The following is a 57,671-nucleotide window of genomic DNA, read 5'->3' as shown; positions in this document are numbered from 1 at the left end:
CGCGCCCTTGCGGCAGGGCGCCCAGCCCCAGCTTTTGATTTTGCTCTTGATCTCCATACGCAACAGTCCAGACACCGCCGAACCCGAGTTGGGTGCAGGCTGAACGCAAGTCGCGTTCGGCGGTGTCTGGACTATTGCGTTCGAAGAGCAAGAGCAGGAGCAACTGCGGCTGCGTTAGCCAATGACATCCCAGTCAAGCGCCGTTCCGCGCTTGAGCGGCTGGCGGGCGTTTCGCCCCAAGATCGCATCGATGTGCTTGGGGGCCAGGCCAAGACCGGGGCGAATGGCGCGCACATTCTGTACAGTGAAGGCCTCGCCCTCGGCGATGTCCTTCACGACGTACAGCGACCGACGGTACTGCAGCGACTTCTGCTCCGCCTGCGTCGCCCCATATTGAACACGCCCCAAGCCCTGCCAGGCTCGCTCGGTTTCAGTCACCAGACTGGCCATCTCGGCAGGCTCCAGAGAGAAACTGGCGTCGACGCCACCCTCAGCACGATCCAGGGTGAAGTGTTTTTCGATCACCGTGGCCCCCATTGCCACCGCCGCCACCGACACACCTACGCCCATGGTGTGATCGGACAGCCCCACCTGACAGCCAAACAGCCCCGCCAGATGCGGAATCGTGCGGATGTGGCTGTTTTCAGGAGACGCCGGATACGTGCTGGTGCACTTGAGCAGAACCAGATCCTTGCAACCCGCCTCACGGGCAGCGCGCACCGTTTCGTCCAGTTCGGCGATGCTGGCCATGCCGGTGGAGATGATCATCGGCTTACCGGTGCCGGCCACTTTGCGGATCAGCGGAATGTCGGTGTTCTCAAAGCTGGCGATCTTGTAGGCCGGCACATCAAGGCTTTCGAGAAAATCGACAGCAGTCTCGTCAAACGGTGTGGAAAACGCCAGCAGGCCCAGCGCCTTGGCTCGGGCAAAGATTGGTGCATGCCACTCCCAGGGGGTATGGGCCTGTTCGTAAAGCGCATACAACGAAGTGCCGGCCCACAGGCTGTTGGGGTCCTTGATGAAGAACTCGCCCTCGTCGATGTCCAGCGTCATGGTGTCGGCGGTGTAGGTTTGCAGCTTGAGCGCATGGGCGCCCGCCCTGGCTGCGGCTTCCACGATGCGCAACGCCTGATCCAGCGACTGGTTATGGTTGCCGCTCATTTCCGCGATGATGAAGGGCGGCGCATCGGGGCCGATCGCTCTGGAGCCGATCTTGAAGGTGTTCATGGTTGCTCACTCGCTGCAAAAAATTCATGCCCGATCAGGGTGTTCGCCAGTCGTTCGGCGCCACAACCATCCACCAAAACGCGCGAGCGCTCGGCCATGCTCAGTCGTTGCGCCGGGTCAGCGATCAGGTCACGAATCGCGTGGGTCAATTGTTCTGTGGTCACGCACTCGTGAGGCCCCAGATAGCGGTGCACACCCGCTTGCCCCAGCAACCGGGCGTTGAGTGCCTGGTTGTGCGCCACGGAGATACACAGGGTTGGCAGGCCCAGTGCAGCCCGTTCCCATGTCGTGCCGCCCCCGGCTCCGATGAACAGGTCGGCACGCTGCATCAGGCCGAAAAAGTCATCGGTCAGCGCCTGCAAATACCAGTTCGGACGTTCGGCGCACAAAGCTTGCAGCGCTTCCCAATCGGGGTTGTGCAAACCCGCGACGATGTCCACCGAAAGGTCATCGAAGCCCTTCAGTGCCAGTAACGTCGCATGCACCTGATGCGCTGCATCGAACCCGCCGAAATTTACCAGCACCCGCTCGACCCGCGGCTTGATCGCGATCGCCGCGCATTGGAATTCCTCGCGAAGAAGTGCAAATCGCGGTCCCAGGAATGTCTGGCACGACGCCCCGACCCATTGGGCATAAGGGTTGTCCAGCACCTGCGCGGAATAGTTCTGGTCAAGCAACACGTCCACGGCATGGGGCCGATTGGCGAGGTCGTCGATGGCCATCAAGCGGTGAGTCAGTTGACGCGCTGCGGTCTCCCAGCGAGCGTCCAGGCCGTAGTGGTCAACGATCAGCCAGTCGAACGTCGGCTCGTCGGCCAACTGTTCGCCCAGCGCATAGATATCCTCCTGCCAGGGCAGCGCGGCTTCGATGTCGGCGCCGCTGTGCTCTTGAACGTAGTGGCCCGGCAAGGCATGGGTGACGAAGCCAGCATCGCGCAGGCGTTGCAAGGCGTGGCCGGGCAACTGGCGGCAGGCGAATTGCACGTCCACCTGTTGCTTGCGCAAGGTATGCGCCAGCGTCAGGCACCGCGCGATGTGCCCGCTGCCGATGGCGATCGATGCATCGGCACGAATCAAGACCCTCACCCTTCCAGCTCCCCTGTAGCTTTGAGCGCCGCATACAGGTACTCGGCACGCCGCCAGTCTTCTTCGGTGTCGATGTCCTGAACCAGATGGCGAGGCAGGATGACCGGCAGGCTCAGTGAAGAAAAGACGACGTCCCCGCGCAGCCATGCCTCGCTGCGCCCCCAGTAGAACTGGCCCGCGTCCTGATAGGCCGCTGCCAGATCCTGGGAGCGCACGTGGCGGTATTGGGGTTGCATGGCATCGAGGCTGCCATCCTCGGTCATGATCAACGCCCGCTGAACGGGGAAGCCAAAACCGCACACTGAGAATGCATAGGATTTGTCAGGGGCAGCCTGCAAGGCCTCCAGCCCTTGACGCAAAAAACGTGGTTGCAGCAACGGCGCGGTCGCGTAGAGGCAGCAGGTGTAGTCGTAGGCCTGATCAAGCGCGCCGATGGCGTGTTGAATGACCGCGGCCGTTCCCGTGAAATGGTCGGCCAGCGCTGAGGGCCGCATGAACGGCACTTCAGCGCCGTGTGCACGGGCGACCTCAGCGATGTCCTCATCGTCGGTGCTGACCACCACCCGGTCGAACAAGCCGCTGCTCAATGCGGTGCGGATCGAGCCGACGATCATCGGCTGGCCATTGAACAGCTTCAGGTTCTTGCGCGGGATGCGTTGGCTGCCCCCGCGAGCCGGGATGATTGCCACGGCGCTCATGAGGAGAATCCTTGAATCAGTGCTGGCATGTCAGTCATCCCTGGCATCGACCAGCAGGCGCCGCAACTGTCCGATCACCTCGTCCTGCTGTTCGTCGGTCATGGCAGGGTACAACGGCAGGCTGATCGCTTCGCCGTAATACGCCTCAGCCTGGGGAAAGTCACCCGGCCCAAAGCCCTGATCCCGATAGTACGGCTGCAAATGCACGGGAATGTAGTGCACGTTGACGCCGACTCCGGCAGCACGCAAACGTTCGAACACCTCACGATGACTGAGCGACAGGCGCTGCACCTGCACCCGCACCACGTACAGGTGCCAGGCCGATTCGGCTTCGGTCTGCGCGGTGGGCAAGCTCAATGGCAGATCGGCGAGCAAGGTCTGGTAACGGGCGGCCAGTTCGCGACGTCGCGCCAGAAAGCCGTCGAGCCGGTTCAACTGCGACAGCCCCAATGCGGCCTGAATATCGGTGATGCGGTAATTGAACCCCAACTCCACCTGCTGGTAGTACCAGGGACCATGACTCGGTTCGTCCATATGCGCCGGGTCACGGGTCATGCCGTGGCTGCGCAGACGACGCAGACGTTCGGCCAGCTCCGGCCGGTTGGTCAGTACCAGCCCGCCCTCCCCGGTGGTGATGATTTTCACCGGATGGAAACTGAACACCGTCATGTCTGCGTATTCACCACAGCCCACGGGGCGACCGGCATAACGGGCACCCACGGCGTGGGAGGCGTCTTCGATGACCACGAAGCCGTAGCGTTGCGCGAGTTGACGAATCGCTCGCATGTCACAACTTTGTCCGGAAAACGCAACGGCGATGACGACTTTCGGCAGCCGCCCTTCGTGCTCGGCGGTGTCCAGCTTCGCCGCGAGGGCATGGGCGTCGAGGTTCCAGGTCAGCGGATCGATGTCGACGAAGTCCACCCGAGCGCCGCAGTAACGCCCGCAGTTGGCCGATGCGAGAAAGGTGTTGGGGCTGGTCCACAGCCAGTCACCCTCCCCCAACCCGGCTGCGAGACAAGCAATGTGCAGCGCCGCCGTGGCGTTGCACACCGCCACACCGAATCCGGCTTCACAGCGCGCGGCCATCGTGGCTTCAAAGCGCTCGATGCTCGGGCCTTGGGTCAACCAGTCGGACCTGAGCACCTCGACCACCGCATCGATGTCGGCCTGATCGATGCTCTGACGACCATAAGGAATCATGGCTGGATATCGGCGTGCAATTGGCTGATCTGCGGCACCGACATGAAGTCCGGATTGGTGTCGGAGCGGTATTCGAAATCATCGGCGACAGGGCTGCCTTTTTCGCCGGTGGCGTCGATGGCGAAATCGATGTCGACGTTGTTGAAGCGAATCGACGGCACGATGGTGTAGTGATCCTTGAACTCAAGGGTCATGCGCGCATCGTCTTGCGGGACCATCAGCTCGTGGAGCTTTTCACCCGGACGAATGCCGACGATCTTGTGCGGCAAATCGGCCGCCATGGCCTGCGCCAGATCGACGATGCGCACCGACGGAATCTTCGGCACGAAGACTTCGCCGCCGTGCATGCGCTCGAAGCTTTGCAAGACGAAATCCACGCCGTGGTCCAGGGTGATCCAGAACCGCGTCATGCGCGCATCGGTGATCGGCAGCTCTTTGGCGCCACCCGCGATCAGCTTGTTGAAGAACGGCACGATGGAGCCTCGGGACCCCGCCACGTTGCCGTAGCGCACCACGGCAAAACGGGTCTGTTCTTCGCCACCGATGTTGTTGGCCGCGACAAACAGTTTGTCCGACAGCAGCTTGGTCGCGCCGTACAGGTTGATCGGGCTGGCCGCCTTGTCAGTGGACAGCGCGATGACCTTCTTCACGCCGTTGGCGATGGCCGCCGCAATGATGTTCTCGGCGCCATTGACGTTGGTGCGGATGAACTCGGTCGGGTTGTACTCGGCCGCGGGAACATGCTTGAGCGCAGCGGCATGCACCACGTAGTCGATGCCGCGCATGCCTTGTTGCAGACGCTCGGCGTCGCGCACGTCGCCCAGGAAGTAACGCATGCAGGGCGCGTTGAATTCCTGCTGCATTTCATATTGTTTGAGTTCATCGCGGGAGAACACCACCACGCGCCGGGGCTGGTAGCGTTCCAGCAGCGTGCGGATGAACTGGCGACCGAACGAGCCGGTCGCGCCTGAGATGAACACCGATTTGCCATTGAACATATGAAAGTCCTTTACCCTTGCCGCCTCAGGCGAGCAGTTCGGCCCAGCTCGAACCGGATGGCTCGCCCAGCGAGAACCCTTTGCCGGTGAGGTCCAGGTTCTTGTTGTAAGCCAGATCATGGGCGAATGCGTCCGCCCATTTGCCTTGCAGGGCCGCCAACGCAGCCGGAGCGACGGGCAAAGTGCCTGGATGGACGACCTGCACCTGCGGCGTCCAGACGATCAAGTACCCGGCCTGGCCCAGTTTCAGGCACAGGTCGACATCAGCGAAGGCGTCAGCGAACTGCGCTTCGTCCAGCCCGCCCACGGCGTCGAACAGTTCAGCGCGCACCATCAGGCACGCGTCGGAGACCGCCGAGTAGCTTTGGTCGAGCAACAAGCGATGCAAGTAACCCGCCGCGTCTTTCGGCTCGCCGACAAACGCCGGGCCGACACCGCCGTTGAGGCCTAGAATCAGGCCGGCCTGGCTGACCTTGCCCTGGCGGTCGAGCAGCTTGGCACCCACCACGCCCACTTCGGGGCGCATGGCCTGATTGAGCAGCGCGTCGATCCAGTTCGGACCGACGATCTCACTGTGGGCCGACAGCAGAATCAGGTACTCGCCCTTGGCCTGCTGACGGGCTGCGTTGATCAGCGCCGCCTTGCTCAGACGTCGTTCGGTGCGGATGACCCGCACACGCCCTTTTTCCTGACGGGCCAGCCATTCGACCATTTCAGGCGACTGGCTGTGGTTGTCGGCAATCAGCACTTCGTAACTGACGTAACGGGTGCGCAGGGTCACGCTGGCCAGACAGCGTTGCAGGTCGGCGAGGTTGTCGTCGCTGGCCAGCAACACAGACACCATTGGCCGCTGGCTGTGGCGGTAGTCGATGCGCCAGGTACCCGGCGTGGTGGCAATGACCTGCGCCTTGTAGCCGCGGTTGCTCAGATGACGGGTCAGCGCCAGACGCTGTTGCGGGTTTTCCTCGACCGGCAGCGCGTCGCAGATCAGCAACGGCTCGTCCAGGTGCGCCAGCCAGCCCATGCCGCCCTGCTCGATCACGCGCAGCAACAGTTCGAATTCCAGTGCCTGAGTGAAGTCCGCCGAATAGCCGCCCGCTTCCACGAGCACGTCGCGGCGCAACAACCAGTGACGGGACATCAGGCTCGGATTGCCCTGCAACAAGTCAAGGTTGAAGCCCGGACGCATGACGTGAGTCAGCGCGCCGCCTGGAAGGCGCTGGACCTCATCGGCAAACACGGCGCGGCACTGCGGCGCCGCCTGCAATTCCAGCGAGGCACGCAACAGGCCGCCCGGCGTGAACTCGTCGCCCACGTCGGCCAGGAGCATCCAGTCGCTGGTGGACTGCTGCACCACCTGATTGATCTTCTCGACCCAGTTGCTTTTGCTCACCCGCACGAAGTGCAGCGTGTTTTGCGCACTGGTCGCCGCAGGCGGTTCACCCGTGGTGAACACCACCACCTTGAAGGATTTGCAATGGCCTTCGACCAGACTGTCCAGGGTGACTTGCAACTTGTGCATGTCATCCTCCAGGTCCAGCAGCAGGATACCGAACTGCGGCGCCGGGCCTTGAGCGGCAATGCGTTGGACGATCGCCTGTGCATCGGCAACAGAAGGTTTGCGCGCATCGAGCCAATGCAACAGGCGCCCGGACGGCATGTCGGCGAAACCGATGCGATGGTCCTGACGATGAATCGACGTCAGGCGCTGCAGCCATTTGGCCATTTGCGCGGCCTCTTCGCGGTTGTCCTGATCGGCCACGAGTTTTGCCAACGGCTCGACGATGTGCGGGTTGAAAATATTCAGCGCCATCGCTTCCCACAGTCGATTGGCGATGGTCTCGGCGTTGTCGTTGTCGTGGGTGCGCAGCAACAGCTCCTGACGCACCCACACGCCTTCAAGCTGTTCGATCTGTTGCTGACCCGCAGGCATGGCATGGATCAAAAACTCGATCTGGCTCAGTACGTCAAAGAAAGGCTGATTGTAGAACGGCATTTCGACAAACTGACGAGGACCGAACTTGCGCTCTGCCGGGGTGAAGACGTCGAGCCAGTGCGACGACAGGATAGAGGTCTGGGTCAGCGAACGCTGCTCGTCCAGGCAGGTGCGCAAGGTGTCGTAGGCAGACTGAACCACGGCGGCACGCTCGGCGGTGGCCAGCACAGACAGACCGGTGTCCAGCGAACTCAGGAAGCTGGCGAACTGCTGACGCTCCACCACGGATTCGGGATCAGTGCTGCCCAGCTTCTTGAGCATGTTGGTCTGTTGGCCGCAGAAACGATGCTCGCTCTCGCGCACGACGTAAGGGATCGGCAGGATCCGCGCCTTGGCGCTGGCCAACAGGTAGAACGCGTGGCCGAACTCCTGCATTTCCCCCGAACAGCCTTCCGGCAGCGCTGCGAACCATTGCTCAAGCAGCGCCGTGCGGGTGACCGCGTAGAACGGCGGCAGGTACTGATCCATGAAACTCGACACGCGCTCGGCGGCGAGATCACTGGCGTAGTCTTCGAGCACTTTCTTGTCGCGACGCAGGTACTCGACGCTGTCGCCGTGTGCCTTGTACATCAGGCAGTAGCCATGGCACAGGCCGTAGGCAGGGTTCGCCGCAAGAAAGTCCACCGACTGAACCAACGCGTCGTGAACCAGGAAATCCGCATCATCGACAAAAGCCATGAACGGCGTCGCGACCTGGGCAACGCCGTGAGCGATGGTTTGCTGTGGTTTATCTGCGAATTGGGGCAGATGTTGATAGGCCACTTGCGGGAACAACGCAGCGATGTCGCCATTGGACTCCAGCGAAGCATCGAGCACCAGCACCCGGGCAGCCAGCGAGCTGTAGTACTGCAGGGTCCGGCGCAAGAAGGCAGGCCGGTCCTGCGTGATGACAACGAGGGTGAGCTGCTGGTTAAACGACATGGTGTTTCCCGAAAGTTGGTGGCTATGCATTACGTTCCTGCCATCCTGCCAAGCGTCAAAAAAGAAATGTTCCGAGAGGGAACGCAAGCCCGGGGCATGCGACATCAAGCCGCTCATCGAGCGCCTGAAATCTGTCGCTTGCCGCACGCACGCCCTCTGCCACGGGGACCGAAGTCCAGTGGACAGGTTCGCCAGCCCACAGGAGCAGGCACTTGAGGCGTGCGTTTTATGGCGTCATGGCGGTGACGTAGCAGGAACTACGCCAACTCTGAGCGATGAACATGCGAGGGAAGAGGCAAAGGCCTGATGCGGCCTTTGCCGGGGGTGCCACGAAAGACGGATCAGTCGGCAAGCCAGCCGTTGACCCAATGCTGCAAGTTGTCGCCACGCAGGATGTAATCGCGCATGACGATCTCCCGCAGTTCATCGCCCATGCGATAGCTGGCGGCAGGGTCGGCCAAATGCATGCGAATGGCGTCCAGCCACTCGGCGGTGCTGTTGCTGACGACCCGCGTGCACGGCAAGTAGCCTTCGTAGGCACGGGTGTCGCTGCAGATGACCGGGTAACCACAGGCGCCGTACTCCAGCAGCCGCAGGTTGCTCTTGCAGTCGTTGAAGATGTGGTGTTCCAGGGGCGCCAGTGCCAGATCCAGATTCAGGCTCGCCAGCTTGGCCGGATAAGCCGCCAAGCCCACCGCCGGGTGAAATTCGTGAACGTAGGGCCGCAACGCTTCCGGGCACATGCCGAAGAATACCCACTCCACCTGATCGGCCAACTCGCGGACCACCTCGGCGATGATCTCCAAGTCACCGGCGTGACTGGTGCCCCCACCCCAACCGACACGCGGCTTGCGGGAGGTTTGTCGCTGGCTGCGCACGCCACTCCACAACGACGAAGCCAGCATGTTCGGCACCACGCGAATGTCGTGGTGCATGCCGGACAGCGCGTCAGCCAACGCCGCCGTGGACACCACGACCCGATCGCACAGGCTGGTGCCGAGGCGCACCATCTCCCCCATGTTGGTCGGCATGTTGCGCATGTGGCCGTTTTTCTTCGGCACGCTGATCACGTAATCGTCCAGCTCGTAAATGCGTCGGGCGTTGGAATACGTCTTGAGGGTGACGACCTGATCGATGGAGGTCTGGCTGTAGCGGCACTGCACCACGATCACGTCGGGGGACTGACGCTCCAGATCGATGATCGACGGCAAGTCATAGCTCAGACGCCCCTCGATCCGGCCATCGGCCTCCAGCTCAAGGAACGGCTGAGACACGCGGTAGTGCCCGACCGCTGTACTGTTGACCGGGATCGCCAGCACGTTCGGCAGACGCCGCGACGAGTACGGGTTCCAACCCTTTTTCAAGCCCGGCTCCAGACTGTAGAACGAACCGGTCAAGCGCAAGTTCGTGTTATAGGCCGGGTCACGGGCCACGGTGGGCAACCAGCGCATATAGAATTCGTGCTGATCGTCGATCAACGACTGTTTTTCCCGCACCTGCTCGGCCAGCGGCGAAGCCCCCAGCGCGAGCAATGCACGCGGCGTCCAGACCACCAGATAACCGGATTGACGCACCCGCAGGCACAGGTCGACTTCACTCAGGCTGCCGCTGAAGCCGCTGCTGTCCAGCCCGGTCAACTGATCGAACAGCGCCCGACGAATCAACAGACACTCAGGGCCGACGGCGCTCAGGTTTTGCGCGGCCTGCAAGCGCAAGAGATGCCCCGGTGCGCCCAGTGGCTCGCCGAAGAACGCAGGGCCTGCCGGGCCGTGATAACCCAGAATCAGCCCGGCCTGTAGTACATAGCCTTCCGGACTGAACAGTTTGGCGCCGACCACGCCCACCTCGGCACGGCGGCCATGGTTCAGCAGTTCGTCCAGCCAGGCGGCATCGGCGATCACGGCGTACACGCTGAGCAGCAACAGATACTGTCCACGGGCGTGGGTTGCGGCGAAATTGCGCACATCGGCGCCACTGCCCTGCCCGGCGTATTGCACGACGCGCAGCTTGTCGCCACCGACCTGCTGCATGTCCGCCAGCCAGTTGCGCGCCTCTACCCCCACGCTGCCGTGGTCAACGATCAGCACCTCATACTGACCGTAGGCCGTCTTGCTCAGCAGCGTTTCAATACAACGCTGCAAGGCCGCCAACTGATCCTTGTGGGCAATGACGATGGACACCAGCGGCTGTTCGTCGCTCAGATATTGCACCTGATTGATCAGCGGCTCTTCGGTGTCGTGCAGTTGATACGCGATGCCCATGCGCTCAAGGTGCGCACTGACCACTGGCGCGCTGTGCCTGGCGACATCCGCGAGCTTGAGCCACTGATGGAAAGAGAAACGGGACTCGACGAGGATTTCCGCCGCATGCTGCACCACCGGACCGTGGGCCTCGACCAACCGCCAGATCGCGTCGTGGGGCGCCAGCTCGCCGAAACCGGCGTCGAAGCCGCCGACCTGCAACAGCGCCTCACGCTGGAACGCCAGCACACGCCCGACATAGGGGTAGCTGCGCAGCAGATCGAGGTTGAAATCGGGCTTGAAAATGGGCTCAGCCGATTCGCCCTTGTGCAGCGCGCCTTCGTCGCTGTACAGACAAAGCACTTCGGGCGATGTGGCCATGCGCTCGGCCAGCACCAGCAGCGCACAATCGGTCAGACGGTCCCCGGCCCGCAGCAGGTAAACCCAGTCAACGCGCTGCAACTGCGGCAACAGTTCGTTGAGCTGCGCCACCCAGTCGGCCTGCAATGGCAAGGTGAACACCCGTTCGTTCAACACCGGGGCGTCACAGGCGCTGGACAGCACCAACGTCAACTCGGCCGGGTACAACTGGGCATCGAGGCTGTCCTGGGTCAGCGCCACGTTCGCCGCGCTGCCAAACTCGTCGAGCACCACGGCTACCAGCTTCGGCTGCGACGGCCAGGTGGCCACGTTTTCGGCCACCCGCTGGCGCTCGGCGCCAAACAGGGTGCGGAAGCTCAACCACTGCTGATACAGCTCGGAAAAACTTTCGCTGTCGCTGCCCACTCGCCAGGGTAATGCGGCCTGCCGGTCGCCCAGCATGCGGCTCAGCGGCAGCTCTTGCCAGGTACGATTGCCCGCCTGCGCTTCAGACAGCGGCACGTAGCGCACCCAACCGTATTCGGGGGCGTTCTCGGCGGTCCGCGCCTTGAGCATTTGCTTGAGCCAGTGACGTTCATCGTCGATCAGGTCCTGCACGGCCTGCTGACGGCTGAACCGCTCCGGGTGCAGGCGTTCGGCGCTCAGCACATCGTTGAGCATGACCATGTTGCCGCGCTTGAGCAGGCAGACGTACAGCACGAAGTCCACCAGCGCCGTGAAGCCTTTGCCGACTTCAGGCAAGGCCGGCAGGATGGCCTGCACGTCGCGGCGGCGCATCAATGAACTGGTCAGGCCACCGAGGAAATTGGTCGGCGAAATGTCGAACACCGACAACAGGTCCGGGCCGTAGAACAGCGAGCTGGCTTCGGCGAGCGGGCAGTTCTCGATCCGCGCAGGCAACTGGATGTCGTCCGGGTCGCAAAAGTAACGCTGAGCGAGGACCAGACTGACGTCGTCATGCTCGATCAGCACATTCGCCTGCCGGGCGATGGCGGCGGGAAACAGCCGGTCGTCATCGCACAGAAACTTGATGAACTCGCCCTGCGCTTCGCTCAGGCACGTCAGCAGGTTGCCGACGAATCCCAGACGCGAAGGATTGCGCACATAGCGCAGGGCCACGTGAGTGCTGTCGGCAAACTGCTCGACGATCTGCCGGATTTCATCGTTCGGGCTGTCATCGCACACCAGCACTTCCAGCGGCTGATACGTCTGGGCCAGCGCGTCCTGCAAGGCTCGTCGGAAGAAACGCGGGTTGTAGGCGGGAATGACGAGGCTGACGAGAGGAGCTGAATTCACGGGCGGGCTCACGAGCGGCGCGGCGTCTTGGAGAAAGGGCCGACTGGACCGCTGACAATAACGGTTGAGGCTCGAAGACGGCAGCGAATGTGGCCGCTGCCGCCTTACAACGCAGGGCTTACAGCTTGTTGAACAGGTTCAGGCTGGACAGCATGGTGAACACCTGTTGCGACGCTTGCAGCATGGTTTTCTGCAAGGTCAGACGGGCGATCGCGTCCACAGGGTCGGACGAGGTGATGGTGCCCGCCTCGGTGGTGCCGTTGTCCAGTTGCGTCTGGTTGGTGGTGCCTTGGTCGGTTGCGGTTCGCGCCCGTGCGCCACCATCGGCCACAGCATTGGAAATCTGATCGGCAGCGCTGGTCAGGTTACCAATGGTAGAGGTCAGCGTGGCCTGCAGTTTCTGCATAGCAATCGGATCACCGTCCACTTTTCCGTTCAGAGCGTTGATCACGTTGCTCAGGGTGTTGAGGATGTTCTGGCTCTGCTGGGTGTTGGACTGAACCGTGAACTGATCACCCGACGCTGGCGCAGGTGGCGAACCGCTGACGGTGAATGTAACGCCCGCTGCCACCGCCTGGTTGGCCACCGGCGTACCGGTCAAGGTCCCGGAGGAAACCGGCTGGCTGGTGGCCGCGTTGTAAGGTGCAGCGTACAGGTCGTAAGTAGTCGCGCTGGTGAAACGCAGGATCGCGCCGCCATTGGGGAACGTCTTGTCGAACGTGGCCTGATCGGTCACCGTCGAGCTGGTGATAACGGTGCTCGACGGGTTGGCAGGCAGGCGCGCGGTGGTGACGCTGCTTGGCGACACGCCCAGCGTGAACGTGTGCGGCGAGGCAGTCATCGCAGCATCGGCGTCTGCGGAGCTTGCGTACTGCTCAGTCGTCAGGTTGATGTTCAGGTTGAGCTCAAGGCCCCGGAACGAAACGGTCTGGTTCGCGCTGCTGGTGGTGCTGAACTTGCCCGACGCAGTGGCGTCCGCGGTGACATCGGTGCCGTCCTTGTCGAGGATCTTATACTGCGAACCGTTAGTGAACGAGATCGTGTACGGCTGACCGGCGGTGAACTGACTATTGTAGGTAGTGCTGTTGCTGACACTGCCACCCGACAGCGAAATCATGCCGTCGTCAGTGGTCGGCGACACCAGCGTAGTCGTAGTACGAGTGGTATTGACCGCCTGTTCGAACGCATCCCAGCCGGTGGTGTTGGTGGCCATGGTCGAGCCGCCGGAAATCGCCACGAGATTACGCGTCTGGTCACCCTGATAGCTGTAGCTGCCATCGGCGTTAACCGTATACGGCGCGGTGCTGGTCTTGGACCCCGAAAAGATATAGCTGCCGTTGGCATCCTGAGTGTTCATCAGACCCAGAATCTGAGTTTGCAGCTCTTTGAGCTCGGCGGCATTGGCCTGACGGTCTTTGTCGGTGAACGAGGCGCTGGCGGCACCCAGGGTCAGTTCCTGCGCGCGCTGGATCGCCTGGGTAATGGCACTGAGTGCGGTTTCCGAGTTCACGACACTGGTATTGATGCTGTCGATGTTGGATTTGTACTGATTCAGCAAGGTGCCCTGTTGCTGCAATTGCAGGACACGAGCAGCGCCAACCGGATCATCGCCGGCCGTATTGAGCTTGACCTGGCTGGACACTTCTTCGCCAGTCTTGGTGACGTTGGCGTATGTACGCGAGTAGTTCGCCGCGCTGGTTTCGTAAAACTGAGCAGTGGAAATACGCATGGTTTACGACTCCTTAAAGACTGTTGATCAGCGTGCTGAAGATGGCTTGAGCCGCTTTGATGATCTGCGACGAGGCGGTGTAGTACTGCTGGTACTTGACCAGGTTGGCCGCCTCTTCATCCAGCGACACGCCCGACACGCTGTCACGCGCACTCTTGGCCTGAGTCAGCACGGCGGTAGTGGCGGTGGCGTCGTTCTTGGCCTGGCTGGCTTTGGAACCGACCGTGGTAATCATGTTGCTGTTGGCGCCGCTCAGGCTCGAACCCGTGCCGTTACCGGCAGCGGTGTCGACCGTCTGCTTGGTCTGCAGCGTCAGCACCGATTCGGCGTTACGGTTATCGGCAGAGCCTGCACCGGTCACCGCGATGCTGAAGGTGTCACCGTTTCCGGGCGTGCCGGAAATGGACATGCTGATGCTGTACGACTGGGTCGCACCCGCGGAGTCGGTGTAGCCCACTTGCAGCGACAGGTCATTGTTAGTGCCCTGCACGATGAACCCGGTGACCGGATTGCCCGAGGCGTCTTTCACCGCGCCACCCGAGGCATCCAGCAGCGAGTACTGCTGCGAGCCGTCCGCCTGCTTGTCGCCCATGACGATCCGCATCGGGCTGGTCGCGGTCAGCGCGTTGCGCAGATCGGTGGTGGCCGTGGCGTTGTAGATATCGACTTGCGTCGCCAGGGTCGGTTGGCTGAAAGTGCCAGTGGTTGCGTTGGACGCCCCTGCTGTACCGGTAAGCGGCCCTGCGGTGGCGATGTCTTTGGCATCGGTCATGACCGTCTTGATGCCACTGGCAGCGTTGCCCGTCGGACTCACTTTGAAGCTGTCACCGGCCTGTACCGAACCGCTGAGAGTCATCGAAAAACCATCGATAACGGGCGGGGGCGTGGTGCCGGTGTCGTAGGAGCCCATGTCCTTGCCGTCCGGCAGGCGTTTGACGCTGTAGCCGGTGGCGCTGGTGAAGGTCACCTGATAGTCGTTGGTGGTCAGCGCACCCGTGTTGGAAATGGTCACATTGAGGTTGCCGGACCCCGCGCTGTTGCCTTTGCTGGCGATGCTACGCTGAGCGACCAGGCTGGCGTCGTTGATGCTGGTAAACAGGTTGGAGCCGAAGTCGCCATTGGCATCGACGCCCTGATTCAACTGCTGGTTGATCTGATCAGCGGCCACCAGCGCCAGTCGACCGAGCTCATTTTGCGCCGGTTGCAGCACATCGCTGCGGTAGCGCAGCAGCCCGCCCAGCGTGCCGCCGGTCACAACGCCGGACACGTCCACGTCGCTGTTCTGGTAATTGAGTTTGAGCGCGTACACGTTCGGGTCGCTGTCGCTCGGGCCGGCGCTCAGGGTGTTGGCTTTGCTGCCGGTGACCAGCGGCTGGCCAGTACCGATGTACACGTCATAGTTGCCGTTGGTTTCAACGACCTTGGCGCCCACCAGTTCGTTGAGCTGGCGGACCGCTTCGTTACGTGAATCGAGCAGCGAGTTGGGCTCGCCGCCGGCCGACTGCGCAGCGGTAATCTGTTTGTTCAGATCGGCGATCGAAGAGGCCAGCGCGTTGACCTGTCCAGCCACCGACGTCAGTTGGCTGTTGATCCCAGCGTTCTGATCCTTCATCTGCTGCGAGATGGTATTGAACTGGGCGGACAACGCCTTGGCAGACGTCAAAAAATTGGTCCGCGCAGACGAGTCGGTCGGCGTCTTGGACAACGCTTGCATCTGGGTAAAGAAGTTGCTCAGCACCGTGCTGATGCCGGTCGAGCTGTCCGACAGGATCGAATCCAGCTTGCTGGCCTGCCCCAGATACGCCTGGGCATCGGAATCCAGCGAGGTACTGGTCTGCAATTGGGTGTCGAGGAAGCTGTTGTAGATCCGACGCACGTCGGACAGCGTGGTACCGGTGCCGATGAAGCCGACGCCAATATTCTGCTGCACACCGGCAGTGGTCATCACTTGCTGGCGCGAGTAGCCCAGCGTATCAACGTTCGCAGTGTTGTTGCCGATGGTGGTCATCGCTGCACTGCTGGCGTTCAGCCCTGAAAGCCCAATTGAAATCAGTGACATGGTTCAAACCTTATAAAGTCGTGGAAGAGACCGGCGCGGCTGCGTAGTTCTGGTAACTCTTCATCTGTTTCGCGATTTGAGAAATCTTGCTTGCGTAGCCCGGGTCCGTGGCGTAACCGGCCTTCTGCAGCTCTTTCACAAACTGTTCCGGGTTATCGGCCGACTTGAGCGTGGCTTGATAGCGATTGTTGTTTTGCAGGAAGCTCACCAGGTCGTGGAAGCTGTCTGCGTAGGAATCGTAAGAACGGAAGTCCGCCGTTTCCTTGACCATCTTGCCGTCGCGGAACTCACTGGTGATCGCGCGCGCCTCAGGCCCCTGCCAGCCGCCCTGAGCCTTGATGCCGAACAGGTTGTGGCTGCTGCTGCCATCGGATTGACGCATGATGGATTTGCCCCACCCGGTTTCCAGCGCCGCCTGCGCGACAAGCACCGTTGGGTCAACGCCGATGCGTGCCGCGGCGTCCTTGGCCAGCGGCAACATGGTGTTGACGAAATCGTCGGCACTGGCAAACGCCGCCTTGGCGGGCGCGAGTGGCGTCTGCACGCGATTGCGCACATAAGCGTCGGCCTGAGCGGTGTATTCCGGGCCGATGGTCCAGTCGCCGTTGGTGCCCGCGCGCTTGGCCGCGGCGACGGCACTGGACACGGCAATGCGGTTTTTCAAGGTCGTGGCACCGTTGGCCGCGGCGTCCTGCGTGGCAGAAGTATTCGGGACAATGCCCGCCATAATGCGATCGGTCAGCTTGCTAGGCAGCGCCAGACGACGGGCGTTGAGCGCCGCAACGTCGTTGTGCGGGGTGCCGTCAGTTGCCGGCGCAGGCGCCACCGAACGGGTTGCCCACAACGGACGCTGAGCGATGCGCGTGGCCAGGCCGGTTTGCGAAACGCCGCTCGCATCGGGGGCAGGCGTGGCATTGCCTTGGGGTGCCGGGGCGATTTCCGTGGTCTTGGTCTTCGACAGTTGGCGCATCAGCACGTCTTGCAGGCCGATACCCCCACCCTCGCGGGACAGGCTCACCGACAATTGCTGGTCGTACATGTCCTGGTACTGGCGCGTGGCGTCGCTGTTGAGCGGGTTGTCCTTGGCCAGCACTTCGTTGGCCGAACGCATCGCCTTGAGCATCTGGCTGACAAACAGCGACTCGAACTCCTGCGCCACCTTCTTGAGGTTCGCATCGCTTTCGCGGTCGCCGTTCTTCAGGGACGCCAGCCGATTGAGGTCGGTATACGCCCCCGAATCGACTGTGCTGGTCCCGCCACTTGGAATGCTCATTCGTCCTTCCTTTAAATCACGATCAGGTCGGCTTGCAGTGCGCCTGCCTGTTTCAACGCTTCAAGAATCGCCATCAAGTCACCGGGCGCTGCGCCCACCTGGTTGACGGCCCGTACGATCTCATCAAGCGTCGTGCCAGGACCGAACTTGAACATCGGGTGCAGTTCCTGTTGGGCATTGATCTTCGAACGCGGCACCACGGCGGTCTGACCGTTGGAGAACGCGCCCGGCTGGCTGACCACCGGGTCTTCGGTGATGGTCACGGTCAGGCTGCCGTGGGTCACGGCCGCTGGGGACACTTTGACGTTCTGGCCGATGACGATGGTGCCCGTGCGCGAGTTGATGATGACTTTCGCCGAGGTCTGACCCGGATCGATTTCCAGGTTCTCCAGCACCGACAGATAATCGACGCGCTGGTTAGGGTCCAACGGCGCGGTCACCCGGACGGAACCGCCATCCACGGCCTGAGCAACGCCCGGGCCGAGCATGTCATTGATCTTGTCGACGATGCGCTTGGCGGTGGTGAAGTCATTGCGGTTCAGGTTCAGGGTCAGCGAGTTGCCCTGATTGAAACCGCTCGGCACCGCGCGCTCGACCGAAGCACCGCCAGGAATACGGCCCGAGGACGGAACGTTGACGGTGATCTTCGAACCGTCCCGACCTTCGGCGTCGAAACCGCCGACCACCAGGTTCCCCTGAGCGACCGCATAGACGTTGCCATCGATACCTTTCAGTGGCGTCATCAACAGCGAACCGCCGCGCAGGCTTTTCGAGTTACCGATGGACGACACGGTGATATCAATCTGCTGACCGGGCTTGGCGAACGGCGGCAAGTCGGCGTACACCGCAACCGCCGCGACGTTTTTCAGTTGCACAGTGCCCGAGCCCGCCGGCACCTTGATGCCGAATTGCGAGAGCATGTTGTTGAAGGTTTGCAGCGTGAACGGGGTCTGGGTGGTCTGGTCACCCGTGCCGTTCAGGCCCACCACCAGACCGTAACCGATCAACTGGTTGGTCCGTACGCCAGAAATGCTGGCAATGTCCTTCAGACGTTCGGCCTGTACCGCACCGACCGCCGTGAGGGAGAGCAACGCTGCCGCTATCAGTTGCTTGAACGTGATCATGGCTATCCCGCTATCAGAATGGGAACAACGGGCTGAGGAAGAATCGGTCGAACCAGCCTGGCTGACTGGAATCGGCGAATGCGCCTGTACCGGAATACGTGATGCGCGCATCGGCCACGCGAGTGGACGACACAGTGTTGTCAGTGGCGATGTCATCGGCACGGATCAGGCCCGCGATGCGCACCAGCTCATCGCCGGTATTGAGGGTCATCCACTTCTCGCCGCGCACCGACAAAATACCGTTGGGCAATACATCGGCCACCGTCACAGTGATCGAACCGGTCAGACTGTTGCTCTGCGCAGCCTTGCCATCGCCTTTGGTGGCACGGTCGCCGGTGTAGCCTGCGTTCAGGCTCAGATCGCCGCTGCCCACCGGGTTGTTGGTGCTGACGCCCGCGCCGAACAACGAGGTCAGACCGATGCTGTTGCTGCTGGTCTTGCTCAGGCTGGAGTTGGCCGCCTTGCTGGCCGCCATCCGCTCGGACAGGGTGATGGTGATGATATCACCGACCCGGTACGCCTTACGGTCGCCATACAGGTTCTGCTCGAAACCGGCCTGATAGATCGAACCGTTGTTCGCCGCTGCAGGCAGCGGCGTTCGTGGCAACACCGGCGCGTAATAAGGGTCATTGGGTTTGGCCGAGGGCGCAACGCAACCGGTCAGCAGCGCGAGACCGCAAAGCGGTGCTGCCAACAGGGAAAGCCGCAATACAGAAAGCCGTTTCATGACACTTAAAACCTCGCGGTGTAGCAGGCGTTTTTCAGGCGCCCTATCGAATTGATCCGTTGTTTCTTGACACGCCATCAGGTGGTTCAGTCTTCCATTACAGGTTCTGTGTGACGTACTGCAGCATCGAGTCAGCGGTCGAGATCACTTTGGAGTTCATCTCGTAGGCGCGCTGAGTGGTGATCATGTTCACCAACTCTTCCACGGTGCTGACGTTGGAGTTTTCCAGGGTGTTCTGCTTGACCACGCCCAGACCGTTCAAGCCTGGCGTACCCACCTGCGGCGCGCCGCTGGACGCGGTTTCCAGGTACAGGTTGCCGCCCTGGGACTGCAAACCGGCCGGGTTGATGAAGTCAGCGGTCTGGATGTTGCCGATGACCTGTGGCGTGGCGGTTGCCGCAGACGTGGTGACCGATACGGTGCCGTCTTCGCCGACGGTGAAGGTCTGCGAGTCCTGAGGCACGACGATGGCCGGCTCCAGCGCGTAGCCGTTGGCGGTCACGATCTGGCCGTTCTGGTCCAGGTGGAAGGTACCGTCGCGGGTGTAGGCGATGGTGCCGTCCGGTTGACGGATCTGGAAAAAGCCACGGCCGTTGACTGCCATGTCCAGCGGCTGGTTGGTGGTTTGCAGGCTACCGGCGGTGAAGTTCTTTTGAGTGCCGACGATGCGCACACCGGTACCCAGTTGCAGACCCGAAGGCAGCTCGCTGTCCGATGTGGACTGAGCACCTGGCTGACGCTTGATCTGATAGAGCAGATCCTGGAACTCGGCGCGGTCACTTTTGAAACCGGTGGTCGACACGTTGGCCAGGTTGTTCGAAATGGTCGTCAGGTTCATGTCCTGAGCGGCCAGACCGGTTTTTGCTACGTAGAGTGCCGGAAGCATTCGTAAATCTCCTCAAACGCCGAATTGTCGACGCAAGCTGTCAGTCATTAGCCCATCTGCAAGACGCGAGCCATCGACTCGTCATCCTGCTCGGCGGTCTTCATCATCTTGATGTGCAGTTCGAATTGGCGGGACAGCGCCAGCACCGAGGTCATCTCATCGACAGCGTTGACGTTGCTCGACTGCAGAAACCCGGATTCGACCTGCACGTCGGCATCGGCCTGCGCCGGCTTGCCGTCTTTGGTGTGCATCAGACCGTCGGGGCCTTTTTCCATGTTCGAAAGGTCGGGCTTGACCAGCTTGATGCGGTCGATCTGCGCCATGACCTGAGGGCTCTCACCCAGCGAACGGACGCTGATCGTGCCGTCGGCACCGATCTCGATCTGTTGTTGGGGCGGCACGGCAATCGGCCCGCTGTTGCCCATGACCGGCAAACCATTGCCATCACGCAACACGCCTAGGGCGTCAATGTTCATGCTGGAGGTGCGGGTATAGGCTTCGCCGCCGTCGGGCGTCTGAACGGCCATCCAGCCATTGCCCTTGACGGCAACGTCCAGTTCACGACCGGTGTCGATCATCGAACCCTGGCTGAAGTCGGTGCCCGGGCGCTCGCTCATGGCGTAGGCGCGCGACGGGTTGACCTCGCCAAATACCGGCATCGAGCGGGCCTGTTCAAGGTCGCGCTGAAACCCGTTGGTCGAAACGTTCGCCAGGTTGTTGGCATGAACCTTTTGCGCAACCGCGTTTTCCGACGCCCCGCTCATGGCCACGTAAAGCAACTTGTCCACAGTCTTCCTCCTCTGACAGACGCTTGCCGCCTGTAGCTGTACTGAGCAGGTCTTAGCAATGATCGCGCCAGTTTTTCAGGTGCGATACAAAGTGCTGATTCCCCAATGGTTTCGGGCGCTTCGGGTGGGTTGTCGGGGACGAGCGGTCAGGCTGCGACAGCAGACCGCCGCTTTCGGAGGAAAGGCTGCGTATCGCCGCCAAAAAATTTCGTACGAGGAGCGATAATTGCAGCGAATTGCTCATTGCTTCTTTATCAACGGGAAACCGTCATGCGTCTGCGTACCGCCCTGCTCCTTGCCCTCGCCGCCTCTACAACCGTCGCACTCGCCGCCCCGGCGCCTTATTACCTGTGGCAAGGCAAACACAAGACCATCTGCGCCCAGACCAGCCCTGGCAAGGGCTGGACCAAGGTGAGCGGCGGGTTTGTGAAGTCCGATTGTTCGATTTGAGCGGCGTTACTTTTTTAACAACACTGTGGGAAATTCTATGGCGGCTGGCCAGCCTTTTCGGCACCAAGGCTGCTCCCACAAGCATCGTGCCGAATCCAAATCTTGTGGTAGACGATGAACCTGTGGGAGCCGGCTTGCTGGCGAATGCTTTTGCTCTTGCTTCTGCTCTTCATACGCCGATAGTCCAGACACCGCCGGACTATCGGCGTATGAAGAGCAGAAGCAAAAGCGGAGCAACGGCAACGATTACGTTGCCCTGATCAACGTCTGCATCAACTCCGCTTCCGTCGACAAGGTTTTCGAGTTGGCTTGATACGCCGTCTGCGCCTGTATCAATTCCACCAATTCAGATTGCAGGTCCACATTCGAGCCTTCCAGCGACTGGTTGACGATACTGCCCAACGTGCCGACACCTGGCTCCTCATAGTTGGCAACGCCAGAATCGGCGGTTTCGATCCAGCGCGTATTGCTCATCGGCTGTAGTCCCTGCTCATTGGCGAAGCTGGCAAGCATGACCTGGCCAATGACACGTTGCTGACTATTGCTGTACCCCACACTCATGATTCCGTTCTTGTCGATGGACAGCTTGTTGGCGCTACCCGCCGCATACCCGTCGACAAACACCCCAGAGGAGCCCGTTGCCGCCCGGAACTGGCTCAGCTTGTTCATGTCCAGCACGATACCGCCGCCATCACCAGTGGCGCCGTTACTGCCCCAGCGCCCGCCGACCTTGTTGCCCTCAAGGAACTTGGCAGGCACCCAGCCACTCAGCGTCAATTTGCCATTGCTCGCCACCAAGCCAGGCCCACCCGTGAGTGTTTGCATCGTGCCGTCGGCATTGAACAACACACTGGCAGTCAGCGGATCAGTGCTCTCAGGGTCCTGCGGATTGCGACCGTCGATCAGCACGTGCATTTTCCAGCTGTTGCTGCCGTCCTTGACGAAGTACTGCGTCAACTCATGGCGAACGCCCAGGCTGTCAAAAACGGCGCTGGTGAAGGGTTTGTTATAGGTGGAAACGTCGGCCCGATCAAAAGCCGGTACCGGGCGGGGCATGACAGGGTCGCCGGGGTTGAGCAACGCACCACTGGCATCGTTGAGCGGCAAGGCGATGGCGCCGGTGCTGGCAGCCGGACTCGGCGCCCAATTGCCATTGACCTTGATTGCAGGCTGCCAGCCATGCAGTGCCAGATCACCACTCTTTTCCAGCTTGACGGCTGCCTGATTGCCGGTCAGATGCAGATTGCCATTGGGCAGCTTGCGTATGCCAACCTCCAGAGGCGTAGTGGTCGACGGATCGAGCGGGTTCACGCCATCAATCAGGAGGTAGGACGTCCAGTTGTTGTCGTCGAGCTTGACGAAATACTGCGTGAGTTGGTGATCCTGCGGTGGTACTGCGGCCTTGGCCTGAATCACAACGACCTCATTGCCTTTCGAGTCCTTGCCCCTGACCTCCTTCACCTCCGGCACCCCCGCGTCCTGAATGGTCTGGGTCGTCATGCGCGTCCAGGTACGCGGGTCGTTCACGTTGAAACCCGGGACAGCCGCCAATGACGCTTCGGCGGAATCCAGGTTGATGGTCTGCTCCACCTTGCTGGTGGCCTTGGGCGCCATGTTGGCATTGTCGATCTGAAGATCGGTACGCACACCTCGAATCACCTGACCGTCAGCGGTCACCGCATACCCCTGCAAACGGCTGCCTTGGGAGTCCACGATGTAGTTTTCGGCGTCCTTGAGAAATGCGCCAGAGCGCCCATAACTGATCGCGCCGTTGTCACTCATGACGAAAAAACCCTTGCCCTGAATCCGCATGTCCAGCGCCCGGCCCGTATCGGACATCACGCCGCCTGCCTTGAAGTTCTGCGAAACATTGGCCAGGCGCACCCCGTCACCGACGGCATTGCCGCTGCCCAGCATCGATGAGGAGTAGACGGCAGAGAACTCTGCCCGAGAGGATTTGAAACCTGTGGTACCGACGTTGGCGATGTTGTTGCCCGCCACTTCCATCCGTTTGTGAGCCGCATTCAGCCCGGCCACCGCAATATTGAATGACATGAACACTCCCTGAGTCGTCAGCGACGACGCTGCGTCAATGCATGGATTTATTCGCGGGCAAAGGAATGGGGTCGGGCCAGAAGGCTCAACGACATTCGTTTGTCAGCGAATTTGATGATCGCAAAGACGGGAGTAGGAAATTTCCGGGTCTGGAGTGGGATGGCTCTGGAAGTTTTTTTGCCCAAGCGCTCGCGGCCCCCACCCCTGTGGGAGCCGGCTTGCTGGCGAAAACGGTGGGTCAGTTAACTCATCAGGTACAGACACTACGCATTCGCCAGCAAGCCGGCTCCCACAAGGGCGTGGCGCATTCCAAAAAAAAGCCCCTCAAACGAGGGGCTCTAAGCACAGCAGAATCAACCGACCGTCATCAGGTCATCTGAATGGTGGTCTGCAGAATGGTGCTCTCCGTCGAAATCGTCTTCGCGTTCGCCTGATAGTTGCTTTGTGCCTTGATCAGTTCGACCAGTTCACCGGTCAGATCAACGTTGGACTCTTCCAGCGCCGATCCGGTAATGCTGCCCAGCGTACCCGACTCTGGCGCGCCAGTGACCGGAATACCCGAAGCGTAGGTCTCGCGCCACATGGTGCCGCCTGCCGGGGCCAGGCCCTGGACGTTGGCGAAGGTGGTGAGTGCCACTTGACCGATCACCTTGGACTGGCCGTTGGTGTAAGTGGCGAACAGGTTACCGCTGGAGTCCACGTTCATCGCACTGATCTGGCCGGTGTAGTTACCGTCCTGACTCTTGGAGATCGCGCCACCGGCAGCGTTGGTCTGGGTGGTGGCCAACATATCCAGCTTCATGCTAGCGGCTGCGCCCGCGCCGTTCGCGACCCACGTAGTGGTCGAACCAACGGTTTTGCTTTGCGCCGGCACCCAGCCGTCAATGCTGAAGGTGCCATCGGCATTCACGCTCACGCCGCCACTGGTCACAGTCGGGGTGTTCATGTCGCCCGCCGCGTCGAAGGTCAGCTCGGTCGTGGCTGGCGTCGTCGAATTCGCCGGGTCGGTGATGCTGCGACCGTCGATCAGGGTGTACATGGTCCAGCTGTTGGTGTCGGTTTTGCGGAAATACTGGGACAGGGTGTGCTCGTTACCCTGGGCGTCGTAGATCGGGGTGCTGTACGTCGAGGTGTATGTGGACGTATCAGCCGGATCGAACGCAGCGCCGGTCGAGACTTCCTTGGACGAATCCAGGTTGGACGCGATGGTAATGGTGGTCGTCGCCTTAGGCGCCATGTTCGAGGTGTCGACCTTCAGGTTGGTCAGTACGCCGGTCATCACGTTGCCGTTGGCATCGACGCCATAACCCTGCAGGTTGTTGCCGTTATTGTCGATGATGTTGCCGGCGCTGTCGGTGTGGAAGTTGCCCGCACGGGTGTACAGCTTCTCGCCGTTGTTGCTCAGCAGGAAGAAACCGTTGCCGTTGATGGCCAGGTCCAGATCACGGCCAGTGCCAGTGGTCAGCGAACCCTGGGTGAATTGCTGGGTGACCGCTGCGGTGTAGACGCCGCTGCCGACGTTGGTGCCGCCCGAGGTACCGCGAATGGATTGCGCGTACTGGTCAGCGAATTCCGCACGGGACGCCTTGAAGCCGACAGTCGCGACGTTGGCAATGTTGTTGCCGGCGACGTCGAGACTTTTGTTCGCTGCGTAGAGCCCACTCAGACCGATATTGAAAGACATACTTCACTCCTGCGCCGTCGAGTCGGCTCTAGATCCCGATTTGTTGAACTTTGGACAAGGCAATGTTGGTGCCGTCGGCCAGATTGAGAGTCATTGCGCTACCGGCCGAGCCCATGGTGACACTGGTCACTGTCGCAGGCAGGTAGGTGGTCAGGCCGGTGGAAGTGCCATCGAGACTGCCCGTTGCCTTGAAGCTGTAGTTACCTGCAGCCAGGGTATTACCTGCATCGTCCTTGCCGTCCCAGGTGAAGCTGGTGGTGCCGGTTTTCTGCTCGCCCAGATCGATGGTACGAACGATGCTGCCCGTGCTGTCGTAAACCTTGACAGTGGTGATGGTGCTGGTTGAAGGCACCACGACCTGACCGGTCATGTCCTTGGACGTGTCCACGTGCGTCGAACCCGAGTCGACAATCACCGAGCGCCCCACCAGCGACGAGGCTTGCAGCGCCTGCGACGACTGATACATGCCACCGATCGCATCGACCGAGGTGCTGAGGTTCTGCATGGTTTCCAGGCTGCTGAACTGCGCCAGTTGAGCCACGAACTCGCTATTGTCCTGTGGATCGAGCGGGTTCTGGTTCTGCATCTGGGTGACCAGCAGCTGCAGGAACGCATCTTTGCCCAGACTGCTGGCGCCCGTGGTGGTGTCGCCTGTCTTGCCAGACGTCGCGGTCTGGAGCGACTTGATGTAGTCGCTGGTGCTGGTGTCGTTAGTAACGGTCATGGCGTGCGCCCCTTATCACTGACCCAGGGTCAGAACCTTCTGCATCATTGTTTTGGCGGTGTTCATGATGTCCGCGTTGGTCTGGAACGAACGGCTGGCCGAGATCATGTCGGCCATCTCGTTGACGACGTTGACGTTCGGGTAATACACGTAACCGTTCTTGTCAGCTGCCGGGTGATTGGGCTCGTAACGCGCTTCCAGATTGGAAGGGTCTTCGACGATGCCTGCCACTTGCACGCCCGTGCCGGCCTGGCCCTGGTCTTCGAACAGCGAAGCGCTGCCACCGGACTCCTGGCCCTGAAAGACCGTGGCGAAGACCGGGTGCCGTGCGCGGTAGGTCTTGTCCAGACTGGAAGACACTGTTTCGGCGTTGGCGATGTTACTGGCGACGGTGTTCAGGCGAGTGTTCTGGGCACTCATGCCACTACCGGCAATATTGAAAACACTGGACAGGGACATGAATTACTCTCCGCGCAGGGCCGATACCAGCCCTTTGAACTTACTGTTGAGCAAGGTGAAGCTGGCCTGGAAGCCCATGGCGTTCTCGGCGTAGTTGGCGTTTTCGATTTGAGAATCGACGGTGTTCTGGTCCAGCGATGGCTGGGACGGCGTGCGATACAGCAGGCTCGCTTCACCGCTGTCCACGCCTTGGGCTTCGATGTGGTGGGCATTGGTGGTGTTCAGCGCAAAGGTGCCGTTTTTGGCCTTGTCGCTTTCGGCGGCCAACACTTTGGAGAAATCCAGGTCGCGCGCCTTGTAATTTGGCGTGTCGGCGTTGGAGATGTTGTTGGCCAGCACTTCAGCACGTTGAGCGCGGAAGTTCAGCGCTTTCTCGTGAATGCCCAGTGCGTTTTCGAAGCTGATGCTCATGTCGGGAAACCTTTATCGGTTGACCAGATGTTCTTGACTGCAGGTCTTTGAGCAAGGGGCGTGCCAATTCTGTGAGAGGCCGTATTTGCTGGGGTTGCGGGTGGGTGGCAACGGTGAATGCCAGAAAAGCGGCAAGCGATTTCCGCTGATGGAAGGGAAAGCGGCAATGGGCGTGCCGATTTTTTGCCGGTTTTTTGGATAGGGGCGCGACGCTATTTGGATAGGGGCGCGACGCTAAAGGTTGACTTGGGATCCATGTAGCAATCCCAAATCAACGCACACAAAAAACCCGGCAATCACGCCGGGTCTCTGACACACCACAAGCCAGCTTACTTGGCCTGGTAAATAATCCCGGGACTGCACTGCACCATCTGATAATGATCAGGCAACCCGTTCAGCGCCTCGGACGCCCCAAGGAACAGATACCCGCCGGGCTTCAACGTCGCGTGAATGCGCAGCAGGATGTCCTTCTTCACCTCAGCGGAGAAGTAGATCAACACATTGCGGCAAAACACGATGTCGAACTTACCCAGCGCCGCGTAGCTGTCCAGCAGGTTGAACGAACGAAACTCCACGCGACTCTTGATCGGCGCCTTGACCGTCCAGCGCCCCGGGGTTTTCTGGTCGAAATAGCGTTGCAGCCGATCAGGCGACAAGCCCCGGCCTATCGCCAGGCTGTCGTACTCCCCGGTCTTGCAGTTGGTCAGCATGCTGCCCGACAGGTCCGTCGCCACAATCTGCGCCCCGGCCTTCAACTGCCCCGGATTGCTGCGCTCGAACTCGTCGATCGACATCGACAACGAGTACGGCTCCTGCCCCGACGAACAGGCCGCTGACCAGATACGCGGACGCAGCCCCGGACTGGCCTTGAGCTGCTCCGGCAACACCTTGCTTTTGAGCACCTCGAACGGGTAAGTATCGCGAAACCACAAAGTTTCGTTGGTGGTCATCGCATCCACCACCTGCTCGCGCAAACCGCTGCGCGGCTGAGTCTGGATGCGCTGGATCAACTCACCCAGCGACTTGATACCCTGCTGCTCCATCAGCTTGTTCAGGCGGCTGGAGACCAGGTATTGCTTGTTTTCACCCAGCAAAATGCCACAGGCTTTTTCCAGGAAGCCCCGGAACTGCTCAAAATCCAAATTACCTGTAGACATGCCGCCTCTCAAATCATGTGAACAGCCGAGGACGTGCGCCCTCAGCTGATATCCGCCGCCCTGATACGATCTACCACTCTAGCTGCAAGATCGTCCGGCCGAAACTTGGCCAGGAAATCATCGGCACCGACCTTCTTCACCATTGCCTGGTTGAACACGCCCGACAGCGACGTATGCAGGATAATGTGCAGCTTCTGCATGCGCGGGTCGTTGCGGATCTCGGCAGTCAAGGTGTAGCCGTCCATCTCCGGCATTTCAATGTCGGAAATCATCATCAGGAACTCTTCTTCAGGCTTCTTGCCCTCGTCCACCAGTTTGCGCAGGTATTCGAGTGCCTGACGACCGTCATTCAACGCCGTCACTTCCACGCCCACGGTCTGTAGGCAGCGGGTGACCTGTTTGCGCGCCACCGACGAGTCATCGACCGTCAGCACCCGCAGGGATAGCGCCTTATGTTGCACCTCTTCACTTACCACGCCTGCGGAAATGTTTTCCGACACTGGCGCCACCTCGGCGAGGATTTTCTCCACGTCGATGATTTCCACCAACTGGTCGTCGAGCCGCGTCACTGCCGTGAGGTAGTGATCGCGACCGGTGCCCTTGGGTGGCGGATGAATCTCTTCCCAGTTCATATTCACGATGCGCTCGACCGAATGCACCAGAAAGCCCTGAATCTTGGTGTTGTATTCGGTAATGATCACAAACGCGTTATCGATATTGCTCAGCGCCTTCGCGCCGGTCGCCATCGCCAGATCGAGGATCGGGATGGTCCCGCCACGAATATTCGCCACTCCGCGCACAATCGGACTGGACTTGGGCATGAGGGTAAGTTTCGGGCACTGAAGCACCTCTTTTACCTTGAACACGTTGATCCCGTACAACTGCTTGCCGTCCAGACGGAACAGCAACAGTTCAAGGCGGTTCTGCCCTACCAGTTGCGTGCGCTGGTTCACTGAATCCAAAACACCAGCCATGCACCACCCTCCCCAAAACGACCAATTGCGCACTGCCCGATCGGCATGCGGCACGGGCCTTGCTATCTACCCGTCATGAGCATATTAACGACAGTATCCCGACACCTGACAAGCGCCAGCCGCCATTTGCTCGGCGGACTCGCGGTCGTGTGCCTGTTAGCCAGCGCAACTCTCTGCCGTGCAGACAATGTGACGCTGCCTGAACAACTTATCGGCGTCACCCAAGGCTTTCTTGAATTCACCGTTGAAGACTATCTGGCCACCAGTCAGACCCAGGGACGCTACGAAATCGAGGTCAAACAACTCGACCCTCGCCTGCGCATGCCGCACTGCGACAAGGATTTGACGGCCACGCTGGAAAGCCCGGCACAGCCCATTGGCCGTGTGACCGTCAAACTGCGCTGCGAAGGCAGCTCTCCGTGGACGGTGTTCGTACCCGCCCAGGTACATTTATTTCGCAATGTGGTGACCGTGGTACGCCCGATGAAACGCGACGCAATTGTCACAGAGGGCGACGTGGCCTTGCGCGAGCGCGATGTGAGCCTGTTGGGACAGGGTTTTCTCGACTCACTTGATCAGGCCGTCGGGCAGAAACTTGTCCGACCAACGGTCATCGATCAGATCCTGACCCCGGTGCACCTGGAACAACCGCAAATGGTCCGCAAGGGCGATCAGGTAGTCATCAGCGCCCGCAGCGGTTCGATGAGTGTGCGCATGCCCGGCGAGGCGTTGTCCGATGGCGGTTTCAACGAGCAAATACGGGTCAAGAACCTGAATTCCAAACGTGTGATCAAGGCCAACATCGTCGCCCCCGGGCAGGTCGAGGTGCCTATGTAAGGGTATTGTCCTCTGGCGCTGCGCTTGCGCTTTTCCTACACTCGGAACCGTTACGCCCCATGCGAAGTCAATTCGAGACTGTTTTCGCACTGGCCCTAAAGTTATTCCGGGTTTGGCCGAAACCAAGGCAAGCGTCCAAGAACCCAGAGGTTTTCAATCATGGTCATCGACTTCAGTCGTTTGAATAGTTCCACTACCGTGGGTGGTACATCACGTACCCCAAACACCAAGGAAGCAGGCAAGACCGACGCCCCGGCGACGGCCAGCACTACCTCCTCCGTGAGCGGTAGCGGTGAGACAGTCAGTTTGAGCAGCGAAGCTCAACAGTTGCAGAAGATCACTGATTCGTTGCGTGATCAGCCCGTCGTCAACAGCAGCCGCGTGGCCGAGTTGAAGCAGGCGATCGCCGATGGCAGTTACAAGGTCGACAGCAACCGTGTCGCGAACAAACTGCTTAATTTCGAAGCCCAGCGCTAGCCCCCGGTCCGCGCAGGGGCTTCTGGACGCTTGAATCCCAGGGCATGCGATGCAAGACACTACGTTGTTTCAACTGATCACGGACGATATTGCGCCGACCCAGCACCTGCTGGAGATCCTGAAGGCTGAATCACTGGCCCTTCACGGTCGCAATATGGTCGAAATGGAACACATCCTGGCGCAGAAACAGGCGTTGGTGATCGTGCTCGAACAGCACGGACGCAGACGCAGTCAACTGCTGTCGAGTCTTGGCCTGCCCGCCAGCCGCGCGGGACTCGAAGAAGTGGCCAAACACTCGTCAGTCGGCGACGCGTTGTTGAAAGCGGGCGACGAACTGAGTGCGCTGATAGCCGAGTGCCAGGCTGCGAACGAGCAGAATGGCAGTCTGATTCAACTTCAACAGTTGACCACGGCCCAACAGCTCAGAATTCTCAATGGTGGTGACACACCGACGCTGTACGACAGCCGGGGTTCAACATCGGGCAGAGCCAGACCACGTCCGCTTAGCCAGGCGTAAGTTCTTGTATCAAGGCGTGCAACATGATGGCAAAATGCCTCGCGCCGCACGCTGTCGTTTTTTGCCTGGAGATGGATAAACCGTGAATGCATTAAGTGCGGAAGATGCTCCGCAGCCACCGAAGGTCATCACCACACCTTTGGAAATTGCCTCCACCCTGCGATTGCTGATGGACAGCCACGATCCGCTGATCATCACCTTTCACGAACGTAGCCAGCGTTTCCAGAGCTATGTCATCGAAGTCGACCGCGACAGCGATGTGCTGGCGCTGGATGAAATGATTCCTCGCGATGGCGAGCGTTTCATGGCCGCCGGTGAGCCGTTCCGCGTTGAAGGCTTCCATGATGGCGTGCGCGTTGCCTGGGAAGTCAAAGCCCAGATGACCATTGTCGACGAACCGCACAGCTACCGTGGGCCGTTGCCGGGAGAAGTGGTTTACCACCAGCGCCGCAATGCGTTCCGTGCCGCCCTCAAGCTGGCCTCGCTGGTCGACATCAAGCTCGATGGCGATAAGGTCAAGACCCCACTCAAAGGCAAGCTGCTGGACATTTCCGCGACCGGCTGCAAGCTGCGTTTCGAGGGCGATGAATCCCAGCGCCTGCAATTGGGCCAGGTGTATGAACGTTTCACGGCAGACCTGCCGATCGGCAGCATGACCACGTCTGTGGAGCTTCGCCATCTGCACTTCGAAGAGAAATTCAACACCACGTTCGCCGGTGTGCGCTTTCACAACATAAGTGGTCTGGTGCAGCGTCAGGTCGAGCGTTTTGTGTACCACTTGCAGCGCGAAGCCCGTCGATTCGACAAAGACGACGATTTCTGATCACTGATTATTGATTCCAGTTGCTTGACCACTGTGCGAGTGAGCTTGCTCAAGATGGCGTCCTGACAGCATCCTTCCGAGAAGCTGATCTAGCGCATTCGTGAGCAAGCTCACTCCCACAGTTCGTTTGCACCCTCTGATTCTGATTACAACGGCCTGTCCACGCCCACGTCTCGCGCTCCATCAACAGGCGCGACAGCGTTCACTTCATCGACCACCGCAACCGGGCGTACAACACCCTCCCCTGACGGCACGACGCGTTCAGGCTCTGGTTCAGGAGGCTCGTTGCTCGTATCACTCTCGGCAGGTGCCACGTAACCCGGTTCGTTCGGGTTCTGCATCTGATCCTGAACCACTTGCTCATCGACCCGTGGATCGAGCGCCACCACCAGCGGCGAGGCGGCCATGCTGTCCGGCATCGCAACGTGATGCAACGGCGCATCCTGCACCTGATGCAGATTGGTGACCGCTTTCGGACGAACCCGCAGCACCAGAATCAATGCCGTAAAACAGACGAATGCATACAGCATATTGCTGCCGAACTGCTTCATCAGCACGCCCGCCACCAACGGCCCGATACTGGCGCCGACGCCGTAGGTCATCAACAACATGGCGGTCAAAGAGACTCGACGCTCCCCCTCAACGTGGTCGTTGGAAAATGCAACGGCCAGCGGATACAGGGCGAACTGCAGCAGCGACGCCAGAAAGCCCATGACGAACACCACTTCAATGGGCATGGAAGGGAAAATCGCCAGTGGCAAGCCAGCCAGCAACAGAAGACCGGCAGCGCCACGAATCAGCCAGGCGCGGTCATAGCGGTCGGACAGTTTGCCGAGCGGACCTTGCACCAACAGACCGGCGCCGATACAGGTCGCCATGAACAGACCGACGTGTTCGGTCGACAGTCCTTGCTGCGCGGCATACAGCGGCGCCAGACCATAGAACGAACCGATGATCAGACCGGCACTCAACACCGTGGTCAGCGATTGCGGCACGCGGCGCATGAAGAACAGCGGCTCCAGGGGCGCCGGACGCATCGGCGCCGGGTGAATGCTGCGGGTCATGGCCACCGGCACCAGGCACAGAGTGAAACACATGGCGACCAGCATCAGCAGCTCAGGCCCCAACTGGGGATGCACCACCAGAATCAGCTGACCGAGCACCAGCCCCAGGTACGACGCGATCATGTAGCCACTGAACACCGTGCCGCGCTGCTTGGGCGAGGCCTGTTCGTTGAGCCAGCTCTCGATGACCATGTACTGGCACATCATGCCCAGACCCACGATCATCCGCAGGAAAATCCACGCGGGCAGGTAATTGATCAACCCATGCCCTAATACCGCAGCACCAACGATCCCGGCACAGGTCGCATAGGCGCGAATGTGCCCTACCCGCCCGATCAGCCGGTGGCCGACCTTGCCGCCCAGGGCCAGCCCCACGTAGTTGGCCGCCATCAGCGCACCGACCCACAGGCCGTCGACCTGATCGGCGGCCAGACGCAAGGCAAGGTAGGTGCTCAGAAGGCCCGAACCGATCAACATCATCAGTGAGGCGAAGTACAGCGCTCGAAAGGATTTCCAGATTTGGCGCATCGGCTTTCCAAAAACGCACACCCTCGTCCACGGAAGGTGTGCGCATGACGTTTTTTAAGCTTGGGCAGCCAACACACGTCGCTCCCAAGGGGTAATTTCGTTGAAGAAACTGGTCAACTCCAAGGTCTTCGACGCGATGTAGCCTTCGATGAATTCGGTGCCGAACAGTTCCTTGGCCAGCGGGCTGCGTTTCAGACGCTCCAGTGCCGCATGCAAGGTACATGGCAGCGAAAGATTGTCCGGAACATCAAACTCCCCCTGTATCGGCGCCGACGGCTCCAACTGTTGCACGATGCCGTACAGCCCCGCTGCAAGACTAGCTGCTATGGCCAGGTAGGGGTTGGCATCTGCGCCAGGCAAACGGTTTTCCACACGACGGGCCACAGGTGCGCTGGCGGGAATGCGCAGCCCAGCGGCGCGGTTGTCGTGAGACCAGCAGGCATTGTTCGGCGACGCGAAAGGATGACACAAACGCTGGTAGGAATTGACGTTGGGCGCGAACAAGGCCGTGAAATCCGCCATCGCCGCCTGTTGACCGCCGATGAAATGGTGGAACGCAGCGGTCGGTTCGCCTTGGGCGTCGCTGAAAATGTTCTGTCCAGTCACGCTGTCGACCACACTCTGATGAATGTGCATCGAACTGCCCGGCGTGTGTGCCAGCGGTTTGGCCATGCACACCACGGTCAGGCCGTGCTTGAGTGCCACTTCCTTGAGCATGTGTTTGAACAGGAATGTCTGGTCGGCCAGCAGCAGCGGATCGCCGTGCAGCAGGTTGATCTCGAACTGGCTGACGCCCATTTCGTGCATGAACGTGTCACGAGGCAGGCCCAGCGCCGCCATGCATTTATAGACTTCGCTGAAGAACGGGCGCAGGCCGTTGTTGGAACTGACGCTGAACGCCGACTGGCCGTCTTCCCGCCGACCATCCAGACCGACCGGCGGCTTGAACGGCAGATTCGGGTCGCTGTTGGGGGCGAAGACGAAGAATTCGAGTTCAGTGGCCACCACGGGCGACCAGCCATGGCGAGCGTAACGAGCGATCACCGACTTGAGTTGACCACGGGTCGACAGCCCGGAGGGTTCGCCGTCCAGCTCATCGGCATCACAGATCGCCAATGCACGAGGCTCTTCGCTCCAGGGCAGGCGGTGAATCTGCTGCGCATCGGCGACCAGCGCCAGATCGCCGTCATCGCTGCCGTAGAATTTCGCCGCCGGGTAGCCACCCATGATGCATTGCAGCAACACGCCCCGCGCGAGTTGCAGACGACGGCCTTCAAGAAAGCCTTCCGCCGTCATCACCTTGCCGCGCGGCACGCCGTTCAGGTCCGGGGTGACGCATTCGATTTCATCAATGCCCATCAATCGCTGCGCGAGTGAATTGTGGCCATCGGTCAACATGACTCAGATCCTTCTTATTAGGCAGGCCGCCTGAGCGGCGAGGTGTACAAAATAGACATCAGGCGTTCGGAATATCAAGCGCATCTTTCGTCCCGTACGAGGTTGGCCGGGTTCTTGCTATTTCGCCCCTAACAGCGCTTGAAGCGCCATTTCCATGACAGCGAGTATTACGGCTCCTGCCCGCTTGCAAGCATTGTGTATTCGCCGTCGTGCGTACATGGAGCACAGGATTCCCATGACCAAGAAAATCCCCGTCACACAGCCTCTGCTGCCACCGCTGGAAGAGTTCGTTCCGTATCTGGAACAGATTTGGGAAAGCCGCCACCTGACCAACGCCGGGCCGTTTCACGAGAAGCTGGAAAAGGATTTGGCGGATTACCTGGGCGTCGAACACCTGTGCCTGTTCTCCAACGGCACCATGGCATTGCTGACCGCGTTGCAAGCCCTGCGCGTGACGGGGGAAGTGATCACCACGCCCTACTCGTTCGTCGCCACCGCCCACTCGCTGCTGTGGAACGGCTTGAGACCGATCTTCGTCGACATCGCGCCGGGGTCGTTCAACCTGGACCCGGACCGCATCGAAGAGGCCATCACGCCCGCGACCACCGCCATCATGCCGGTGCATTGCTACGGCACGCCGTGTGACGTCGACCGCATTCAGAAAATCGCCGACCGTTACGGCCTGAAAGTGATTTACGACGCTGCACACGCGTTTGGCGTACGCCATCAGGGCCAGAGCCTCCTGCGCAACGGTGACTTGTCGATTCTCAGTTTCCACGCCACCAAGGTGTTCAACACCTTCGAGGGCGGGGCCATCATCTGCCCCGACGCCAAGACCAAGCAGCGCATCGACTACCTGAAAAACTTCGGTTTCGCAGACGAAGTGACCGTGGTCGCGCCCGGTATCAACGGCAAGATGAGCGAAGTCAACGCGGCCTTCGGCCTGCTGCAACTCAACTACATCGACGGCGCCCTGGCGCGCAGAAAGCGCATCGACACCATGTACCGCGAGGCCATCGCCGACATGCCGGGCCTACAACTGTTGTTTTCGCCGAGCGACGACCACAACTTTGCCTATTTCCCAGTGGTGGTGGGCGATGACTTTCCGCTGTCTCGTGACGCGCTGTTCGAACGCTTCCGTGCAAGGGACATTCTGGTCCGACGCTATTTCTATCCGCTGATTTCGACCTTCCCGATGTACCGCCATCTGGAGTCAGCCAGGCCCGAGCGCCTGAAGGTCGCAAGCGACATTTCCAGCCGGATTCTCTGCCTGCCGATTTTCGATGCGCTGAGCGTCGAGGCATTCGACAGCATCATCGAGGTGCTGCAAACGGCGCTGTCCGAACGCGCCTGAGACCGCCCCTTTCGCAGCGCCGTTGCAGAGCGTGCGCTGCCTCAAACCCTTTTTCCTGTCACTCGCCTGCTCTCGTCGCAGGCAGCAGCGGCCGTCCAATCAGATGTAAGGATTCCGATGAACGCGTCACGCCTGGTCAGCATCGTCATTCCGGCCTATAAGCCCACGTACTTCGAAGTCGCACTGCGCAGCGCCTTTGCGCAGGATTACGATCAGTTGGAAATCGTGATCTGCGACGATTGCCGTGACGACGGGATCGTCAATCTGGTGGAAACGCTCACGCCGCAAAGCCCCTTCCCGATTCGTTACTACCGCAACGAGCAGTCGCTGGGCGAGGCGCTGAACGTCGCGCGCGGCATTCGCGAGGCCCATGGCGAATACGTCAAGTTCCTCTACGACGACGACTTTCTGGAACCCGATTGCGTCAGCACGCTGGTGGCCTTGCTGCATGGGCATCCGGACATCACCCTGGCCGCTGCCACGCGCCGCCTGTTCGATGAAAACGGCGACTTTCTGCCGGACAACCTGGTGACGTTTTTCCCGTTCAAGGACGATGTGGTCATCCATGGTCCGGAGTTGGTCGCCCTGCTGTCGGAAATCCCGCTGACGTTCATGGGCGAGCCGAGTTCGGTGATGTGCCGACGGGAGGATGCACTGGCCTACGGTCAGGACCTGATGTCGCTCAAGGGCCAGACCATTCATTGGCTGGGCGACATCAGCCTGTATGTGAAGCTGCTTCGGCAAGGCAACCTGGCGCTGCTCAAGCGTCCGCTGTCACGCTTTCGCATGACCGACACCCAGAGCAGCAGTATCGCCCGGGCGGCGCCGCAAGTGGCCAAGGAAGGCCACAACAATTACTACCGCATCACCAAGGAGCTGGAATGGCTGCGTGAGCGGGGTATCAACGGCGACGTGAAAATCGCCCCCCTTCAAGACCGGGAAAACTTCGCCAACTTCAACCTGCGGGCGTACTTTCTACAGAAATCCGCCGCCGAACTGCGTCACGACCATGTTCAGGACTGGGCAGAAAAACGCAGGCCCACCGGCCCGCAGAAGCCGCACATCGTTCACTACTTCCAGCAGCACCATGGCACGCCGGGCCTGGCAATCGTCGTGTCGGATCTGCACGGCAGAGCCTTGCCGCTGCAACGCACGCTGACGAGTGTCGAAGCCGCCACCCGCGGCTGGATGCCGCCGAAAGTATTCGTGCTGTACGACCCGGCCAACGGCCAGCCGGACGCGACGGACAACGCCAATTATCTGCCGGTGACCGGCCACAACCGAGCGCAGCAACTGAACCGGCTGCTGGAAGAAAGCGGCTTCGACTGGTTCATGCTGATCGAGGCCGGCTCCACACTGAACGTCGCCGGGCTGCTCAAAGCCGCTGTCCACATTACCGAGCACCCAACGACCCGGGCACTGTTCGCCGATGACATCGCGCAAACGCCCGAGCCGGCCTCGGAGGTGATGCTGCGGCCGGATTTCAATCTGGATTATCTGGTGAGCTTCCCCGAAGCCACGGCCCGGCACTGGCTCTTCAACCGCTATTCGGCCATCGATGCCGGTCGGTTCGACGGGCGTTATCCCCAGGCGCTGGAGCTGGACCTGATCCTGCGCCTGATCGAACAAGAAGGCCTTGGCGGGCTGGAGCACATCGCCGAGCCGCTGGTCAGTTACCGCCCCGAGCCACGGGAGAGCAACCCGGACGAAGTGCGCACGTTACAACGCCACCTGCACGCCCGTGGCTACGCCAACGGCCAGGTCGTCGAGTCACGGCCGCGGCATTACCAGCTTCAGTACGGCCATGCCGGGCAACCGAAGGTGACGATCATCGTCACCAGCCGCGATCAGATTCTGATGCTGCAACGCTGCGTGGAAAGCCTTCTGGAAAAGACCACCTACCCGCACTACGAGATCATCATTGCGGACAATGACAGCCAGGACCCGCTTGCGGTGGACTGGCTCAATGGTGTCGAAGCCATGCAACTGGAGCAGGTGCGTGTCCTGCGCTGCCCCGACGACCTGAGCCTCTCGGCCACGTACAACCTCGCCGCCCGACACGCCAGCGGCGACTACCTGTTGCTGCTTAGTCCTCGTACTGCCGTGCTGCACGGCAACTGGCTGGACAACCTACTCAACCATGCTCAACGTCCGGAAGTCGGTGTGGTCGGCGCCAAGCTGCTGGCCCCGGACAACACGATCCAGCACGCGGGCATCATCCTGGGGCTGGAAGCTCCGGCGACCCACCTGTTCAGCGGGCAGAACGGGGCCAGTGAAGGCTACATGCAGCGCCTGGTGGTCGATCAGAACTACAGCGCGGTCAGCCAGGCGTGTCTGATGATCGGCAGCGCTCTTTATGATGCGCTGGGCGGCATGGACGAAGGTGACTTCAGCGATTGCCTGGGCGATGTCGACCTCTGCCTGCGGGTCAAAGACACCGGGCGACTGATCGTCTGGACGCCCCATACCGTGTTGCTGCACGAAGCGCCGGAAAACCTCTGCGTCACACCTCACGCCTCGCTGGCCTTCTATGGCAAATGGCTGAACGCGGTGGCTCACGACCCGGCGTACAACGACAATTTCTCTTCCCGGGGTCAGGGCCTGCAACTGGAAACCAACGTCGAACTGACCTGGCGCCCGTTGTCATGGCGGCCTGCGCCTGTGGTGCTCGCCCACCCTGCCCAACTGTCGACATCGGCGACCCGTCTGACCGCCCCGCTCAAGCAACTCGCCGAAGGCCTGCACATCGAGCCGGTGATCACGCCCGAACTGCTGACAGTCGCCGAGTTCGCCCGGCTGAAGCCCGACACGCTGATTCTGCAAAGTCCGCTGACCGATGCGGCGCTGCACACTCTCAATACCACCCGCGCGCTGAGCAAGGCGTTGCGTGTCTACGACCTCGGCCAATACCCGGTCTCGGCCTCGCAACGGGCTGGTGCGCCCTCGGACGAACAGGTCCAGTACGCCTTGAAGACCGGGCTGCCACTGATGGACAAGGTCATCGTTTCCAGCGAGGGACTGGCCGACGTGCTGAGCGTGTATCACCCGCGTATTCAGATCATCGAAGAGCGCCTCGAAAGCCGCTGGCGAGACATTCAGGGCTACAGCTACGCCCTGCCCGATGGCAAACCCCGCATCGGCTGGGTGGGTAACACGGCGCAACTCGGCGAACTGGCTCTGATCGAGGACGTGATCAAGGCGCTGGCTAGTCAGGTGGAATGGATCATCATGGGGCCGTGCCCCGAATCGCTTCGCCCCTATATTCATGAATGGCGCAGCGCCGTCGACGGCGAATTGTATGCGGGCGTGCTTGCCTCGCTGGATTTGGACGTGGCGCTGATCCCGGCGGGCAACAGCCTGTACAGCGCGCACAAAAGCACGCGTCTGGCCCTGGAACTGGGTGCTTGCGGCTACCCGGTCATCGCCAGCGATGTCCCTGGCTTGCGCAACAGCCTGCCGTTGACGCGGGTGAACAATTCGACCGCTGCGTGGACCGAAGCGATTGCGATGCACATCGACGATCCCGACCAGGCGAAGCGTCTGGGTCTGGCCCTGAAAGCGAAGGTAGTGAGCGACTGGATGCTCGACGACGCGCATCTACAGCGCTGGCAGGCCGCGTTGCTCGATCATTGAGCCCACATGCAAAGGGCTCCCTTGAGGAGCCCTTGGTACGTGCCATTCAGACCGACCGCTACCAGCGAATGACGCAACCGCCCCAAGAATAGCCCACGCCGAATCCCACCGCCGTGATGACATGCCCTCGCTGAATCTGGCCCTTGTTCAAGGCTTCCTTCAACGCCACCGGAATGCTGCTCGACACCGTGTTGCCACAATGACGGAACTCGGTGATGAATTTCTCCGCAGGCAGTTTCAGGCGACGACGCAAGGCATCGAGCATGAACTGATTGGCCTGATGGAAAGCGAACAGGTCGGAATGCTCGACCGTGAAGTGCTCATCGAACAGTGAGGCGAACAGCTTCGGCACTTGGGTCATCGAAAATTCGAAGATGGCCGAGCCATTCATGTACAGGTTGGCGTCCGAACGGACGTTGCCGCTGTCATCCCCGTATTCGTTGGGCACCTGCCCAGCCATCAACGGTCGGCGAGCGCCGCCCATCGGCACGATCAGGTTGGACGCCCCGGCGCCGTCGCTGCCATAGCGAAAGCGCTCCAGAGAGGGTTGCGCCTGGTCCGAGGCCTGGATCAGCGTCGCCGCCGCGCCGTCGCCGAACAGGGTGCGAACGCTCTTGTCCTTGGGGTTGATGTAACGGCTGTAGGTGTCTGCCGTGATCAACAGCACGTTCCTGCACTGTCCCGACTCAATGAACCCCTTGGCCAGCCCCAGTCCGTAGATGAAGCCCGAGCAGCCCTGATTGAAATCGAAGGCCGCGCAGTGCTGCGGCAACCCCAAGCGGTGTTGCAGGATGCACGCAGTGGCCGGGAGCATGTAATCCGGGCTTTGAGTGCAATAGATCAAGCAGTCGATGTCGTCCCGCGAGGTCGTGCTGTGGGCGAACAGCTTTTCACAGGCCCGAAACGCCAGATCCGACGCTGTCTCGTCGTCAGCGACGATGCGCCGTTCGTTGATACCGGTCTTCTGGAAAATCTTGTCGACGTCCCACTCGGGAAATTCCCGGGCGAGCATTTCGTTGTCCAGCACGCGTTCGGGGAGTTCGTACTCAATTTCACTGATTCGAGCGTAACGGGCCATGGCATGCCTATCCTGAAATCCGTTTGGCCGGCACGCCGAACACCACGTCGCCGGGTTTCACTGCGCGCAGGACCACACTGCCCGCCCCCACCACCGCGCCCCTGCCCACCCGCACCTTGGGCAGAACCGAGGAGCGCGAGCCCATGAACACTTCCTCTTCCAGCACGGCGCCACCGGTCAGGTCGCAATGGCCGCTCAATGTCGAGAAATCGCCGATGTGGGTGTCGTGGCCGATGGTGCACAGCGAGTTGACCGTCACGAAATCGCCAATCGTCAGGTCCACGGACAACACGGAAAACGGGCACACCAGCACGCCACGTCCGATCTTGACGTTCTCGCCAACAATCGCCGTGGGGTGAATCAGGGTGAAGAACTGCGCACCCTTGGCCAACAGTTTCTCCACGACAAACTTCTTGTCCGACGGTTTGCCGATGGCCACCAGCAACCGCTCGTCTTCAGCAGGCTCGTAGGCGTCGATGGTCGAGAGAATGTCTGCGTAATGATTGAAGCGGTTCAGCGACAGGCTGCCGTCATCGAGAAAACCGCCAATCATGTAACCTGGGTTGTGCTCGACCCAGTCCTTGAGCCAGGAATGCACCTCCCGGCCCAGACCGCCCGCGCCAACGATGATCAGTTTGGTGACGTTCATTCGGCCAGGTACCCCCCATCGACAGCCATCGACGTGCCCGTGACCCAGCGCGCCGCCGGGGACAACAGGTAATTGACGGCGTAGGCCACGTCCCGAGGATCGCCCAGCCCCAGCGGGTGCTTGCGCTCGATGGCAGCCATGGAATCCTCGCCCACCAGGCCTTCGAGCTTCTCGGCCATCTCCGTGCGCACCACGCCCGGCGCGACCGCGTTGACCCGAATGCCTTCCCGCGCCAGCTCCAGCGCGGCAGCCCGCACCATCGATTCCACCGCGCCCTTGCTGGCGCAGTAACCCACCAGCGCAGGTTGAGCGACCTGGGCCATGACCGACGACAGCATCACGATGCTCGACGGCGTCCGGCACACGCCTTTCTGCCGGAAAGCCTTGATCAAGGAAAAACCGGACGTGACGTTGGTGGCGAAAATCTTTTCCCAGTGATCCAGCCCCATGGCCCGAATTGGCAACGGCAGTTGAACCCCCGCTGCGTGCACCAGCCCGTCCAGCGGTGTCGACGCCTTGACCAGCGCTTTCATCCACGCCGACACGTCATCGCCGCCGAGAAAGTCGAAGGCGTGACACGTGTGCTCCTCGCCCTGCAACTGGCTCAGGGTTTCTTCAAGCCGCTGCATGTCGCGACCGACGGCAACGATGCGCGCGCCCTGCTGGCTGAGCCAGATCGCGACCTGACGCCCGATGCCGGAAGACGCGCCGGTCACCAGAATGGACTGCCCATCCAGCGAAAAAGGATTGGTCTGCACTTACGCCTCGATACGGTCTTGCGGAACCCGCGTCAGCGGGCTGATCCGGGTGTTGTTGAAATCCACGATGCAACCGGCCCACGAGTAGCCGACGCCAAAACCGGCCAACAGGTAGTGGCCTTGCAAGGTGGCGGCCTGGCCCTGTGCATCCAGGCTCAGCGCCAGCGGAATCGACGCGCTGCTGGTGTTGCCGACTTGCTGCAAGTTCAAGACGACCTTGTCCGACGGCACCTTGGCCTTCTTCGCCAAGTGTTCGAGCATGAACTTGTTGGCCTGGTGAAAGACGTACTTTTCAATCGTCCGCGACTGCTCGGCGGCCTGCGCCTCAAGCGCGCGCACCAGCGCAGGAACCCGCGCCAGGGTAAAGGCGAAAATCTCGGCGCCGTCCATGTACAGGTCGTACGGCCCACGCACGCCCTCCTCGGAGGTCGATCTGTCCTGACCGCTGCGGTCACGGAAACCACCGCCTGGCACGAGGAGGTTTTTCTCGCCACGGCCATCGGTGCCCAGCACGAACGGGGTTACAGGTGCGGACGGGTCATGCTCGATCAGCGTCGCCGAACCGGCATCGCCAAACAGCGCCGCAACCGAACGGTCTTCGGGGGCCACCAGTTTGCTGATGGTGTCCCCCACCAACAGCAGCACTCGCTTGCTGGCGCCACCGGCAATCATCGCCGAGGCCATCCACAGCCCGTAGACGTAACCCGAACAGCCCATGTTCACGTCCAGCGCCGCGGTCGTGACCGGCAGCCCAAGGCGTCGTTGCAACGTACACGCCGTGGCGGGCAACACGTAATCCGGGGTCTGCGAGACAAACAGCAAGGTGTCGATGGACGCCTTATCCACGTCCAGATCGTTCAGCAGACGCTGCGCAGCCTCGACACACAGGTCGGAGGTGCACTGGTCCTTGACCACATGGCGCCGTTCGATGCCAGTGCTGGCCATGATCTTGGCGACGCTGTCTTCGCCGAAACGGGCCGTCAGCTCAGCCACTTCGCAGACGTTGTCAGGCAGCGCACAGGCAATGCCCCGGACCTTGGCTGCAGAAATACGGCGCACCGCGTCATCGGTACTGCCTGCGACGCTACTCATACGGGCTCCTCGCCAGAGGTTGCGGCGAGACCGGCCTGGTGTGCCCACTCCGCGCATGACGCCCGAAAATGCAGAAGCTTGGCTTCCGTCGAGCTGAAAAAGCGGGGGGGATCCCAGGACCAGGTGTCGCCAGGAATTCGCTTGCAGATGTCATGATCTTCATCGAAGACCGAGCGGTTGTTTTCAGCGGTCGAGGCCATGAAGGTTGCGACGATCTCGTCATAACGCTCGGACGCGGCGCGCAACGGGAACAACTGGCTGGTGAACCAGGTGCGGTCCTCGTGCGGTGACGGGAAAAAGTTCTGCATCGACCACGAATAGCCGTAGGTCGACGACAACATGGAAAACGGATAAAGGAAGATGCTCATGTAACCGGGAAACGCCTCTCGCGGCGTGAAAAACCGGGAAAGCCCTTCCAGTCGACGCGCGACCTTTTCGTTCTCCACGGGGGCATACCAGATCGAGTTTTCGCCGTAGAACACGTTCTCGCCTCGGCCCAGCTTCAAGGTGGCCAGCGTATCGCGGTGCACCAGCGGAATGTGATACGGCTCCAACGCGTTTTCCAGAGAGATCGACCAGTCGGATTCGAACGGGTAACGGTTGAAATCGGCGACGCCGTTCAGCGCCGGGCTTGCCTGCTCGATCAACCGATAAATTTCCGGCCCCAGTTGATCCGCCAGCGACGAGCGCGGCTCGATGGCGAAAAACACCAGTTCGCCACACAACGCCAGCTTGAAGAAATTCAGATTGGCCTTGCCGATGTCACAGCCGGTAAAGCTTTTGGCGTCGGGAATGCGTAATTGACCGGAGGAATAGTTCCAGCCGTGGTAAGGACACAGAATCCGTTGGCGCCCCCGGTCTTCGGTGAAAAAACGCGTGCCACGGTGCGGGCAACGATTGTCGAAGGCAATCAGATTACCGGCGTCGTTGAACACCACGACCTCGAAATCCAGCACGTTGAAACGCACGAAATCCTTGTCGTCGGCGACTTGCGACTTCAGACAGAGCGGGTGCCAATAGGCCTTCACCAATGCTGGCGCGATCTGTCGGGATTTCGTGCTAGTCATGAGCGTGTCCAGAATATGGGGCAGTACAGCGTTACTCGGCGACCAACGTGATGACGTCGCGCACTGTCACACACTTGTTCAGGCGTGCAGCGGACAGCGTCTTGTTCAGGTGCTCGTCGGCCATGGCCATGAAGGTCACCAGGGCAATCGAATCCCAATCCAGTGGCTGATCGACCGTCAGCGATCCAGCGTCCGCTTCCATCGCCTCTTCAATCAAACCTACGACTTTCTCTTCCATCACTCGCCACTCCACAGAACATGATCGGACGCTTTCGCCGATGCGTATGACTGTCGAAGCAAGATCCGAACCAACGCCCCTAAACAGGCCTAAGGGCCTTGTTATACGGGGCTTTGGGGTCTACGAAGGGAAAATGAGCGGCAACGCGAGAGACAAAAAGTCGGCGCCTGCAAGACGCGACAAGGCCTATGAAAATAGGCGCCGTTGAAGGCGCCTTTCGAGGAAGGACTCCATCAGCCTGCCGGCCGCTCCTCGCCCACCTTCACGCCACGCATGTGGAACACCAGCATCGTGCCCTGAATGTGGTAAAGCTCCAGGTCATCGGCCAGGTTTTCCAGGTAGCGGGTCAGCTCTGGAAACTGCGGGTTACCGTAATCGTGCCAGACGATGCAGTTACGCTCGCCGCCCAACATTTGCAGGGAGTTTTCGGTGTCTTTCTTGACGTATTCGTACTCGTGATTGGCGTCGACGAAGATGAAATCGAACTTGCCCTTGTACGGGGTCGGATCGAACGCCATCGAGTCCTGAAGAATCTGTTTGACCATGCCCTTCTTGGGCGAACGGTTGTACTTGCGTGTCGACAGCAGCGCCTTTTCGGCCAGCAACTTGTCATCGCCCTGAAAGACCACGCCCTCGGTATCCGGCAGGTCCAGCGTGTAAATGCGCGGGTTCTGGTCGCCGTTGTCCGGCAAGTCTTCCAGCACCAGTCGGGTGGTACGACCGTCGAACGTGCCGAACTCGAAAATGAAGTTCGGGTTGATGGCCCGAACCAGTTTGAGCAGCATCACCGATTCGAATGCGGTCAGGCTGCCTGCCCCGTCTGCGGGCGGCATGAAGAACGTCACTTCTTCCTCACGGCCGTCTTCGATACTCAGTACGCGATAAGGCCGAATGTGCATCAACTTGGACGGCGCAAACGTGTTCGTTGCAAGACAGGTAGTCATGTTCTTTCCTCGATAAATTCAGGCGGCTTCATTGCGCTCTCAGCGCGAGGCGGAAAGTTCGGCCTTCAACTGCGCCAATTCTTTCTCGTATTTGACGATTTTAAGGATGCGCGAACTGACGAAGTGGCGAGTGATGGTTTTCGGCGAATAAAACACATCGGTCTGCCATTCGCCGCACAGCAACTCCTGGCCGGTGGGGTCATCGGCAGGCTGAATGATCATGTCTGCCATGATGCGATCGACCCCGGAAACATTCGGCCCCGATTCGTGCCACAGGCGGCTGTCCATGATGACGAAATCACCGGGCGCCAATTCGGGTGTCACGGTCGGCCATTGGACGTCGAAACTGGCCGGGTCGATTTCCCCGGCATCGCCCAGAACGCCCAGGCGGTGCGAACCGACGTGGAACGTCAGCCCGCCGTTGCCCTTGTTCACCAGACTCACCGGCACGAACACGCTGCATTTGTTCGAATGGCCCGCGTGGTAACAACTGTCCTGATGCAGAAAGACCTTGTTTGAACTCAGGGCGTCCTTGATCACAAAGCGATGGTTGTACAACGCAATGTGCTCACCCATGAACGCCTTCAGGGTGTTGGCGAACACCGGCTCGCGGTACATGTGCGCGAGCCGTTCGGGAAGTTGTTCGTTGAGCGACACCGGGTTGGCGCGGTTGACGTCCCGGCCCTTCTCCATGATCGCGGCGTGAAACGCCTTCCACTCGCTCACCCAGGCCTGCGCCACTGCCGGGGCGATGGCGTTGCGCACCACGAACACGCCGGTCTGGCGGAAGACGTCGGCGTCGAACGTTTCAGACGACAGCCTTGGCAACAGCGCCTCAAGGGCTACCACGCTGGCAGGCTTCATATGAAACGGAACGTCAGGTCGCTGTCCTGGCTCTGCTTGGTCTTGTTGCAGCGAGCCAGCACGTTGTAGCGAATCGGGAACAGTTCACGACCGGGGGATTCCAGAATATCGATCTCGACGATGTCGAAGTCCCGCAGCAGAGCATTCCAACCGTGTTCGGTGATGCGCCAGCAATCTGGCGAAGGACCGTGAATGCGCCAGTTCAACGGCGCGGAAATCAGTAAATGGCCGCCGTCTTTGAGCACCCGACGGATTTCCTTCACGGCATCGAACGGGTTCAACGTGTGCTCGATGACTTCCATGCACACCACGACATCGTAGGCGCTGTCGGCAATGAATTCGTTGACTCGGGTGATGTCGCCCACCAGGTCCGGGCCGTAGGTATCGACGATGTCGAACGTCTCCACCGCAAAGTTGTGGAAGCTCTCCCTGACCAGAGAACGGTCCTGCGGGCCGACTTCCAGCAAACGTCCGGACTCGCCTCGCAACTGCTCTGCGGTTTTCTTGACGAACTGTTGCAGGTGATCGCGGGCCAGTTGAAACGTGTCGTTATCGAATTGCGATGGTGTCGCCATGATGAATCCTGAAGTCTGCCCGAGGCAGTGATTGAGATGTAATCGGCGCGAAGCGATACGCCCTGTCTTTCGCGTATCGGCCACGGGTCGACGATCATTAATTTACTCAAACACGCTTTTCGCACGGCCTCAAGGGGTATCGCGCTCGACGGTCATCGCCACCTGGTGCCTGCGCGACGGTTTCGCCTCGGCCCTGCCGTGGCCTGCGGCTTGGCCGGGTTATTGCTTCACAGGCCCATCAGAGACTGCGCGTCATTTTCATGGCAGGCCGGAATTTTCTGTCTGCCGCGCTGTGCGAACGAACGTTCGGTTCACCCTTTTCACCCACCGGAAACCAAGATGGATTCTCAACGCCTGGTCAGTGTCGTCATCGCTGTCTGCCGAACCGAGTTTTTCGAAACCGCCCTGCGCAGCGTGATCGAGCAGACCCACGACGCGATTGAAATCGTGATTTGCGATGACACCCAGGACGGCTTGGCCGAGACCGTGAGCGATCTGTACCGGGCGTCGAGCCCCTGGCCGATTCGCTACCTGCGCAACGAACATGCGCAGGGCATCGAAGCCTGTTTCCAGCAGGGGGTTGAAGCGTCCAGCGGCGAGTACATCAAGTTTCTGTCCGGTGACGCTCTGCTTGGGCCTGACTGCATCAAGCAAATGGTCATGGCCCTGGCGGTCAGTCCGCAGGCTCGGCTGGTGGCGGCCCATCGCCAATGGCTCGACGCCGATGGCGCCTTGCTGCCCGAAAACCTGGCCACGCGTTTTCGCGTCGATCAGCCACTGGTGCTGCGCGGCCCTGATGTGGTGGCCGTGCTGGGCGAGTTCACCTGTAATTTCATTGGCGAGCCGAGCAGCGTGCTGTGCCGCCGTCAGGACTTCATCGCCCTGGGCGAAGCCCCGTTCACCTTGATGGGTGAATCACTGGAATTGCTCGGCGCGCTGGCGCTGTATGCGCGCCTGTTGAGTGGCGGCGATCTGATTCTGTTGCCCTCCACACTGAGCGCCGGCCGCATCGCCCCGCTGCACCTCACCGAACAGGGCATCGAGATTGCGGGGGCGGACACTGACGACGTTCACCGTTTCCATCGTCTGGTGCGTGAAGCCGGTTGGGCGAGCACCTCCCTGGCCAACGGCCGCGTCGGCGCACGGGCGCTGGCTGGCTCGGAAAGTTTTAGCGATTTCGACTTGCTGGCACACCTGTCTGCCCCTGCGCCGCAACGCCTGAATTCTCAGCAAGTGCAGGCCTGGTTGAGCCACCGCACGCCAGACGAAGGGCAACAGCGCGAGATTGATCGCCACTTCAGTGAGTCGGGAACGCCCTCGCTGTTGGTGGTGATCAAAGACTTCGATTCGACCCCGGCTGATGTTCAACTCACCCTCGACAGCCTGCCCAAAGACGGCCCGCTGGCGGCGACGAGTCAAGTGGTCATGGCGTCCGAACTCACGGCACCTGCCACACAAAACATGGCTTCGGTGCTGAACCAGATCGTCCAATCCCGTGCGTTCGATTGGCTGCTGACGGTCGACGCCGGTACGCAATTCACGTCTTTTGGACTGACCGCCTGCGCCCTGCAACTGATGCAGGCGCCTGACCTCGCACTCGCCTTCGCCGATCAAATGTACCGCCACCCTCAAGGCGGCCTGATGTCGGCCCTGCGCCCGGATTTCAATCTCGATTACCTGCTCAGTTTTCCGCTGCAAGCCGCTGCCCACTGGCTGTTCGCTCGCACGACCCTTGAGCGTCTGGGCGGCTTTGATCCGCAGTTCGGCGACGCGGCAGAATTCGACCTTATCCTGCGGCAGATCGAACACAGCGGCACCGAGGGCATTGCCCATGTCTGTGAGCCGTTGCTGGTCTGTGACTTGCCCGCGACGACGCCCAACCTGCACGAAATCGGCACCCTTGAACGCCACCTCAAGGTCCGTGGCTATACGCAGGCGCAGGTCGTTCATACCCTGCCCCGGCGCTACCACGTGCTGTATGGCCATGCCGAGCAACCGCTGGTCTCGATCATCGTGCCGACCAAGGACCAACTGCCGTTTCTGCAACGCTGCGTGGAAACCCTGCTGCACAAGACCCGCTATCCGAACTACGAGCTGTTGATCGTCGACAACAACAGCGAAACCCCCGAAGCCCTGGCGTGGCTGGCGCAGATCGAAGCCATGGGTTCGGCGCAGGTCCGGGTGCTGCGCTACCCCCACCCGTTCAACTACTCGCGCATCAACAACGTCGCAGCGGCGCAGTCGCGAGGCGAATACCTGGTGCTGCTGAACAATGACACCGCCATCGTCCACGAACGCTGGCTGGATGAACTGCTCAACCATGCCTTGCGTCCGGAAGTCGGCGTGGTCGGCGCCAAGCTGCTGTACCCCACGGGCCGCATGCAGCACGCAGGCGTGCGCCTGGGGATGGACGGTCCGGCCGGTCATCAGCACATCGGCGAGCCCCAACACGTACAGGGCTACAACCAGCGGGTGCAAGTCGATCAGGACCTGAGCGCGGTGACGGCAGCGTGCCTGATGGTCCGTCGCTCGATCTACGACGAGGTCGGCGGCCTGGACGAGACGGCGTTCGTCGTGTCCTACAACGACGTGGACCTGTGCCTGAAAGTCGGCGAGCGTGGCTATCTGAATGTCTGGACGCCGCATGCGGTGCTAATTCACGAAGGCAGCGTCAGCCAGACCCATGTCGACACGGCCGCCTACCAGATCAAACGCAAGCGGTTCGTGGGCGAGCAACTGGCGATGTACCGCAAATGGTTGCCGCTGATCGGGCGCGACCCAGCCTTCAACCCCAACCTGTCGTTCGACCTGCAATCGGTGGAGCTGGAGTTGAACATGCAACTGGTCTGGCGGCCGATGGCCTGGCGCCGCGCGCCCGTGGTGCTGTCCTATCCGGACGGGCTGTGGGCCGCGCCGCAGGAGCGGGTCATCGGCCCCCTGCAAGCGCTCGAACAGCAGGGATCCATTGAAGGCAAACTCAGCAGCGCACCGTTGTCGATCCCGCAAGAGGCCCGCCTCAACCCTGACGTCATGGTGCTTCAGGCGCGACTCGATGAGGCCTTTCTTCAGACCGTCGCCCGCGCTCGCGTGCTGCCGAACGCCTTTATCGTCCTCGATCTGAATGACGTGCATCTGGGCGCTGAACAGCCTGGCGACGACGCGTTCGCCTTCAGCCCGGAGCGCCTTCAGATCCTTCAACAGTTACTTCAGCATGTGGACCGGGTCGTGGCTGCCACGCAAATGCTGGCTGACATCGCGCGGGAGTTTCATACCGACGTACGGCTGATTCCGTCGCGCTTGAGCACTGCAAGCTGGGGGCAACTGTCGTCCGCCCGTGGACGCGGCCAAAAACCTCGCGTCGGGCTGGTCAGCGACAACTGGCAAGTTCATGACTTGCAGATGATCGTCCCGGTGATCGAGGCACTGGCCGATGAGGTGGAATGGATCGTGATGGGCGACCATCAAGGCCTGTTGCGCCCTTACAGCCATGAACACCACGAATTGCCAGGGGCTGATCAGTATCCGAAGGCGATGGCAGCGCTGGACCTTGACGTCGCGCTGCTGCCAGCGATCGATAACCTGTTCAGCACCTGCCGCAGCGACCTGGCGGCCCTGCGTCTGGGGGTTTGCGGCGTGCCGGTGGTGTGCAGCGATGTGCGCGCGTTCTCGGGCGATCTGCCGGTGACTCGGGTGCCCAATACCCTGTCAGGCTGGCTGGAAGCCGTCCGCGCTCACACTCAGAACCCGTCGATTGCCGCGCAGTTGGGCGATCAGCTACGCCAACATGTGCTGAGCAACGGCATGCTCGACGACACGATCATCAAGGCGTGGCAAGACGCCTGGCAGCCGCAGCGCTGACCGCCTCGACAGCGCCCGGTCATGACTGGGCGTTGTCGAGCTCCTGGATCACGAATGCCCGTTGGCGGCGATACCCGCCCGGACTTTCCCCCGTCCATTTCTTGAACGCCCGGTGAAATGCGCTGGGTTCCTGAAACCCCACCAACGCGGCGATATCGACCACGCTCATGTCAGTCTCACGCAGTTTTTGCTGGGCAATGCCTCGGCGCACCTCGTCCTTGATGCCTTGAAACGCGCAGCCCTCACGCTCTAATCGGCGCCGAAAGGTGGTGGGACTGAGCTTCAGTTCCGCGGCCATTTCCAGCAGCGTCGGCCAGTGCCCGTAATGGCTGTTGCGCAGACGTTGATACACCTGTGAAGCCAGCCCCCGCTGATTGCGAAAGCGGATCACCAGCCACTGCGGCGCTGTACGCAAGAACGACTTGAGCGAGGGCAGCGACTGCACCACCGGCAAACGCAAGTAATGACTGGAAAATTCGACTTCGGTACGCGCTTCACCAAACCCCAGGTTAAAGCCCCACAGCAATGAGTCGTCGCTCAACCGTTCACGGGTGTGCCGAAAATGCGCGCGATCGATGGTGATGCGCCGCCCGCCCAGCCAGCACAACAGGCTGATCATCAACAGAAGAAAGGTCTCTTCTCCGAAGCGGCGCTTGGTCGGCTCGACAGCGTGATTGTCCACCGAGATGATCGCACGCTGACCGCGCACGATCAGGCTGCCACGGAAATCCTTGAGAAACAGGCCGAAATTGCTCAGGCACTGGCGCAGGGCTTTTTCCAGATTCGGCTCCTGAATCAGCCCCCGGCAAATCAGCGCGAAACTGCCCAATGGCATGCCGTGGCTGTCGAGGTCGAAAAACTCGTCGCCCAGCTCCTTGATCTGAATCAACCACAACGCCGCGAACGCACTGGCGGGCACTCGCGCCGCCGGATCTCCCAGCAACGCCATGTCGATCCCCGCCCCTTCCAGCACCGATTGCAGGCGCAGCGGCTGGTCACGCAGAGAATGCGTCACCAGATGAACGAAGTAGATCGAGACCGAATCCTTATCCCGCATGAGCCGCCATTCCTGTTGTCGTTATAAGCCACCACGCTGATGGTAAAGAACGCCAGCCGATCTGGACAGTTTTGGCATAGGCCCTCCCCGAATGCCGATCTAGACTTGCCCGCACACTGCACCTGACCGAAATGCCGTCGGTCGGGCCTGTTTACCCCATTCAGCCCCCATACAGCAGGTTTCAGGAGTCGACATGAGCACTACCGAAGTTTTCGTCGTCAGCGCATTGCGCACCGCCATAGGCGGGTTCGGCGGCTCCCTCAAGGATGTTTCGCCCATCGAACTGGGCACTCAGGTCAGCCGTGCAGCGCTGGCAAAATCCGGGCTGGCCGCCGAGCACATCGGTCACGTGGTGATGGGCCATGTCATCCCGACCGAAGTGCGCGACGCCTATCTCTCTAGGGTCATCGCGCTGGAGGCGGGGCTGACCAAGGAAACCCCGGCCATGAACGTCAACCGCCTGTGCGGCTCGGGCCTTCAGGCTATCGTGTCGGCGGCGCAATCACTGTTGCTGGGCGATGCCAAGGCCGTGTTGGCCGGTGGCGCCGAATCCATGAGCCGCGGCGCCTACATCATGCCGCAGGCCCGCTGGGGCGCGCGGATGGGCAACGTGCAGGCCTATGACTACATGCTGGGTGCGCTGCACGATCCCTTCGCCAACATTCACATGGGCATCACGGCCGAAAACATCGCTGAAAATTTCGGCATCACCCGCGCCGATCAGGACGCTCTGGCGCTATCCAGCCAGCAGCGGGCCGCGCGTGCCATTGCCGAGGGTCGTTTCGATGGCCAAATCGTGCCGATTGAAATCGCCACGCGCAAAGGCACCGTGACCTTCGCGCAGGATGAACACGTGCGAGGTGACGTCACCGCCGAACAGCTGGAAAAGATGAAAACCGCGTTCAAGAAGGACGGCACGGTCACGGCGGGCAACGCCTCTGGGCTGAACGACGGTGCGGCAGCGCTGATCATGGCCAATGGCGACCTGGTGCGCGAACACGGCCTCAAGCCCATGGCGCGACTGGTGGCCTACGCTCACGCGGGGGTTGAACCGTCGATGATGGGCCTGGGCCCGATTCCGGCGAGCCGCAAGGTGCTGGAGCGCGCCGGGCTGACCGTCGCCGATCTGGACGTGATCGAGTCCAACGAAGCGTTCGCCGCACAAGCCTGCGCCGTGGCCCGTGAACTAGGCTTCGATCCGGAAAAGGTCAACCCGAATGGCTCGGGAATTTCCCTCGGCCATCCCGTCGGCGCGACCGGCGCGATCATCGCCACCAAGGCCATCCACGAACTGCACCGCATCGGCGGACGCTATGCGCTGGTCACCATGTGCATCGGCGGCGGCCAAGGCATCGCGGTAATCTTCGAACGTGTGTAAGGGGCGACTTTCATGACCATGCAACACATTGCCGTGATCGGCGCAGGCACCATGGGCAACGGCATCGCGCAAGTCTGCGCGATTGCCGGGTTCGACGTGACCCTGCTGGACATCAGCGACGCCGCACTGGAGCGGGGCCTGGCGACGATGCGCAAAAACCTGGAGCGTCAGGTCAACAAGCAGACGCTGACTGTCGAACTGGCCGAAGAAGCGCTGTCGCGCATTCGTTGCACCACCGACTACGCGCAACTCAGTGACCCGCAAGTCGTGATCGAAGCGGCCACTGAAAACCTCGGCCTTAAACTGAAATTGCTCAAGCAGATTGCGGACAACGTCGGTAGGGATTGCGTGATCGCCTCCAACACGTCATCGCTGTCAATCACCCAACTGGCCGCAAGCGTCAGCGACCCGGAACGCTTCATTGGCCTGCACTTCTTTAACCCGGTGCCGATGATGGGCCTGATCGAAGTCATTCGCGGCCTGCAAACCGCCGATGAAACCCACGTGGTGGCGATCAAACTGGCCGAGCGCCTGAACAAGACCGCCATCACCGCAGGCAACCGACCGGGGTTCGTGGTCAACCGCATTCTGGTGCCGATGATCAACGAAGCGATTCTGGTGTTTCAGGAGGGGCTGGCCACGGCACAGGACATCGACGACGGCATGCGCCTGGGGTGCAACCAGCCGATCGGCCCGTTGGCACTGGCTGATTTGATTGGCCTGGACACATTGCTGGCCATTGTCGAAGCCTTCCATGAAGGTTTCAACGACAGCAAATACCGCCCTGCACCATTGCTCAAGGAAATGGTTGCGGCCGGGTATCTAGGGCGCAAGAGCGGGCGTGGGTTCTTTATCTATAACTGACCCTGTGAGAGCCGGCTTGCTGGCGAATGCGGAGTATCAGGCAATACATTCGTCGCTGACCCACCGTATTCGCCAGCAAGCCGGCCCCCACAAATGTCACTGCGCCACAAAAAAACCGCAATGCCTACGGGCTGCGGTTTTTTCGTTTCAAATGCAGAATCAATGAGAAAACAACGAATTCCCCACCTTGCCCGCCATCTTCTCCGGCTTGATCAGGAATCGCGCCAGTGCAGGCAACAGCCACAGCGCGCCGAACATGTTCCACAACAGCATGAAAGTGAGCATCAAGCCCATGTCGGCCTGAAACTTGATGGCCGAGAAAATCCAGGTACAGACGCCAATCGCCAGACACAACCCCGTGAACAACACCGCCTTGCCGGTTGATTTCAGGGTTTCGTAATACGCCTCTTGCAACGGCAAGCCCGCGCGCAGGAAGCTTTCCAGACGGCTGTAGATGTAAATGCCGTAATCCACGCCAATCCCCACACCCAATGCCACCACTGGCAAGGTCGCAACTTTCACGCCGATGCCCATGAATGCCATCAACGCGTTGCCCAGCACCGACGTCAACACCAGCGGCAGCACGATACACAAGGTCGCCGCCCACGAACGGAAGGTGATCATGCACATCACGGCCACGCAGATGTACACCAGAATCAGGATGGTCAGTTCGGCCTGCTTGATCACCTCGTTCGTGGCCGCCTCAATCCCGGCGTTGCCTGCAGCCAGCAAGAACTCCAGCCCCTCTTTGTTATTGGCCTTGGCGAAGTCCTGCACCGCATGAACAGCGCGGTCGAGGGTTTCAGCCTTGTGGTCGTTGAGGAAAATCAACAGCGGCGCCAACGAACAGGTGTTGTTGTACAGTCCGTCCGCACGGGAAATCGAGCTGTTGAGCACATCCTTGTTGCGCGACAGCGACTCCCATTTCAGGTTGCCCTCGTTCATCCCTTTGATGACTTGTTTGGAGACCGTGACCAGCGAGATCGCCGATTGCACGCCCGGCGTGTTCTCCATCTTCCACGACAACTCGTTGATCGCAGACAGCGTCTGATAGGCCGAACAGCCCTCAGGCGGTGTCTTGACCATCACTACCAGCACATCGGAACTGGTGGAGTAATTGTTGATGATGAAATTGTTGTCCTGGTTGTAACGCGAATCCGGGCGCAGCTCCGGGGCACCTTGATCGAGGTCGCCAATCTTCAGGTTGTGTCCGTACCAAAGACCGCCACCCAGCGCGAGCAGCGACAGAATCACCGACACCTTGGCGACATTGGGCGCAGCGAAATTCGACAACATACGCCAGAACGGGTGTTCACGGACGGCATCCTCCTTACTCCGCACAACAGCCTTTTTGCTGATCCCCACGTAGGAAATCGCAACCGGCAGCAAAATCAGGTTGGTGAACACGATGACAGCCACACCTATGGATGCACCAATGGCCAACTCACGAATCACGCCAATGTCGATGATCAGCAAGGTGATGAATCCTACGGCGTCCGCCAGAATCGCAATCATGCCCGGCAGGAACAGCTGTCGGAACGTGCGACGTGCTGCAGTCAGCGCGTTGTCGGCATCGCTGGATTGCAGCGCAATACCGTTGATCTTCTGCACGCCGTGGGAAATACCGATGGCGAAGATCAGAAATGGCACGAGCATCGAGTAAGGATCAAGGCCAAACCCCACCACATGCATCAGCCCCAACTGCCAGATGACGGCAATCAGCGTCGTGCTCAATACCGCCACGGTGCTGCGCGCGCAGCGAGTGAACCACATCAGCAAGACGAGTGTGATCAGGAAAGCCACACCAAAGAACATCACCACCATGATCAGGCCGTCGATCAGATCACCGACCTTTTTGGCGAAACCGACAATGTGAATGTCGACATTGGGGTTCTGGGCTTCGTATTTGTCGCGGATCTTCTCTTCCAGTTGGTGGGAGAACTGGCGGTAATCCAGTGGCAACAGTTTGCTCTGGTCGTTAGGGTCCGGGTAGAACTCCTGAAGTGGCACGTCGACAATGCTGGACTTGAAGTTGTTGGCCACCAGACGGCCGACCTGCCCGGATTTGAGGACGTTATTGCGCAGCTTGTCGAGACTGTCCTGAGAGCCGTCGTAACTTTGCGGAATCACTTCGCCACCGGCAAAGCCCTCCTCCGTCACTTCTGTCCAGCGTACGCTCGGGCTCCAAAGCGACTTGAGTCCGGAGCGGTCCACGCCGGAAATGTAAAACACCTCATCGTTGATCTGCCGCAGGGTCTCCATGTACTCCTTGGAGAAGATGTCGCCCTGTTTGGCTTCCACAGAAATCCGTACGGTGTTACCCAGGTTTGCGAGGTCGTTACGGTGATCCATCATGTTCTGGATGAACGGATGCCCGAGGGGAATCATCTTTTCGAAGCTGGTGGAAGGCCGCACCAGCGTCGCCTGCCAGAACAGAAAAATACTGACCAACAGGCAAATCACGATCACCGTCGGGCGATTATTGAAGATCAATCGCTCAAGCAGCGTCGGTTTGTCGTGGTGGTGTTGAAGATTGGTCATGGAAAAGTGTCCTCGCCGAGCCAGTTCTTATTGTTGAGCGACATCGGCGCCCGTTGGCGAGGCAAGGTGCACGCCGCCTTGTCCGACCAGAATGAGATTTCCCTTGTCGTCCTCGGTCACCCCTGCCAGAGAAAGGCGATCAGGGCGATTGGAGACCGTAAAGGTTTCCCCGTCATCGGTGCTGCGCATCACAGTGCCGCCGTTGCCCACCAGCACGATGGAGTTGTCTGGCATGAGCGACGCATTGGCAATACTGAACTCCAGCGGCCCGCGCTCGCCCTGTAGCGAAACCAGCTCCCAACTGCTGCCGAAGTCGGTGGAGCGAAACAGGTTGCCGCGCAGGCCGTAAGCCAGCAGCGTATTGGCTTGTGCAGTCCCGACCGCACCAAACAACGAGCCTTGATACGGGCCTTCTATTTTTTCCCACGTCTGCCCGTCATCGGTAGAGCGAAACATGCTGCCCATTTCCCCCACAATGAACAGACCCGCGTCTTTCACGTAGGTAATACCGTTGAGGTGATACTGGTCCTCGTTATCCAGACGGTCGCCGATATCCTCCCAATGCTGACCGCCATCCCGGGTTTCCAGCAGCGCGCCATAGGCGCCCACCGCGATACCACTGGAGAGGTCTTTGAACCAGACATCCAGCAGCGGCGCCTCACGCTTGAGGTCTTCGAACTGCTTTACCCAAGTGACGCCACCGTCGCTGCTGGCGAGGATCTGAGCATCGTGGCCGACGGCCCAGCCGTGCTTGTCATCGACGAAATAAACCGCCGTCAGCAGTTGACGAGTAGGGACTTTGGCTTGCAGCCAGGTTTTACCCTGATCATCGGAGTAAAGGATGTGACCACGGTCACCGACCACGACCATGCGATTGCCTGCGTGAGTGACGTCCAGCAACAGGCTGCGGGAAGCTTTAGCGGATTCAAGTGCAAAGATGGCGGCATCGCCCGTGCTGCCGGACGTGTCGGCTGACGTACTTTCGGCTGCCGACACAGCACCGCAAAACGCCATGGAGATAAACAACGAGGCTGCAATATTCAGAGGCTTGCTCGCCCGGATTGTCCGAAAACCGTCATCGCCCTGAATGGCTGCGAACCCAGTGTGCCGATTGACTGGCTCACGCATGGAGCTTCCCCTTCCTTTATTTTTATTAGGTTCCTCGAGGGCTGTCCGACGCAGCAAGCGCTCTAGCCTGCGCGCGTGGCCTCACCGAAGCGACCTCATCCTAGCCAGCTTTGGAAACGTATGACAATCAACATGACGTTATCTTTTGTTAAGCAACGGAGCGGTGATTGCCGCGTTATCACTGGGACTGATTGGCAACTGTAGCTGCTGGGATGGGGTGTCGGGCGGCACACAAGCAAAGAGCCATCACGAGGAGGATTTTCAGATCCCGGAAAAGACAAAACCCCGTCTGCTTTCGCAAACGGGGTCCTGCAATTGAATCTTGACGATGACCTACTCTCACATGGGGAAACCCCACACTACCATCGGCGATGTATCGTTTCACTTCTGAGTTCGGGATGGGA

The 57,671-nt window shown here is 60.4% G+C and carries 47 protein-coding genes and 1 rRNA gene; 12 read left to right on the top strand and 36 right to left on the bottom strand.

Features of this window, described 5'->3' with window-relative positions; all coding sequences use genetic code 11:
- Window positions 1-174: 174 nt before the first annotated feature.
- The 14 genes from pseI to ACI2KB_RS07165 form a co-directional block, all read right to left on the bottom strand.
- The gene (pseI, locus tag ACI2KB_RS07230) at window positions 175-1,227 is read right to left on the bottom strand and encodes a pseudaminic acid synthase (protein WP_404632889.1); all 1,053 of its coding nucleotides are present in this window, start codon (window positions 1,225-1,227) and stop codon (window positions 175-177) included.
- A complete protein-coding gene (pseG, locus tag ACI2KB_RS07225) occupies window positions 1,224-2,312 on the bottom strand; it encodes a UDP-2,4-diacetamido-2,4,6-trideoxy-beta-L-altropyranose hydrolase (RefSeq protein WP_404632887.1) in 1,089 nt (362 codons plus the stop codon). The genes pseI and pseG overlap by 4 nt, the downstream gene beginning before the upstream one ends.
- Window positions 2,309-3,010, bottom strand: coding sequence for a pseudaminic acid cytidylyltransferase (gene pseF / locus ACI2KB_RS07220; RefSeq protein WP_404632885.1), 702 nt, complete (start codon window positions 3,008-3,010; stop codon window positions 2,309-2,311). Before pseF ends, pseG begins: the two co-directional genes overlap by 4 nt.
- Before the next feature lie 30 nt (window positions 3,011-3,040).
- On the bottom strand, window positions 3,041-4,213 hold the full coding sequence (gene pseC / locus ACI2KB_RS07215) for a UDP-4-amino-4,6-dideoxy-N-acetyl-beta-L-altrosamine transaminase (protein ID WP_404632883.1): 1,173 nt from the start codon (window positions 4,211-4,213) through the stop codon (window positions 3,041-3,043).
- Window positions 4,210-5,211 (bottom strand): UDP-N-acetylglucosamine 4,6-dehydratase (inverting), encoded by a 1,002-nt coding sequence (gene pseB, locus ACI2KB_RS07210; RefSeq protein ID WP_404632881.1) that lies wholly within the window; start codon window positions 5,209-5,211, stop codon window positions 4,210-4,212. Before pseB ends, pseC begins: the two co-directional genes overlap by 4 nt.
- 25 nt (window positions 5,212-5,236) lie before the next feature.
- Entirely contained in the window at window positions 5,237-8,128 is a 2,892-nt protein-coding gene (locus ACI2KB_RS07205; RefSeq protein ID WP_404632879.1) for a TIGR00180 family glycosyltransferase, read from the bottom strand.
- A gap of 341 nt (window positions 8,129-8,469) precedes the next feature.
- Window positions 8,470-12,045, bottom strand: coding sequence for a glycosyltransferase (locus tag ACI2KB_RS07200; protein WP_404632877.1), 3,576 nt, complete (start codon window positions 12,043-12,045; stop codon window positions 8,470-8,472).
- Window positions 12,046-12,163: 118 nt separating this feature from the next.
- On the bottom strand, window positions 12,164-13,774 hold the full coding sequence (locus ACI2KB_RS07195; protein ID WP_404632875.1) for a flagellar hook-associated protein 3: 1,611 nt from the start codon (window positions 13,772-13,774) through the stop codon (window positions 12,164-12,166).
- A gap of 13 nt (window positions 13,775-13,787) precedes the next feature.
- Window positions 13,788-15,833: a flagellar hook-associated protein FlgK gene (gene flgK, locus ACI2KB_RS07190; RefSeq protein ID WP_404632873.1), complete on the bottom strand. Its 2,046-nt coding sequence runs from the start codon at window positions 15,831-15,833 to the stop codon at window positions 13,788-13,790.
- 10 nt (window positions 15,834-15,843) lie between these two features.
- The gene (flgJ, locus tag ACI2KB_RS07185) at window positions 15,844-17,106 is read right to left on the bottom strand and encodes a flagellar assembly peptidoglycan hydrolase FlgJ (protein WP_404632871.1); all 1,263 of its coding nucleotides are present in this window, start codon (window positions 17,104-17,106) and stop codon (window positions 15,844-15,846) included.
- An 11-nt stretch (window positions 17,107-17,117) separates the two neighbouring features.
- Window positions 17,118-18,230 (bottom strand): flagellar basal body P-ring protein FlgI, encoded by a 1,113-nt coding sequence (locus ACI2KB_RS07180; RefSeq protein WP_404632869.1) that lies wholly within the window; start codon window positions 18,228-18,230, stop codon window positions 17,118-17,120.
- Between the two features lie 13 nt (window positions 18,231-18,243).
- Window positions 18,244-18,957 carry a flagellar basal body L-ring protein FlgH gene (flgH, locus tag ACI2KB_RS07175; protein WP_404632867.1) on the bottom strand — a complete coding sequence of 238 codons (714 nt, stop codon included), beginning with the start codon at window positions 18,955-18,957 and terminating at the stop codon, window positions 18,244-18,246.
- Between the two features lie 97 nt (window positions 18,958-19,054).
- Complete coding sequence (gene flgG, locus ACI2KB_RS07170) at window positions 19,055-19,843, bottom strand: flagellar basal-body rod protein FlgG (protein ID WP_404632865.1); 789 nt, start codon at window positions 19,841-19,843, stop codon at window positions 19,055-19,057.
- Window positions 19,844-19,890: 47 nt separating this feature from the next.
- Window positions 19,891-20,631, bottom strand: coding sequence for a flagellar basal body rod protein FlgF (locus tag ACI2KB_RS07165; RefSeq protein ID WP_404632863.1), 741 nt, complete (start codon window positions 20,629-20,631; stop codon window positions 19,891-19,893).
- A 270-nt stretch (window positions 20,632-20,901) separates the two neighbouring features.
- Between ACI2KB_RS07165 and ACI2KB_RS07160 the strand changes: the two genes are divergently transcribed.
- Together ACI2KB_RS07160 and ACI2KB_RS07155 are read left to right on the top strand one after the other, a co-directional pair.
- Window positions 20,902-21,081 (top strand): hypothetical protein, encoded by a 180-nt coding sequence (locus ACI2KB_RS07160; protein ID WP_404632861.1) that lies wholly within the window; start codon window positions 20,902-20,904, stop codon window positions 21,079-21,081.
- Window positions 21,069-21,341, top strand: a complete 273-nt coding sequence (locus tag ACI2KB_RS07155) for a hypothetical protein (RefSeq protein ID WP_404632859.1) — start codon at window positions 21,069-21,071, stop codon at window positions 21,339-21,341. Before ACI2KB_RS07160 ends, ACI2KB_RS07155 begins: the two co-directional genes overlap by 13 nt.
- Here the strand turns inward: ACI2KB_RS07155 and ACI2KB_RS07150 are convergent.
- Window positions 21,328-23,136: a flagellar hook protein FlgE gene (locus tag ACI2KB_RS07150; RefSeq protein WP_404632857.1), complete on the bottom strand. Its 1,809-nt coding sequence runs from the start codon at window positions 23,134-23,136 to the stop codon at window positions 21,328-21,330. The genes ACI2KB_RS07155 and ACI2KB_RS07150 overlap by 14 nt on opposite strands.
- A gap of 41 nt (window positions 23,137-23,177) precedes the next feature.
- On the opposite strand from ACI2KB_RS07150, the gene ACI2KB_RS07145 reads away from it, so the two are divergent.
- Window positions 23,178-23,516, top strand: coding sequence for a hypothetical protein (locus tag ACI2KB_RS07145; protein ID WP_404632855.1), 339 nt, complete (start codon window positions 23,178-23,180; stop codon window positions 23,514-23,516).
- Here ACI2KB_RS07145 and flgE read toward each other — a convergent pair.
- From flgE to ACI2KB_RS07115, 6 genes are all read right to left on the bottom strand, one after another.
- On the bottom strand, window positions 23,504-24,820 hold the full coding sequence (gene flgE, locus ACI2KB_RS07140; protein ID WP_404632853.1) for a flagellar hook protein FlgE: 1,317 nt from the start codon (window positions 24,818-24,820) through the stop codon (window positions 23,504-23,506). The genes ACI2KB_RS07145 and flgE overlap by 13 nt on opposite strands.
- 28 nt (window positions 24,821-24,848) lie before the next feature.
- On the bottom strand, window positions 24,849-25,544 hold the full coding sequence (gene flgD, locus ACI2KB_RS07135; RefSeq protein ID WP_404632851.1) for a flagellar hook assembly protein FlgD: 696 nt from the start codon (window positions 25,542-25,544) through the stop codon (window positions 24,849-24,851).
- Window positions 25,545-25,559: 15 nt separating this feature from the next.
- Complete coding sequence (gene flgC / locus ACI2KB_RS07130; RefSeq protein WP_404632849.1) at window positions 25,560-26,003, bottom strand: flagellar basal body rod protein FlgC; 444 nt, start codon at window positions 26,001-26,003, stop codon at window positions 25,560-25,562.
- Between the two features lie 3 nt (window positions 26,004-26,006).
- The gene (flgB, locus tag ACI2KB_RS07125) at window positions 26,007-26,414 is read right to left on the bottom strand and encodes a flagellar basal body rod protein FlgB (RefSeq protein WP_404632847.1); all 408 of its coding nucleotides are present in this window, start codon (window positions 26,412-26,414) and stop codon (window positions 26,007-26,009) included.
- 329 nt (window positions 26,415-26,743) lie between these two features.
- Window positions 26,744-27,571: a protein-glutamate O-methyltransferase CheR gene (cheR, locus tag ACI2KB_RS07120; protein ID WP_404632845.1), complete on the bottom strand. Its 828-nt coding sequence runs from the start codon at window positions 27,569-27,571 to the stop codon at window positions 26,744-26,746.
- Between the two features lie 41 nt (window positions 27,572-27,612).
- The gene (locus ACI2KB_RS07115) at window positions 27,613-28,545 is read right to left on the bottom strand and encodes a chemotaxis protein CheV (RefSeq protein ID WP_404632843.1); all 933 of its coding nucleotides are present in this window, start codon (window positions 28,543-28,545) and stop codon (window positions 27,613-27,615) included.
- 75 nt (window positions 28,546-28,620) lie between these two features.
- On the opposite strand from ACI2KB_RS07115, the gene flgA reads away from it, so the two are divergent.
- The 4 genes from flgA to ACI2KB_RS07095 all read left to right on the top strand — a co-directional run bounded on the left by flgA (window position 28,621) and on the right by ACI2KB_RS07095 (window position 31,199).
- Window positions 28,621-29,382 (top strand): flagellar basal body P-ring formation chaperone FlgA, encoded by a 762-nt coding sequence (gene flgA / locus ACI2KB_RS07110; protein ID WP_404632841.1) that lies wholly within the window; start codon window positions 28,621-28,623, stop codon window positions 29,380-29,382.
- 159 nt (window positions 29,383-29,541) lie between these two features.
- Window positions 29,542-29,859 (top strand): flagellar biosynthesis anti-sigma factor FlgM, encoded by a 318-nt coding sequence (gene flgM / locus ACI2KB_RS07105; protein ID WP_404632839.1) that lies wholly within the window; start codon window positions 29,542-29,544, stop codon window positions 29,857-29,859.
- Window positions 29,860-29,908: 49 nt separating this feature from the next.
- Window positions 29,909-30,376 carry a flagella synthesis protein FlgN gene (locus ACI2KB_RS07100; protein WP_404632837.1) on the top strand — a complete coding sequence of 156 codons (468 nt, stop codon included), beginning with the start codon at window positions 29,909-29,911 and terminating at the stop codon, window positions 30,374-30,376.
- A gap of 82 nt (window positions 30,377-30,458) precedes the next feature.
- On the top strand, window positions 30,459-31,199 hold the full coding sequence (locus tag ACI2KB_RS07095) for a flagellar brake protein (protein WP_404632835.1): 741 nt from the start codon (window positions 30,459-30,461) through the stop codon (window positions 31,197-31,199).
- Window positions 31,200-31,345: 146 nt separating this feature from the next.
- Here ACI2KB_RS07095 and ACI2KB_RS07090 read toward each other — a convergent pair whose 3' ends face one another.
- Window positions 31,346-32,791 (bottom strand): MFS transporter, encoded by a 1,446-nt coding sequence (locus tag ACI2KB_RS07090; RefSeq protein WP_404632833.1) that lies wholly within the window; start codon window positions 32,789-32,791, stop codon window positions 31,346-31,348.
- A gap of 54 nt (window positions 32,792-32,845) precedes the next feature.
- A complete protein-coding gene (locus tag ACI2KB_RS07085; RefSeq protein ID WP_404633544.1) occupies window positions 32,846-34,087 on the bottom strand; it encodes a glutamine synthetase family protein in 1,242 nt (413 codons plus the stop codon).
- A 337-nt stretch (window positions 34,088-34,424) separates the two neighbouring features.
- Between ACI2KB_RS07085 and vioA the strand changes: the two genes are divergently transcribed.
- Together vioA and ACI2KB_RS07075 are read left to right on the top strand one after the other, a co-directional pair.
- Window positions 34,425-35,543, top strand: coding sequence for a dTDP-4-amino-4,6-dideoxy-D-glucose aminotransferase VioA (vioA, locus tag ACI2KB_RS07080; protein ID WP_404632831.1), 1,119 nt, complete (start codon window positions 34,425-34,427; stop codon window positions 35,541-35,543).
- A gap of 117 nt (window positions 35,544-35,660) precedes the next feature.
- Entirely contained in the window at window positions 35,661-39,176 is a 3,516-nt protein-coding gene (locus ACI2KB_RS07075) for a glycosyltransferase (protein ID WP_404632829.1), read from the top strand.
- A 58-nt stretch (window positions 39,177-39,234) separates the two neighbouring features.
- On the opposite strand, the gene ACI2KB_RS07070 is transcribed toward ACI2KB_RS07075, so the two are convergent.
- The 9 genes from ACI2KB_RS07070 to ACI2KB_RS07030 all read right to left on the bottom strand — a co-directional run bounded on the left by ACI2KB_RS07070 (window position 39,235) and on the right by ACI2KB_RS07030 (window position 46,441).
- Window positions 39,235-40,254 carry a ketoacyl-ACP synthase III gene (locus ACI2KB_RS07070; protein WP_404632827.1) on the bottom strand — a complete coding sequence of 340 codons (1,020 nt, stop codon included), beginning with the start codon at window positions 40,252-40,254 and terminating at the stop codon, window positions 39,235-39,237.
- 7 nt (window positions 40,255-40,261) lie between these two features.
- A complete protein-coding gene (locus tag ACI2KB_RS07065; protein ID WP_404632825.1) occupies window positions 40,262-40,903 on the bottom strand; it encodes an acetyltransferase in 642 nt (213 codons plus the stop codon).
- Entirely contained in the window at window positions 40,900-41,661 is a 762-nt protein-coding gene (locus tag ACI2KB_RS07060) for an SDR family NAD(P)-dependent oxidoreductase (RefSeq protein WP_404632823.1), read from the bottom strand. Before ACI2KB_RS07060 ends, ACI2KB_RS07065 begins: the two co-directional genes overlap by 4 nt.
- Window positions 41,662-42,753 (bottom strand): 3-oxoacyl-ACP synthase III family protein, encoded by a 1,092-nt coding sequence (locus ACI2KB_RS07055; protein ID WP_404632821.1) that lies wholly within the window; start codon window positions 42,751-42,753, stop codon window positions 41,662-41,664.
- Window positions 42,750-43,820 carry an aromatic ring-hydroxylating dioxygenase subunit alpha gene (locus ACI2KB_RS07050; RefSeq protein WP_404632819.1) on the bottom strand — a complete coding sequence of 357 codons (1,071 nt, stop codon included), beginning with the start codon at window positions 43,818-43,820 and terminating at the stop codon, window positions 42,750-42,752. Before ACI2KB_RS07050 ends, ACI2KB_RS07055 begins: the two co-directional genes overlap by 4 nt.
- A gap of 31 nt (window positions 43,821-43,851) precedes the next feature.
- Window positions 43,852-44,058, bottom strand: a complete 207-nt coding sequence (locus tag ACI2KB_RS07045; RefSeq protein ID WP_108240597.1) for an acyl carrier protein — start codon at window positions 44,056-44,058, stop codon at window positions 43,852-43,854.
- A gap of 233 nt (window positions 44,059-44,291) precedes the next feature.
- Window positions 44,292-45,002, bottom strand: coding sequence for a class I SAM-dependent methyltransferase (locus ACI2KB_RS07040; protein ID WP_404632816.1), 711 nt, complete (start codon window positions 45,000-45,002; stop codon window positions 44,292-44,294).
- Window positions 45,003-45,041: 39 nt separating this feature from the next.
- Complete coding sequence (locus ACI2KB_RS07035) at window positions 45,042-45,866, bottom strand: phytanoyl-CoA dioxygenase family protein (RefSeq protein WP_404632814.1); 825 nt, start codon at window positions 45,864-45,866, stop codon at window positions 45,042-45,044.
- Window positions 45,863-46,441: a class I SAM-dependent methyltransferase gene (locus ACI2KB_RS07030; RefSeq protein WP_404632812.1), complete on the bottom strand. Its 579-nt coding sequence runs from the start codon at window positions 46,439-46,441 to the stop codon at window positions 45,863-45,865. The genes ACI2KB_RS07035 and ACI2KB_RS07030 overlap by 4 nt, the downstream gene beginning before the upstream one ends.
- 339 nt (window positions 46,442-46,780) lie before the next feature.
- Between ACI2KB_RS07030 and ACI2KB_RS07025 the strand changes: the two genes are divergently transcribed.
- Window positions 46,781-50,299 (top strand): glycosyltransferase, encoded by a 3,519-nt coding sequence (locus ACI2KB_RS07025; RefSeq protein WP_404632810.1) that lies wholly within the window; start codon window positions 46,781-46,783, stop codon window positions 50,297-50,299.
- 19 nt (window positions 50,300-50,318) lie between these two features.
- Here ACI2KB_RS07025 and ACI2KB_RS07020 read toward each other — a convergent pair whose 3' ends face one another.
- Window positions 50,319-51,356, bottom strand: a complete 1,038-nt coding sequence (locus ACI2KB_RS07020) for an AraC family transcriptional regulator (RefSeq protein ID WP_404632808.1) — start codon at window positions 51,354-51,356, stop codon at window positions 50,319-50,321.
- 193 nt (window positions 51,357-51,549) lie between these two features.
- Here ACI2KB_RS07020 and ACI2KB_RS07015 point away from each other — a divergent pair, with 193 nt between their 5' ends.
- On the top strand, window positions 51,550-52,734 hold the full coding sequence (locus ACI2KB_RS07015; protein WP_404632806.1) for an acetyl-CoA C-acyltransferase family protein: 1,185 nt from the start codon (window positions 51,550-51,552) through the stop codon (window positions 52,732-52,734).
- Window positions 52,735-52,746: 12 nt separating this feature from the next.
- Complete coding sequence (locus ACI2KB_RS07010) at window positions 52,747-53,598, top strand: 3-hydroxybutyryl-CoA dehydrogenase (protein ID WP_404632804.1); 852 nt, start codon at window positions 52,747-52,749, stop codon at window positions 53,596-53,598.
- Between the two features lie 159 nt (window positions 53,599-53,757).
- Here the strand turns inward: ACI2KB_RS07010 and ACI2KB_RS07005 are convergent, their stop codons facing one another.
- From ACI2KB_RS07005 to rrf, 3 genes are all read right to left on the bottom strand, one after another.
- On the bottom strand, window positions 53,758-56,139 hold the full coding sequence (locus ACI2KB_RS07005) for an RND family transporter (protein ID WP_404632802.1): 2,382 nt from the start codon (window positions 56,137-56,139) through the stop codon (window positions 53,758-53,760).
- A gap of 27 nt (window positions 56,140-56,166) precedes the next feature.
- Complete coding sequence (locus ACI2KB_RS07000; RefSeq protein ID WP_404633542.1) at window positions 56,167-57,153, bottom strand: WD40/YVTN/BNR-like repeat-containing protein; 987 nt, start codon at window positions 57,151-57,153, stop codon at window positions 56,167-56,169.
- Between the two features lie 434 nt (window positions 57,154-57,587).
- Window positions 57,588-57,671: ribosomal RNA gene (rrf, locus tag ACI2KB_RS06995) — 5S ribosomal RNA — on the bottom strand; the annotation flags it as partial.

Source organism: Pseudomonas sp. NPDC088444 (assembly GCF_044900175.1).
GTDB lineage: Bacteria > Pseudomonadota > Gammaproteobacteria > Pseudomonadales > Pseudomonadaceae > Aquipseudomonas.
The sequence above is the reverse complement of the archived record's forward strand: the minus strand, read 5'-3'. Positions and strand labels throughout refer to the sequence as shown.

Excerpts from the sequence above, each read along its gene's own strand:
- pseI (WP_404632889.1), bottom strand. The coding sequence starts at position 1,227 with ATGAACACCTTCAAGATCGGCTCCAGAGCGATCGGCCCCGATGCGCCG.
- pseF (WP_404632885.1), bottom strand. The coding sequence starts at position 3,010 with ATGAGCGCCGTGGCAATCATCCCGGCTCGCGGGGGCAGCCAACGCATC.
- pseC (WP_404632883.1), bottom strand. The coding sequence starts at position 4,213 with ATGATTCCTTATGGTCGTCAGAGCATCGATCAGGCCGACATCGATGCG.
- pseB (WP_404632881.1), bottom strand. The coding sequence starts at position 5,211 with ATGTTCAATGGCAAATCGGTGTTCATCTCAGGCGCGACCGGCTCGTTC.
- ACI2KB_RS07205 (WP_404632879.1), bottom strand. The coding sequence starts at position 8,128 with ATGTCGTTTAACCAGCAGCTCACCCTCGTTGTCATCACGCAGGACCGG.
- ACI2KB_RS07195 (WP_404632875.1), bottom strand. The coding sequence starts at position 13,774 with ATGCGTATTTCCACTGCTCAGTTTTACGAAACCAGCGCGGCGAACTAC.
- flgK (WP_404632873.1), bottom strand. The coding sequence starts at position 15,833 with ATGTCACTGATTTCAATTGGGCTTTCAGGGCTGAACGCCAGCAGTGCA.
- flgJ (WP_404632871.1), bottom strand. The coding sequence starts at position 17,106 with ATGAGCATTCCAAGTGGCGGGACCAGCACAGTCGATTCGGGGGCGTAT.
- ACI2KB_RS07180 (WP_404632869.1), bottom strand. The coding sequence starts at position 18,230 with ATGATCACGTTCAAGCAACTGATAGCGGCAGCGTTGCTCTCCCTCACG.
- flgH (WP_404632867.1), bottom strand. The coding sequence starts at position 18,957 with ATGAAACGGCTTTCTGTATTGCGGCTTTCCCTGTTGGCAGCACCGCTT.
- flgG (WP_404632865.1), bottom strand. The coding sequence starts at position 19,843 with ATGCTTCCGGCACTCTACGTAGCAAAAACCGGTCTGGCCGCTCAGGAC.
- ACI2KB_RS07160 (WP_404632861.1), top strand. The coding sequence starts at position 20,902 with ATGCGTCTGCGTACCGCCCTGCTCCTTGCCCTCGCCGCCTCTACAACC.
- ACI2KB_RS07150 (WP_404632857.1), bottom strand. The coding sequence starts at position 23,136 with ATGTCATTCAATATTGCGGTGGCCGGGCTGAATGCGGCTCACAAACGG.
- ACI2KB_RS07145 (WP_404632855.1), top strand. The coding sequence starts at position 23,178 with ATGGATTTATTCGCGGGCAAAGGAATGGGGTCGGGCCAGAAGGCTCAA.
- flgE (WP_404632853.1), bottom strand. The coding sequence starts at position 24,820 with ATGTCTTTCAATATCGGTCTGAGTGGGCTCTACGCAGCGAACAAAAGT.
- flgD (WP_404632851.1), bottom strand. The coding sequence starts at position 25,544 with ATGACCGTTACTAACGACACCAGCACCAGCGACTACATCAAGTCGCTC.
- flgC (WP_404632849.1), bottom strand. The coding sequence starts at position 26,003 with ATGTCCCTGTCCAGTGTTTTCAATATTGCCGGTAGTGGCATGAGTGCC.
- flgB (WP_404632847.1), bottom strand. The coding sequence starts at position 26,414 with ATGAGCATCAGCTTCGAAAACGCACTGGGCATTCACGAGAAAGCGCTG.
- cheR (WP_404632845.1), bottom strand. The coding sequence starts at position 27,571 with ATGTCTACAGGTAATTTGGATTTTGAGCAGTTCCGGGGCTTCCTGGAA.
- ACI2KB_RS07115 (WP_404632843.1), bottom strand. The coding sequence starts at position 28,545 with ATGGCTGGTGTTTTGGATTCAGTGAACCAGCGCACGCAACTGGTAGGG.
- flgA (WP_404632841.1), top strand. The coding sequence starts at position 28,621 with ATGAGCATATTAACGACAGTATCCCGACACCTGACAAGCGCCAGCCGC.
- flgM (WP_404632839.1), top strand. The coding sequence starts at position 29,542 with ATGGTCATCGACTTCAGTCGTTTGAATAGTTCCACTACCGTGGGTGGT.
- ACI2KB_RS07100 (WP_404632837.1), top strand. The coding sequence starts at position 29,909 with ATGCAAGACACTACGTTGTTTCAACTGATCACGGACGATATTGCGCCG.
- ACI2KB_RS07090 (WP_404632833.1), bottom strand. The coding sequence starts at position 32,791 with ATGCGCCAAATCTGGAAATCCTTTCGAGCGCTGTACTTCGCCTCACTG.
- ACI2KB_RS07085 (WP_404633544.1), bottom strand. The coding sequence starts at position 34,087 with ATGACGGCGGAAGGCTTTCTTGAAGGCCGTCGTCTGCAACTCGCGCGG.
- vioA (WP_404632831.1), top strand. The coding sequence starts at position 34,425 with ATGACCAAGAAAATCCCCGTCACACAGCCTCTGCTGCCACCGCTGGAA.
- ACI2KB_RS07075 (WP_404632829.1), top strand. The coding sequence starts at position 35,661 with ATGAACGCGTCACGCCTGGTCAGCATCGTCATTCCGGCCTATAAGCCC.
- ACI2KB_RS07070 (WP_404632827.1), bottom strand. The coding sequence starts at position 40,254 with ATGGCCCGTTACGCTCGAATCAGTGAAATTGAGTACGAACTCCCCGAA.
- ACI2KB_RS07065 (WP_404632825.1), bottom strand. The coding sequence starts at position 40,903 with ATGAACGTCACCAAACTGATCATCGTTGGCGCGGGCGGTCTGGGCCGG.
- ACI2KB_RS07055 (WP_404632821.1), bottom strand. The coding sequence starts at position 42,753 with ATGAGTAGCGTCGCAGGCAGTACCGATGACGCGGTGCGCCGTATTTCT.
- ACI2KB_RS07050 (WP_404632819.1), bottom strand. The coding sequence starts at position 43,820 with ATGACTAGCACGAAATCCCGACAGATCGCGCCAGCATTGGTGAAGGCC.
- ACI2KB_RS07045 (WP_108240597.1), bottom strand. The coding sequence starts at position 44,058 with ATGGAAGAGAAAGTCGTAGGTTTGATTGAAGAGGCGATGGAAGCGGAC.
- ACI2KB_RS07040 (WP_404632816.1), bottom strand. The coding sequence starts at position 45,002 with ATGACTACCTGTCTTGCAACGAACACGTTTGCGCCGTCCAAGTTGATG.
- ACI2KB_RS07035 (WP_404632814.1), bottom strand. The coding sequence starts at position 45,866 with ATGAAGCCTGCCAGCGTGGTAGCCCTTGAGGCGCTGTTGCCAAGGCTG.
- ACI2KB_RS07030 (WP_404632812.1), bottom strand. The coding sequence starts at position 46,441 with ATGGCGACACCATCGCAATTCGATAACGACACGTTTCAACTGGCCCGC.
- ACI2KB_RS07025 (WP_404632810.1), top strand. The coding sequence starts at position 46,781 with ATGGATTCTCAACGCCTGGTCAGTGTCGTCATCGCTGTCTGCCGAACC.
- ACI2KB_RS07020 (WP_404632808.1), bottom strand. The coding sequence starts at position 51,356 with ATGCGGGATAAGGATTCGGTCTCGATCTACTTCGTTCATCTGGTGACG.
- ACI2KB_RS07015 (WP_404632806.1), top strand. The coding sequence starts at position 51,550 with ATGAGCACTACCGAAGTTTTCGTCGTCAGCGCATTGCGCACCGCCATA.
- ACI2KB_RS07010 (WP_404632804.1), top strand. The coding sequence starts at position 52,747 with ATGACCATGCAACACATTGCCGTGATCGGCGCAGGCACCATGGGCAAC.
- ACI2KB_RS07005 (WP_404632802.1), bottom strand. The coding sequence starts at position 56,139 with ATGACCAATCTTCAACACCACCACGACAAACCGACGCTGCTTGAGCGA.
- ACI2KB_RS07000 (WP_404633542.1), bottom strand. The coding sequence starts at position 57,153 with ATGGCGTTTTGCGGTGCTGTGTCGGCAGCCGAAAGTACGTCAGCCGAC.